General features: G+C 72.4%; 44 protein-coding genes. 23 read left to right on the top strand and 21 right to left on the bottom strand.

Annotated features, from left to right (window positions below; genetic code table 11):
* On the bottom strand, positions 1 to 336 hold a 336-nt coding region (locus ACFXMF_RS24820; protein ID WP_380020780.1), incomplete at its 3' end, for a helix-turn-helix domain-containing protein.
* Positions 337 to 784: 448 nt separating this feature from the next.
* Here ACFXMF_RS24820 and ACFXMF_RS24815 point away from each other — a divergent pair.
* Together ACFXMF_RS24815 and ACFXMF_RS24810 are read left to right on the top strand one after the other, a co-directional pair.
* Positions 785 to 1,690, top strand: coding sequence for an ABC transporter ATP-binding protein (locus ACFXMF_RS24815; protein ID WP_379989644.1), 906 nt, complete (start codon positions 785 to 787; stop codon positions 1,688 to 1,690).
* Positions 1,680 to 2,453 (top strand): ABC transporter permease, encoded by a 774-nt coding sequence (locus ACFXMF_RS24810; protein WP_360313759.1) that lies wholly within the window; start codon positions 1,680 to 1,682, stop codon positions 2,451 to 2,453. Before ACFXMF_RS24815 ends, ACFXMF_RS24810 begins: the two co-directional genes overlap by 11 nt.
* A gap of 487 nt (positions 2,454 to 2,940) precedes the next feature.
* On the opposite strand, the gene ACFXMF_RS24805 is transcribed toward ACFXMF_RS24810, so the two are convergent.
* From ACFXMF_RS24805 to ACFXMF_RS24740, 14 genes are all read right to left on the bottom strand, one after another.
* Entirely contained in the window at positions 2,941 to 5,337 is a 2,397-nt protein-coding gene (locus ACFXMF_RS24805) for a beta-ketoacyl synthase N-terminal-like domain-containing protein (RefSeq protein ID WP_379989645.1), read from the bottom strand.
* A gap of 11 nt (positions 5,338 to 5,348) precedes the next feature.
* Positions 5,349 to 6,386, bottom strand: a complete 1,038-nt coding sequence (locus ACFXMF_RS24800) for a glycine cleavage T C-terminal barrel domain-containing protein (RefSeq protein WP_379989646.1) — start codon at positions 6,384 to 6,386, stop codon at positions 5,349 to 5,351.
* A gap of 114 nt (positions 6,387 to 6,500) precedes the next feature.
* Positions 6,501 to 9,674 (bottom strand): hypothetical protein, encoded by a 3,174-nt coding sequence (locus tag ACFXMF_RS24795; protein ID WP_379989647.1) that lies wholly within the window; start codon positions 9,672 to 9,674, stop codon positions 6,501 to 6,503.
* Positions 9,674 to 9,970 carry an acyl carrier protein gene (locus ACFXMF_RS24790; protein WP_360313751.1) on the bottom strand — a complete coding sequence of 99 codons (297 nt, stop codon included), beginning with the start codon at positions 9,968 to 9,970 and terminating at the stop codon, positions 9,674 to 9,676. Before ACFXMF_RS24790 ends, ACFXMF_RS24795 begins: the two co-directional genes overlap by 1 nt.
* The gene (locus tag ACFXMF_RS24785) at positions 9,964 to 10,449 is read right to left on the bottom strand and encodes a 4'-phosphopantetheinyl transferase superfamily protein (protein WP_379989648.1); all 486 of its coding nucleotides are present in this window, start codon (positions 10,447 to 10,449) and stop codon (positions 9,964 to 9,966) included. Before ACFXMF_RS24785 ends, ACFXMF_RS24790 begins: the two co-directional genes overlap by 7 nt.
* Positions 10,449 to 11,273, bottom strand: coding sequence for an SDR family NAD(P)-dependent oxidoreductase (locus ACFXMF_RS24780; RefSeq protein ID WP_379989649.1), 825 nt, complete (start codon positions 11,271 to 11,273; stop codon positions 10,449 to 10,451). The genes ACFXMF_RS24785 and ACFXMF_RS24780 overlap by 1 nt, the downstream gene beginning before the upstream one ends.
* On the bottom strand, positions 11,270 to 12,529 hold the full coding sequence (locus tag ACFXMF_RS24775; RefSeq protein ID WP_360313745.1) for a hypothetical protein: 1,260 nt from the start codon (positions 12,527 to 12,529) through the stop codon (positions 11,270 to 11,272). Before ACFXMF_RS24775 ends, ACFXMF_RS24780 begins: the two co-directional genes overlap by 4 nt.
* A gap of 11 nt (positions 12,530 to 12,540) precedes the next feature.
* The gene (locus ACFXMF_RS24770; protein ID WP_360313743.1) at positions 12,541 to 13,542 is read right to left on the bottom strand and encodes a transketolase C-terminal domain-containing protein; all 1,002 of its coding nucleotides are present in this window, start codon (positions 13,540 to 13,542) and stop codon (positions 12,541 to 12,543) included.
* Entirely contained in the window at positions 13,535 to 14,347 is an 813-nt protein-coding gene (locus ACFXMF_RS24765; protein WP_360313741.1) for a transketolase, read from the bottom strand. The genes ACFXMF_RS24770 and ACFXMF_RS24765 overlap by 8 nt, the downstream gene beginning before the upstream one ends.
* Complete coding sequence (locus tag ACFXMF_RS24760; RefSeq protein WP_379989650.1) at positions 14,344 to 15,255, bottom strand: aminotransferase class IV; 912 nt, start codon at positions 15,253 to 15,255, stop codon at positions 14,344 to 14,346. The genes ACFXMF_RS24765 and ACFXMF_RS24760 overlap by 4 nt, the downstream gene beginning before the upstream one ends.
* Positions 15,256 to 15,520: 265 nt before the next feature.
* A complete protein-coding gene (locus tag ACFXMF_RS24755; protein ID WP_379989651.1) occupies positions 15,521 to 16,102 on the bottom strand; it encodes a TetR/AcrR family transcriptional regulator in 582 nt (193 codons plus the stop codon).
* 13 nt (positions 16,103 to 16,115) lie between these two features.
* Positions 16,116 to 17,276 carry a phosphonopyruvate decarboxylase gene (aepY, locus tag ACFXMF_RS24750; protein ID WP_379989652.1) on the bottom strand — a complete coding sequence of 387 codons (1,161 nt, stop codon included), beginning with the start codon at positions 17,274 to 17,276 and terminating at the stop codon, positions 16,116 to 16,118.
* A complete protein-coding gene (locus tag ACFXMF_RS24745; protein ID WP_379989653.1) occupies positions 17,255 to 18,118 on the bottom strand; it encodes an isocitrate lyase/phosphoenolpyruvate mutase family protein in 864 nt (287 codons plus the stop codon). Before ACFXMF_RS24745 ends, aepY begins: the two co-directional genes overlap by 22 nt.
* Before the next feature lie 48 nt (positions 18,119 to 18,166).
* Positions 18,167 to 19,000, bottom strand: coding sequence for a phytanoyl-CoA dioxygenase family protein (locus ACFXMF_RS24740; RefSeq protein ID WP_360313731.1), 834 nt, complete (start codon positions 18,998 to 19,000; stop codon positions 18,167 to 18,169).
* 358 nt (positions 19,001 to 19,358) lie between these two features.
* Here ACFXMF_RS24740 and ACFXMF_RS24735 point away from each other — a divergent pair, with 358 nt between their 5' ends.
* Positions 19,359 to 20,618, top strand: a complete 1,260-nt coding sequence (locus tag ACFXMF_RS24735) for a sensor histidine kinase (RefSeq protein WP_380017829.1) — start codon at positions 19,359 to 19,361, stop codon at positions 20,616 to 20,618.
* Between the two features lie 45 nt (positions 20,619 to 20,663).
* Here the strand turns inward: ACFXMF_RS24735 and ACFXMF_RS24730 are convergent, their stop codons facing one another.
* The 3 genes from ACFXMF_RS24730 to ACFXMF_RS24720 form a co-directional block, all read right to left on the bottom strand.
* Positions 20,664 to 21,269, bottom strand: coding sequence for a response regulator transcription factor (locus ACFXMF_RS24730; protein ID WP_360313727.1), 606 nt, complete (start codon positions 21,267 to 21,269; stop codon positions 20,664 to 20,666).
* 252 nt (positions 21,270 to 21,521) lie between these two features.
* Positions 21,522 to 22,751: a DUF349 domain-containing protein gene (locus ACFXMF_RS24725; RefSeq protein ID WP_379990844.1), complete on the bottom strand. Its 1,230-nt coding sequence runs from the start codon at positions 22,749 to 22,751 to the stop codon at positions 21,522 to 21,524.
* A gap of 105 nt (positions 22,752 to 22,856) precedes the next feature.
* A complete protein-coding gene (locus tag ACFXMF_RS24720) occupies positions 22,857 to 23,699 on the bottom strand; it encodes a peptidylprolyl isomerase (RefSeq protein ID WP_379990845.1) in 843 nt (280 codons plus the stop codon).
* Positions 23,700 to 24,001: 302 nt separating this feature from the next.
* Between ACFXMF_RS24720 and ACFXMF_RS24715 the strand changes: the two genes are divergently transcribed.
* From ACFXMF_RS24715 to ACFXMF_RS24680, 8 genes are all read left to right on the top strand, one after another.
* A complete protein-coding gene (locus ACFXMF_RS24715) occupies positions 24,002 to 24,697 on the top strand; it encodes an MBL fold metallo-hydrolase (RefSeq protein WP_360313723.1) in 696 nt (231 codons plus the stop codon).
* 14 nt (positions 24,698 to 24,711) lie between these two features.
* Entirely contained in the window at positions 24,712 to 25,971 is a 1,260-nt protein-coding gene (gene hisS / locus ACFXMF_RS24710; RefSeq protein ID WP_360313721.1) for a histidine--tRNA ligase, read from the top strand.
* Positions 25,968 to 27,803 (top strand): aspartate--tRNA ligase, encoded by a 1,836-nt coding sequence (gene aspS, locus ACFXMF_RS24705; protein WP_379990846.1) that lies wholly within the window; start codon positions 25,968 to 25,970, stop codon positions 27,801 to 27,803. Before hisS ends, aspS begins: the two co-directional genes overlap by 4 nt.
* A 200-nt stretch (positions 27,804 to 28,003) precedes the next feature.
* Entirely contained in the window at positions 28,004 to 28,465 is a 462-nt protein-coding gene (locus tag ACFXMF_RS24700; RefSeq protein WP_379990847.1) for a hypothetical protein, read from the top strand.
* Complete coding sequence (locus ACFXMF_RS24695) at positions 28,462 to 28,974, top strand: hypothetical protein (protein WP_379990848.1); 513 nt, start codon at positions 28,462 to 28,464, stop codon at positions 28,972 to 28,974. The genes ACFXMF_RS24700 and ACFXMF_RS24695 overlap by 4 nt, the downstream gene beginning before the upstream one ends.
* A gap of 106 nt (positions 28,975 to 29,080) precedes the next feature.
* Positions 29,081 to 29,893, top strand: coding sequence for a vWA domain-containing protein (locus ACFXMF_RS24690; RefSeq protein WP_379990849.1), 813 nt, complete (start codon positions 29,081 to 29,083; stop codon positions 29,891 to 29,893).
* A gap of 215 nt (positions 29,894 to 30,108) precedes the next feature.
* The gene (locus tag ACFXMF_RS24685) at positions 30,109 to 31,467 is read left to right on the top strand and encodes a replication-associated recombination protein A (RefSeq protein WP_379990850.1); all 1,359 of its coding nucleotides are present in this window, start codon (positions 30,109 to 30,111) and stop codon (positions 31,465 to 31,467) included.
* A gap of 871 nt (positions 31,468 to 32,338) precedes the next feature.
* Positions 32,339 to 34,891 (top strand): ABC transporter permease, encoded by a 2,553-nt coding sequence (locus tag ACFXMF_RS24680; RefSeq protein WP_379990851.1) that lies wholly within the window; start codon positions 32,339 to 32,341, stop codon positions 34,889 to 34,891.
* Between the two features lie 94 nt (positions 34,892 to 34,985).
* Here the strand turns inward: ACFXMF_RS24680 and ACFXMF_RS24675 are convergent, their stop codons facing one another.
* The 3 genes from ACFXMF_RS24675 to ACFXMF_RS24665 form a co-directional block, all read right to left on the bottom strand.
* On the bottom strand, positions 34,986 to 35,702 hold the full coding sequence (locus ACFXMF_RS24675) for an alpha/beta fold hydrolase (RefSeq protein WP_360313707.1): 717 nt from the start codon (positions 35,700 to 35,702) through the stop codon (positions 34,986 to 34,988).
* Between the two features lie 170 nt (positions 35,703 to 35,872).
* A complete protein-coding gene (locus ACFXMF_RS24670) occupies positions 35,873 to 37,372 on the bottom strand; it encodes a threonine/serine exporter family protein (protein ID WP_360313705.1) in 1,500 nt (499 codons plus the stop codon).
* Positions 37,373 to 37,695: 323 nt separating this feature from the next.
* Positions 37,696 to 38,469 (bottom strand): DUF2470 domain-containing protein, encoded by a 774-nt coding sequence (locus tag ACFXMF_RS24665; protein ID WP_360313703.1) that lies wholly within the window; start codon positions 38,467 to 38,469, stop codon positions 37,696 to 37,698.
* Between the two features lie 241 nt (positions 38,470 to 38,710).
* Between ACFXMF_RS24665 and rpsD the strand changes: the two genes are divergently transcribed.
* The 12 genes from rpsD (at position 38,711) to aroQ (ending at position 50,053) form a co-directional block, all read left to right on the top strand.
* Positions 38,711 to 39,319, top strand: coding sequence for a 30S ribosomal protein S4 (gene rpsD, locus ACFXMF_RS24660; protein ID WP_360313701.1), 609 nt, complete (start codon positions 38,711 to 38,713; stop codon positions 39,317 to 39,319).
* A gap of 172 nt (positions 39,320 to 39,491) precedes the next feature.
* Complete coding sequence (locus ACFXMF_RS24655) at positions 39,492 to 39,926, top strand: DUF948 domain-containing protein (RefSeq protein WP_360313699.1); 435 nt, start codon at positions 39,492 to 39,494, stop codon at positions 39,924 to 39,926.
* A gap of 3 nt (positions 39,927 to 39,929) precedes the next feature.
* Positions 39,930 to 40,289 carry a DUF6167 family protein gene (locus ACFXMF_RS24650; RefSeq protein WP_360313697.1) on the top strand — a complete coding sequence of 120 codons (360 nt, stop codon included), beginning with the start codon at positions 39,930 to 39,932 and terminating at the stop codon, positions 40,287 to 40,289.
* The gene (gene alaS, locus ACFXMF_RS24645; protein WP_360313695.1) at positions 40,289 to 42,958 is read left to right on the top strand and encodes an alanine--tRNA ligase; all 2,670 of its coding nucleotides are present in this window, start codon (positions 40,289 to 40,291) and stop codon (positions 42,956 to 42,958) included. The genes ACFXMF_RS24650 and alaS overlap by 1 nt, the downstream gene beginning before the upstream one ends.
* A gap of 135 nt (positions 42,959 to 43,093) precedes the next feature.
* Entirely contained in the window at positions 43,094 to 43,591 is a 498-nt protein-coding gene (gene ruvX, locus ACFXMF_RS24640; protein ID WP_360313693.1) for a Holliday junction resolvase RuvX, read from the top strand.
* The gene (mltG, locus tag ACFXMF_RS24635; protein WP_360313691.1) at positions 43,588 to 44,745 is read left to right on the top strand and encodes an endolytic transglycosylase MltG; all 1,158 of its coding nucleotides are present in this window, start codon (positions 43,588 to 43,590) and stop codon (positions 44,743 to 44,745) included. Before ruvX ends, mltG begins: the two co-directional genes overlap by 4 nt.
* Positions 44,742 to 45,587: a shikimate dehydrogenase gene (locus ACFXMF_RS24630; protein WP_379991874.1), complete on the top strand. Its 846-nt coding sequence runs from the start codon at positions 44,742 to 44,744 to the stop codon at positions 45,585 to 45,587. The genes mltG and ACFXMF_RS24630 overlap by 4 nt, the downstream gene beginning before the upstream one ends.
* Before the next feature lie 249 nt (positions 45,588 to 45,836).
* Positions 45,837 to 46,544 (top strand): A24 family peptidase, encoded by a 708-nt coding sequence (locus ACFXMF_RS24625; RefSeq protein ID WP_360313687.1) that lies wholly within the window; start codon positions 45,837 to 45,839, stop codon positions 46,542 to 46,544.
* A gap of 162 nt (positions 46,545 to 46,706) precedes the next feature.
* Complete coding sequence (gene aroC / locus ACFXMF_RS24620) at positions 46,707 to 47,891, top strand: chorismate synthase (RefSeq protein ID WP_360313685.1); 1,185 nt, start codon at positions 46,707 to 46,709, stop codon at positions 47,889 to 47,891.
* A gap of 4 nt (positions 47,892 to 47,895) precedes the next feature.
* Positions 47,896 to 48,522, top strand: a complete 627-nt coding sequence (locus tag ACFXMF_RS24615) for a shikimate kinase (protein WP_360313683.1) — start codon at positions 47,896 to 47,898, stop codon at positions 48,520 to 48,522.
* Positions 48,519 to 49,613 (top strand): 3-dehydroquinate synthase, encoded by a 1,095-nt coding sequence (gene aroB, locus ACFXMF_RS24610; RefSeq protein WP_360313681.1) that lies wholly within the window; start codon positions 48,519 to 48,521, stop codon positions 49,611 to 49,613. Before ACFXMF_RS24615 ends, aroB begins: the two co-directional genes overlap by 4 nt.
* Positions 49,610 to 50,053, top strand: coding sequence for a type II 3-dehydroquinate dehydratase (gene aroQ, locus ACFXMF_RS24605; protein WP_360313679.1), 444 nt, complete (start codon positions 49,610 to 49,612; stop codon positions 50,051 to 50,053). Before aroB ends, aroQ begins: the two co-directional genes overlap by 4 nt.
* The last annotated feature ends 27 nt before the right edge of the window (positions 50,054 to 50,080 follow it).

The raw sequence follows: 50,080 nt of genomic DNA, 5'->3' as shown, positions 1-50,080 counted from the left end.
GCCGATCGACGGGGCGGCGCTCGGCCGAGGCGGCGGCGGGGGAGTGGCGGGCGCGGCGGGGGCGACGGGGGCGGGCTCGGGAGCCGGGCCGGCCAGGTGGGCGGCGGCCACCTCGCGCCACTTGGCCTCCCAGCCGGCGGGGGTCGCGCCACAGGCCGCGACGATCGCCATGGTGACGCCGAGCGAGGGCAACATCGCCCCGGACAACGCCGCCGTCAGGACCGTCTCGTCGACGCCCGCGCGCCGGGCCAGTTCGGCCGCCGGCACCTCACCCGCCGTGTCCCGGATCGCTCTCAGTGCGGTGGCGAATTCGATCAGCGGATCTGGCTGAGACATGGGTGCTCCCCCGTACCTGTTTCCTGAACCCGTGGTGATTGCGGGTCACATGATGATGGATCACCTGGCTCGAAAGCACCTCGGCGACAAAACCGGAAGCAACCCGTAGCCATCGCCGGCCGGCCCCGACTGCCGGGGCACCGAACCCGGTTCGGCACCCGAGCAGGCTCGCGAACACCGACGCCGAAACCACGCCGCCCGGCGTCCGCCTCGGCGCCTCGGGCCGACACGTGCCGGAACTGTACGCCCCGGCGGGCTCGTTCCGAATGCCGACGAACCGGGAGCCCGCCGGCCGGGGCGGTGCAGCGACCCACGACGCCGGGCGGCCACACCGGTGCCTCCGTCTGCGTCGCCCGTCGGGCCGGCATCACAATCCGGCCCACCGGCACCCGCTCCCCGGCGAGCCGGAGTCGTTGACCGTAGTTTCCTTACGTCATATAGTTACTGCATGTTGAGTGTCGTGGGACTGCGCAAGCGATACGGCGAGGTCGTCGCGTTGGACGGGTTCGAACTCGACGTGGGAGTGGGCGAGATCGTCGGGCTGGTGGGGCACAACGGGGCCGGGAAGACGACGTTCGCGCGCGCCGTGGCGGCGCTTTTCCGGCCGGATGCGGGGGAGATCCGCATCGACGGTCGGCAGGTCACCCATCGACGGCGTCTGCCACACGAACTCGGTCTCGCCCCACAGGAGTTGGCGCTGTTCCCGACCACCGCGCGGGAGAATCTGCGCTATGCGGGCCGGCTGTACGGCCTCGGCCGGCGGCTGCTCGCCGAGCGGATCGAGGAGGTCGCCGAGGCGCTCGGGCTGACCGAGCTGCTGCCCCGGCCGGTCGAGGAACTCTCCGGCGGTCAGCAGCGGCGACTGCACGCCGCCGCCGCGATGTTGCACCGGCCCCGGGTGTTGCTCCTGGACGAACCGACCGTGGGTGCCGATCCGGTCACCCGCGAACTGCTCCTGCGCGCCGTGCGGGTGATGGCCGAACAGGGCACCGCGGTCGTCTACACCACCCACTACCTGCCCGAACTCGACGTTCTCGACGCGACGTTGGCGGTCGCCGACCACGGTCGGGTGATCGCCCGGGGTGCGCGGGCCGAGTTGCTGGCCGCGCTGCCCGGCCGGGTCACCCTGACCTTTGCCGACGGTGCCGGGCTGCGCTTCCCGGGCGACCTGCGCGAGCAGGACACCAGGGCCGACGGCGACGACGTGGTGATCACCGCGATCGACCCGGCCGCCGCCGCCGCGCGGCTGCTCGCGGCCAATCCGGAGCACGCGGCGCGGTTGCGCTCGATCGCGCTGGACGCGCCGTCCCTCGACGACCTCTATCGGGAGTTGTTGACCCGCAATGGCGCTTGAACTCGCCGGTGTCCGCCGGTTCGCGGCGGTCGCCCGCCACCAGTGCGTCCTGATGGCCGGCGACCCCGGCCCGCTGATCGCGTTCACCGTCATCCCGATGGTCCTGGTCAGCGTGATCCGGCCGATGATGGTTCTGCTGGCCGCGGTGCGGCCCGACGACGGGACCGACGGCACCGCCCAGGCCACCGCCGGGATGGCGGTGATGTTCTCGCTGTTCGTGCTCAAGTTGGTCGGCGCCGGCTTGCTCGACGAACGCACCACGTGGCACACCTGGGACCGGGTCCGGGCCAGTCCGGCCCGGCTGGGCGAGATCCTGCTCGGCAAGGCCGCACCGATGTTCGCCTTCCTGCTGGTCCAGCAACTGCTCCTGTTCGGCTTCTCGGCCGGCGTATTCGGGCTGCGCCCGGCCCGGGGGTGGTGGCCGGTCCTGTTGGTGAGCGTGGCGTGGCCGCTGTGTGTGCTGGCGCTGGGGACCGGCGCGTCCACCCTGGTCCGTACCTCCGCCCAGTTGAGCGCCGTCGGGGACATCTCCGCCGTGGTCACCACCATCATGGCCGGCGCGCTGGTGCCGTCGGCGATGTTGCCCGGGTGGATGCGGCACCTGGGTCCGTGCACCCCCGGCTACTGGGCGATGAGCGCCTATCGTTCGGCGCTCACCGGGCGGGCCCCGCACGGTCTCGTCGTCTCGCTCGCGGTGCTGGCCGGGTTCGCCCTGGCCGGACTGGCGGCCGGGGCCTGGGCCGGTCGGCGGGCGTCGCGCTGATCCCACACCACAAGCGCCGCGGCGGCGATGTCCTCGTGCGTGATGGTCACCGCGATCGCCGCCCCCTCGTCCCCGCCGGCCGCCGCCCGCGCCGCGCCGCCCAGCAGCACGGTGGGCCGATGTCGGCGCCGACACACCCCTTCCGGCGCGGGACAACCGGCCTCGTCCGGCAGGATCTCCACCTGCGACCACACCGGCTCGCGCACCCCCAGCACCGCGAACACCGCGAGCTTCGCGGCGTACTTCCCGGCCCAGGACAAACTCGCCGACCCCCGCGCCAGGTCCAAGCGCTCGCGGGCGGAGAAGACCTGCTCGGGGGCGGCCGGCAGCACGTCGTCCGGACACCGGCTCGGCAGCGGCAGCACCACCAGCACGGCGCTGCCCCGGTGGTCGCGAAAACGCGAGACGGCGAGCCCGGGGGGATACCCCGGACCCGCCGTCCGCGCCGCCGGGGGGTCCGCCTCGACCGCCCGCCCGTCGGCATCGCTCATCGGGGCACGACCCCCGCACCGCCGTCCGGCGCACCCAGCACGGTCGCGATCACCGCACCGCAACCGACCGTGCCGATCAGTACCCGGCCCACCGGCGTCGAGCCGACCCCCGCCGAGAAGCGGGCGCCGTCCGCGGGCAGCCGCAGGTCGCCGCGCATCGCCGCGATCGCGGCGACCGCGTCCACCAGGCCGCCCGCGGCCATCGTCTCGCCGACCCGCCGCCGGGTGTGCCCGATCGGCGTCGAGTCCGGCAACAGCCCGGCCAGCGCGTGCAGTTCGGCCTGTGCCTCGGCCCGATCCCGGTCCGCCCCGGCGGCCAGCACCCAGTCGATCTCGCGCGGACCGCGACCGGCGGCGGCCAGTGCCCGAGTCGCCGCCGCCGTGAACGCCGCCGGATCCGCGACCCGCCCGGCCCGAAAGTCCGCGCCGCCCGCCTGCCCGGTGCCCTCGACCACGGCCAGCGCCCGCCGGCCGCGGGCCCGGGCTCGCGCGGCGGACTCCACCACGACCGCGACCGCGCCGTCGGCCCACCGGCCGGAACCCCACCACCGGGTCTGGGCGTCCAGGACCGCGTCGGTGATCTCGTCGCAAGCCACCACCACCGCGTATGGCACGTCGCCGCGCGAGACCAGCGCGCACGCGTGGTCCAGCGCCTGGAGACCGGCCGTGCCGCCGGAGAGAAACGTGATGGTCGGCCCGCGCAGACCCAGGCAGATGCCCAACGTCCCGGGTGCGGAGGTCATCGTGGTGCGGGCAAACGACGATCGTCGTTCCGGTACCAGCAGTTCGGACAACGAGCGGCCGAACTCCTCGACGCTGCGCATCGGTCCGCCCGCCGTGGCGAACATCAGCGCCGCCTCCTCGGCCGGTCCGTCGTCGGTACGCGGATCGATGCCCGCCTCGCGCAACGCCTCCCACGCGGCCAACGCCGCACGGCGGGTGTAGTCGTCCATCCGGCGCCACAGCGCGGGCAACACCTGTTCCGGCCGGACCGGTTCCGGGTTCGCCGCCTCGGCCGCCTCGGCCGACGCAGTCGAGCGTCCCGGCGCCGGTGCGCCGCCGGCCAGCGCGGCCAGCAGCGCGGCGTGTCCGGTGCCGGTCGGGCCGACCGCCCCCACGCCGGTGAGCACCGCCCGCTCGCGGGCCGCCCGGAGCCGGGGTCGGGTACGCACCCCGGTGGGCGAGGCGAGCAGGATCGAGGCGTTGTTGCCGCCGAACGCGTAGCTGTTGGACAACACCACCTCCACCCGGGCCGACCGGGCCAGGTCGGGGACGATGTCGATGCGGTCGTCGAGCGCGCCGCCCGCGCCCGCCGTCGGCGGCAGCACCCCGTCGCGCAGCGCGAGCACCGACGCGACCGCCTCGATCGCCCCGGCGGCGCCGAGCGTGTGGCCCACCGCGGACTTGACGCTGCTGATCGGGACCGAGCCCACCCGGTCGCCGAACAGCAGGATCATCGCCTCCTTCTCCATCGCGTCGTTGTTGGCCGTACCCGTGCCGTGCCCGCTGACGTAGTCGACCCGCTCCGGGCCCAGACCGCCGGCCGCCAACGCGCGTCGTGCGGCGGCCAGGGCACCTCGCGCGGTGGGGTCCGGCGCGACCGGATGGTAGGCGTCCGCGGACATCCCGCTGCCCAGGAACTCCGCCAGGATCGTGGCGCCGCGCCGGACCGCGTGCTCCCACTCCTCCAGGATCAGCACCGCCGCGCCCTCGCCGATGCTCATCCCGTCCGAAACCGTGTACGGGGCACAGCGGTTGGGGCTGGTGGCGCGCAGGCCGTGGAAGCCGGCGAGGGCGAACAGGCACAGGGATTCCGCGCCGCCGGAGACCATCACCTCGGCCCGGCCGTCCCGGATCTGCGCGGCCGACCAGGCCAGCGCGGTGGTACTCGACGCGCATGCCGTCGAGATCACCGCCTGCGGCCCGCGCAGCCCGAAGCGGCGGGCCACCTCGTCGGCCGGCCGGGTGTACATGTCCACCACGTGCCGGTCCGCGCGCAGCGGCAACTCGGCGCCGTCGGCGTGGAACATGCCCTGGCAGGTACCGATCCCCAACCCGTGCCGGGCGCCGTCCGCGATCGGCGTGGCCAACCCGCTGTCGGCCAGCGCCTCGGCGACCGCCACACCGAGCATCGCCGTGGTGCGCTCGACCGGTTCGCCGGCGGTCGCGGCGGCGAGCGCGTCGTCGTCCACGCGCGTGACGAACAACTCGCCGACCGAACCGGGCACCGTGCCCAGCGGACGCAGCGCGCTGCGACCGGCCGACAACGATTCCCAGAACGGCTTGACCCCGATGCCGAATCCGGACACCAGACCCAGTCCGGTGACGGCCACCCTGCGGTCACCGCCGACCCCGTACGGGAGTTCGGCGGCCGATTGCGGGTCCGTGTCCATCGGGCCGCCCCTCACGCGATCGAGGTGGACCAGCTCAGCGGGACCAGGTACGGCGACGACACCGAGCGCGCCGGGATCGGGCCGTTCGCCCCCGCCACCTCCCAGTCGAAGCCGGAGGCCGCCCACTCGGGCGCGATCCGGGCCAGCGCCAGGGTGCACGCCAGGCCGGGGCTGTCCGCGTGGTGGATCAGCCGCCCGATGGTCAGGCCCGCGACGGACACCTCGGCATGCTCCGGCAGTTCGACCCCACGCGGCATGGTCAGGCCGACGGTGCGTACGGCGGGCCCGGTCTTGAACTCCGCCAACACCGCGTCACGGCCGATGAAATCGGGCTGGTCCAGGTCGACCAGCCAGTTGTAGCCGCAGCCCAGGACCGTGTCGCCGGGCCCGACCTCACGATGCGGCAGCGGCTGGCGCACCTCCAGCATGGCGGCCTCCAGGGTGCGATACCCGGCCGGCACCGCGGACTTCGCCACCGCCGCGTCGAACAGGTCGTCGGCCAGAGCCGGGGGCACGAACACCTTGTAGCCGTATTCGCCGGTGTAACCGCTGCGCGCGACCAGCACCGGAGCATCCCGCCAGGTGCGATGCACGATGCCGCCCAACGGCACCGAGGTCACCCCGTCGCCCAGCAACTCCCGCAACACCCGCCAGGCGAAGGGCCCTTCCAGGCCCAGGGTGCTGAACTCGGTTCGCACGTCCACCGGTTCGACTGCACCACCACCCCCGCCGTCGAGCGCGGCGCCGGCCGAGATCAGGTGGGCGAGGGTGTCCGGGCCGCGACCGAAGGCGGTCTCGATCAGCCAGCGGTCGCGCAGTCGGTACACCGTGACCGTGTCGAGCGGATGCCCCTCGGGATCCAGCAGCAACGACGTCGCCGACTGGCCGGGGAACACCGAGCCCAGGTCGCCGGGCACCACGGCGCGCAACAACGCCTGCGCGCCCGCGGTCGGCAGCGCGATCAGTCCGGTGGAGTTCAGGTCGAACAGCGCGGCCTCGTGCCGGAGCGCGTGGTACTCGCGTTCGTCGTCGGTGTAGGTCCAGGGCACTACCGCGTGCCCGATCGTGACGGTCCGAATCGGTGTAGCCGGCACAGTGATATCCCTTCGTCTCATGGGAGTTCGGCGCAGGACCCGCCGGGGCGCGGTACGCGTGCGGCGGGCTCACCCGGCCTTGGCGGCGGCGGCCCGGACCGCCTCGGCGAGCCGACCGAGCACGCCGGCGTCGATCGGGTGCGGCCCGTCGAGCACGGCGAGGCAGGTCGCGGTGACCGCGTCGCCCGCCGCCGGCGCGCCGGGCCGGGACAGCGCCCGGATCGACCAGTCGTCGCCGTCCCGGAAGCCGAGCACCTCGGCACCCGGCGGGGCGGCGAGGAGCAGGCCGGGCCCGGCCGGATCGGCGGGCTCGGCGGCGACCAGCGCGCCGATGCCGGGGGATCCGGCGATCGGCCGGTTGGAGCCGTGCGGTGCGGGGTGATACTCGAATTCCATGCCCTCGCGCAGGCCGCGGAAGGACCACGGCTCGCGCTGCGCGGCGTGCACCGCGACACACACGTCCGGCGGGTGGCCGAGCACGCCCGCGTCGTCGTGCAGATGGGTGAGCACCATCAGCAGCGGCGTGCCCGCCGCCATCAGGTAGTCGACGTCCAGGCCGACGGTCGACCCGGCCAGGTCGAGCTCACCGGTGAGCCGGACGCCGGACCAGTCCAGGCCCGCCGCGCTCAGGCCGGTCGGCGCGGTGCGCACCGGCGTCCAGGCGAACTCCTCGCGCGCGACGCTGATGCCGGGGTCGGCGCGATGGGCGACGGTGGACACGTTGATCCCGCCCCGGGCGCCGGGCACGATGCCCATCGGCCGGGTGCGCGGGTAGGTGGAGCGCAACAGTTCGCTGCCGCCGCGCCGGCGCAGGCCGACCACGCCGGCGCCGAAGTCGGGGGCGATCCGGGCGGTCAACTCGCCGTTGTCCAGGACCCACACGTCGCCCGCGTCCGCCGCCGACACCGGCCCGGCCGCGGCCGGCACCGGCAGCACGTCGCACGTCGCGCCCTGCCGGGCGAGCTCCTCGGTCCAGGCCATGTGCACGCGGACCGGCCCTTGTACGCCGGCCGGCACCTCGACCCGCCCGGCGAAGGAGTGGTCGGCCGCGCCGGCCGCGGTGCCCTCGAACAGGGTGTGCACCGGTCCGTCGCCGACCGCCGCGGTCAGTCGGCCGTGTCGGGGCCGGACGGACAACACGGTGAGCCGACCGCGCACCTGCACGGCACCCGGCTCGTGACCGACCGCCGCGTCGGTCGAGGCCGGCCCGGACGGCTCGGCAGGCTCGGCCCGCGCCGTCGGATCCAGCGCGATCCGTACCGGCACGGGCGCCGAGAGCGGCGGCCGAGCGATCACCGGCGCGGCCGTCCCGGGCTCGCTCACCGCCGACCACGCCGCACGCACCGTGCGTTCGTCGCCCGGACCGCAGAAGAAGGCGTAGCCGGGGAAGGCGAGCACGCCGTCCTCGCCCGCGTGCCCCGGCTCGGCGGCGAGCAACAGCGAGGGCATCCACTGCAACCCGAACCGCAGTTGCGCGGCCCGATCCCAGAGCAGCCCCACGCTGTGCCCGCCGTCGTCGGTGAACGCGGTCCAGCGCTCCGCCAAGCGTTGCGGGTCGCGCGGCAGGTCGGCCGAGCCTGCCATCTCCAACGAGTGCATGCCGAAGGGGAATCGTTCGTACACCAGCGGCGCGCGCAACAACCCCTCGGTCAGCGGGACGCTCATCGTCAACGCCCGACCGCGCGCCCACGGATGGATCCGCAGCAGCGCCTCGCCGGCCGCGACGGCCCGGGACAATTCGGGTTCGGCGCCGACGAGTTCGGTGCGTACTTCGAGCACCTGGTCACCGCCCAGCAACAGCGTTCGGCGCACCCGCGCACGGGCCAGCCCCAGGTCGGGACGGCCGGCGCCGTAGGCCGCGCCGTGGCGCTGCCACCAGACGTTCGCCGGTGCCTCCAGGGTGAGTTCGGCGCGGCCCTCGTGCACGGTCGCCCGTACGCAACGCAGGTCGCGGCGTGGCGGGGTCTTGAGCGCGGGCGGAAAGGGCGGGCCCAGGTCCGGCCACAGTTCGCGAATCGCGGGCCCGGGTCCGCACGCCGGTTCGATCTCGCAGGTCCCGGTGGCCCGATCGACGGCGAGCCGCAGCCAGCGGTTGCTCAACGACCAGTGCCCGTCCCGCTCGTGCAGTTGCGGCAGGTTCCGGCGCGACGGTCGGGGAACATCGGTCGGGGCGGGTCGTGCGGCGACCGCGTGCAGCCAACTGTGCAGGGTCAGTCGAGCCGGCCGCCGGCCGCCGGCGTGCGAGACGTCGGTCACGACGGTGAGTTCGGCCTCGTGCTCGCCGGCCCGCCGGGGGGTGAACGCGGCCACGCCCTCGATGGTCTCGCCGGGGATCAGGGTGAACTCGCGGACCCGCACCGGTTCGCCGGCACCGCCGTGGCGCACCTCCAGGGTGCCGGCGATCACCCGGGTGCCGAGGTTGGCGACCCGGTATCCGAACTCGGCGGGGGCGTCGACCGGGACCCGGCGTGCGGGGGACGTCGGGTGGAAGTCGAGGTGCAGGCCGTCCCAGTCGAGTGCGCAGACGCGGTCGTGCGCCAGGTCGACGACGAAGGCGCTCTCCGCGCCCGAACCGATCATCGAGTATCGGAAGGTGGGCGCGCCGTGGTAGTCGCCGACGTCGTTCGCCGCGTTCCGCGGGGCCCGGCCCGGCACCCACGGGCTGGAGCCGAAGTCGGTCCAGGCGCGCGCGAGTTCCGCCTGGCGCTCGCCCAGGCCCAGGGCCTCGATGATGAAGCGGTAGAGGTACGGCAGATGCGAACGGAATTCCAGCCGGTCGTCGCCGCACGGGTCGGTCGAGGCCTGCCGGAAGCCGCCCGGCCGCACGATCGCGACCATCGACGGGTTCGCCGGCGAGGCGTTGCAGTCGACCCGGTCGTAGCCGTGCGCCACGCAGTAGGCGAACGCCTCGACGAACAGCCGGATGGGCACCGCGCCGAGGCGGAACTTCGGGTCGATCGCGAAGGTGTCCATCCACACCACCGCCCCCTGGCCGGCCTTGAGCGCGGAGACCGGATACAGCGCCAGGGAGCCCACCACGCGGTCCTCGGCCAGCGCCACGAAGGTTTCCACGGCGCCGCGTTCGGCGGCGAAGCCGGTGTAGTCGTCGGCCGACAGCGGCGCGCCGCCCAGCGGCCCGGGGTTCCAGTGGAAGGCGTTGATCCAGGCGGCCATGGCCGCCGCGTCCACCGAGGCGACGGGGGCGACCACGACCTCGGCGACACGTTCGCCGGGGCCGGGCATCAGGCGTCCTCGCGCCGGGACTCGATGAAGTCGGCCAGCATGTTCACCGAGCCGAACCGGTCGAGCTCGTCGTCGGTGATGTTCACCTTGAACTGCCACTCGATGCCGACCACGACCTCGATCACGTGGATGCTGTCGAGTTCCAGGCCGCGGCCCAGAATCGCCTGGTCGTCGGTGAGCCAGTCCGGGTCGAGGTCGAGGTCGAGTCGTTCGACGATCACCTCCTTGATCTCGTGGCACCGGAGTTGCCGCTCCCGTACCCGCTCCAGGATCCGTGCCTGCGCCGCTGTCAACACGCCGCGCTCCCTTCGATGTCGATGTCCTCCGGTCGTGCCGGATCACGGCCGATCACCACCGCGACCACGAGTCCGTCGCCGCAGCCCCACGCCGCGGCCGCGCCGCGCCCGGCCGGGCAACACGCGGACACGCCCGGCGCGCGTACCGACGCGGGGCGGGCGCGGTCGACGTACAGGCCCCGGATCAGCGCCTCGGCCCGCTCGCCGCAGGGGCAACGGCCGGGCCGGACCGGGTCGATCCGGATGTCGTGCCAGGCGAAGCCGGGACGGCGTCCGCCCGCGCACTTGATCGCCGCCTCCTTGAGGGCGATGCCCGCCGCGAGCCGTACCGGCGAGGTCGGTCGGGCCAGTGCCCAGCGCAGTTCGCCCGGGCCCAGCACGGCCCGCGCCACCCGTTCGTCCGCGCGGCCGGTCCGGGCCAGGCGGGCCACCCGGACCGCGTCGATGCCGATCCGGGTGGCGGTGCGGGCGCCGGACATCAGCGCGCCCCGGCGAACAGCCGGGAGCCGAAGCGGGCCAGTGGGCGCGGGGCGATGGTGGACAGCGCCGCGAGCACCCGGTAGGGGGCGCCGGGCACGCACACCGGTCGACCGCGCCGGACCGCCCGCAGCCCGGCCTGTGCCACCCGCTCGGCGGGCAGCCAGGCACGCGGGGGCACCCGGCTGACGTCGATGCCCGCCCGCCGGTGGAACTCGGTCGCGGTGAAACTGGGGCACAGCGCGCTCACCCGCACGCCGGAGCCGCGTACCTCGTCGTACAGCGCCTCGCTCAGACTCAGGCTGAACGCCTTCGCCGCGCCGTAGGTCGCGGTCAGCGGATCGGGCTGGAATCCGGCCAGCGAGGAGACGTTGACGATCCAGCCCGAGCCGCGCTCGACCATCGGCGCCAGCGCCGCGCGGCACAGCCGCAGCACCGCGACCGCGCTGAGCGCGACCACGTCCAACTCGGCCTGCACCGGCAGCGTGTGGAAGGCGCCCCTGGTGCCCGTCCCGGCGTTGTTCACCAGCAGGTCGATCGGGGTGTCGGCGGCCCGCAGGCGGGCCTCGACCAGGGTCAGGCCGGCGTCGGTGCGCAGGTCCGCGGCGATCGTGTCGACCGCCACGGCGTGCTCCGCGCACAGCCGCTCGGCGACCTCGGCCAGCCGGTCGCCGTCGCGGGCGACCAGCACCAGGCGCACCCCGTCCCGGGCGAGCAGGTCGGCGAAGGCGAGACCGATGCCGGCGGTGGCGCCGGTGATCAGGGCGGTTCGCCACGGTGCGTGCGGCGGCCGGGTGGTGGCCGGCGCGGGGGCCGGGGCGTTCACCCGTGCGACCCGTCGGCGGGAGTGAACTCCTCGGCGATGCGCATCAGTTCGTTGAACTTGGCGATCCGGTCCATCCGCGCCGGGCCACCCGCCTTGAGCCAGGTCGCCCCGCCGGCGACCGCGAGGTGGGTGATGAACGCGCTCGCGGTCTCGCCGCTGCGCTGGGAGACGACGGTGGTGATGCCGTGCCGGGCCCCGGCGTCCAGTGCGTCCAGGGCCTGGGTGACGGTGCCGACCTGATTGGGCTTGATCAGCGCGCCGTCGGCGAGGCCGGCCCGCACACCGCGATCGATGCGCTCGGCGTCGGAGGCGAACAGGTCGTCGCCGACCACCGCGGCGCGACCGACCAGGCGGGCGCGCAGTGCGTGCCAGGCGGCCTCGTCGGCCGGTTCGAAGGCGTCCTCCAGGAAGGTCAACGGGTAGCGGTCCACCCAGTCGAGGTAGCGCCGGGTCAAGTCCGCCGCGGACAACGGCTCTTCCAGCCACGGGAAGGCGTAGCCCGCCGGAGTGGCGAACTCCGCGCCGGACAGGTCCAGGCCCAGGTGGAAGTCCTGCCCGCCGACCAGACCGCAGTCCTCCGCGGCGGCGACGATCAGCTCCATGGTCGCCTCGCAGCCGCCCAGGTCCACCGACCAGCCGCCCTGGGTGCTGTCCGAGCAGCGATGGCCCTTGCCGGTCAGCCGGGCGGCCAGGGCCGCGCGGACCCGCACGCCCTGGTCGAGCGCGACCGCGGGCTCGGCGGCGGTGGGCAGCAGCAGGAATTCGGTGTAGACCGTGTTCGAGCCGACCGCGCCGTCCGCGATGTTGAACATCGGCACCGGAAGTCGAACCGGCCCCGGCCCCGATCCCGACTCGGCGAGGTGCCGGTACAGCGCCTGTCCGGAGGCCAGCGCACCCGCCTGCGCTACCGCCATCGAGGTGGCCACCGCGACGTTGCCGCCGATCCGACGGAAGTACGCGCCGCCGTCCACCTCGCGCAGCGCGGTGTCCACCGCCCGCTGGTCGCACACGTCGCGGCCGATCAGCGCGGGCCGTACCAGGTCCAGGACCGAGGTCAGTGCCGGGGCCACCGCCGCGAGCGTGGGCAGCGCCGTCGCGTCCTCCAGGACGTACGCCTCGAACTCGCCGGTGGTCGAACCGCGGGGAGCCGACTCGGCGACCCGGATGCCGCCGTCGGCGACGATCTCCACCTCGATCGCGGGAATGCCGTTGGAGTCGAAGACCGCTCGGGCCCCGACCTCGCGTATCAGCCGCACAGTGCGCTCCTTCACCATGTGTTGGTCACCGTCAGCAGTTCGGTGTGCCCGCTCGGCGCCCCGCCCGCGTCCGGGTCGAGCCGGGCGGCCCGGGTCGCCGCGGCGATCGCCTCGGCCTCGATCCCGTATCTGTCCAGCAGTTGCCGATAGGGCCCGGTCTCGGTGAACGTGTCCGCGATGCCCAGGCGCAGCACCCGGGGGCCGCCGCGCGCCGCGATCAGTTCGGCCACCGCGCCGCCCAGGCCGCCGATCGTGGTGTGCTCCTCGACGGTCACCACGAGCGAGCACGAGCGGACCAGGTCGTAGACCTCGGCGTCGGGGAACGGCTTGATCCGCAACGCCCCGAGCACACGTGCGGAAACCCCGTGCCGGCCCAGCAGCTCGGCGGCGGCCACACATTCGGGTACGGCGACCCCGCAGGCCACGAACGCCACCTCGGGCGCCGGGCGATCCCATACCCGAAGGTCGCCCGGTCCGCGTGGGCCACCGGCCACCGGCGGCACCGGATTGCGGCACAGCCGGAGATAGTTCGGGCCGGGCAGCGGCGGCGCGCCGGACACGCCGGTGCCGGCCAACACCTCGCCGCCCAGCCGCTCGGCGTCCGCGTCGTCGGCGGGCACCCAGACGTTCATCCCGGGCACCGAGCGCATGAAGGCCAGGTCGGTGATCGCGTGGTGCGGGGCGCCCTCCAGCGAGCCGGACATGCCCGCGTAGTGGCCGGCGATGGTCACCGGCAGTCCCGGCCAGCCGATCGAGAGCAGGATCTGTTCGGCCGCGCGCCCGACCAGGATCGAGGCGAACCCGGAGACCACCGGGCGTAAACCGGCGAGGGCGAGGCCCGCGGCCATGCCCATCATGTTCTGCTCGGCGATGCCGGTGTTCAGGAACGAACCGGGCAGTCGGTCGGCGACCCGGCCACTGCGGGTCGAATGGGAGCAGTCCCCGTCCAGGACGAACAGCCGCTCGTCGGCTTCGCAGGCCCGCAACAGGGCGGCGCCGAACGCGTCACGCATGGCTCAGTTCCTCCACTGCCTCTGCCAATCGGCCCGGGTCGGCGACCGAGTGCCAGTTCGGGTCGTCCTCCATGAACGAGACCCCGCGTCCCTTGACGGTGTGCGCGATCACCGCGCGGGGGCGCGGGTGGGGGCCGGCGCTCGGGGCGAGTGCGGCGATCAGCTCGGCGCAGTCGTGGCCGTCCGCCTCGACCACCTCCCAGCCGAACGCGCGCCACTTGGCGGCGAGGGGGGCGGCGCCCATGATGTCCGCGGTGCGGCCGTCGTGTTGGATGCCGTTGGCGTCCACGATCACGGTCAGGTCGGCCAGACCCAGTTGGGCCGCGCACATCGCCGCCTCCCACACCTGGCCCTCCTGGCACTCGCCGTCGCCGAGCAGCGCGAACACCCGGGCGCCGAGCCCGCGTCGGCCCAGCCCCAGGGCCATGCCCACGGCGACCGAGAACGCCTGGCCCAGCGAGCCGGAGCCGACCTCGATGCCGCGGGTGCGCGGGTCGGGGTGGCCCTGGAGCGGCGAGCCGAGCGCGCGCAGCGAGCCGGCCAGCTCGCGGGGGAGTACGCCCAGGTCGATCAGCACCGCGTAGAGCGCGGGCGCCGCGTGTCCCTTGGAGAGCACGAACCGGTCCCGCTCGGCCCAGGTGGGATCGGCCGGACGGTGGCGCATGGTGTGGTAGTGGAGCACGGTCAGGATCTCGATCGCGGACAGCGAACTGCCGGGGTGACCGGCACCCGCCGCCGCGATCATCCGCATCGTGTCCAGGCGCAACCGGGCCGCCGTGGCGTCCAGTTCGGGGTGGCCGCTCATCGTGGTGCCGGATTCGTCAGGCGTACCGCGGTGACCACGTCGTCCAGGTGCGGGCTCTGTCCTCGGGCGGCCCGGTCGAAGGCGGTGACCAGTGCGGTCGCCGCCTCGTGTGGCAGCAGGTGCTCGTCGATCGCGCCGACCACGGCGGCGCCCAGCGAGGAACTGCACAACACCACGCCGTCCGCGCCGGTCACTTCGGCCGGCTCCAGCGGGCGGTGCTCGGGGGTCAGGCCCAGCGCGCCCTTGGCCACGATGCCGAGCAACTCCCGTGTGATGCCCGGGAGTACGCCCTCCTCGACGGGCGGCGAGATCAGCCGGTCGCCGGCCAGGACGAGCAGGCTGGCCCGCGAGGTCTCGGTGATCCGGCCCGCCTCGTTGCGAAAGAGCACGTCGTCCCGGCCGTCCCGGCGGGCCCGCAGCAGCCCGCGCCGGGCGCCGGCGTAGTGCGCCGTGGCCTTGACCCAGCGCGGCAGATCGGTGTGCGCCGGTCGGGGTTCGTCCACGGTGGCCAGGGTGAGCGGCCGGTCCGGCGCGTAGCCGTCGAGGGGGCGCAGGAAGACGCAGACCCCGGGCGGTCGTTCGTCGAGGAAGCCTTCCCCCTCGGCATAGGCGAACAGCCGGATGCCCACCGCGCCGCGCCCGGAGTGTCGGCGGGTCACCTCGACCACCGCGTCGGCCAATTCGTCCGCCGACCAGGACAGCGCGAATCCCAGACCCTCGCAGGAACGGCGAAAACGGGAGAGATGTGCGCCCAGATCGAGAATGCGCAATCGGGTTCCGGTGGCATCGGCCACCGCGGCGCATCCGTCGAATACCACCTGGGCATAACGCATGGCGGCGGAGTCGATCGACAACCGCACCTCGTCGAGTGCGGTCAGGCGGCCGTCGCGCCAACATTCCTGATGCACAATCCAGCACCCCCAATATCCTTATGCAAAGGATAGCTATATGACGTATAGAATAGCTGTGTGCATAGGTGTGTCAACGCTGTGTCCGCGCCGGTCGGAATATCCGTCAGATATCCGGTCGATATTCGAGCCGCGCGGAAATCTGCATGCGAGCAGGCGGAACGAGCGGAACGAGCGGAACAGGCGGAACGGGCCGAGCAAGCGGAACGGGCCGAACAGGCGCCGTGCAGAAAACGAAAGCTCGTCCGGTCCGGCCGGCTCGAAATCAGCCGGCGGTGTCCCCGGCCTCGGGTACCACGCCGGGCGCGGAGGTCGAGGTGATCAGCTTGCGGAGGGTCTCCTCCAGGTAGGCGTAGTCCGCCTCGATGTCCGCCGCCGACTGGCCGAACCGACCGCTGACCTCACTCGTGGCGAACCCGACCACCATCGTGCTGAGCAGCCGCTCGGCCCGATTGACCTCGGTGATCGACAGGCCGGCATCCAACAACGCGGCGAACACCGCCTGCCGGACCCGATGCGCGCCCGGGGTCGCCGCCGACCGGGTCAGCAGCAGCGGGAACACGTCGGGGTGGCGCCGAGCCGAATCCCGAGCCGCCCGCCCGATCCGGGCCAGCCGCTCGTCCCACGGCAACTCCGCGTCCGGCAGCGGAAACTCGGAGAGCAACTCCTCGACGATGCCGTCGAGCAGGGCCGCCTTGTTCGCGATGTGCCCGTAGAGCGACATCGCCGTCACGCCGAGCCGACGGGCCACCGCCTGAAGGGTCACGGCCTGCAGCCCCTGCTCGTCGGCCAGTTCGAGACTCACCCGAAGAATGGCGGAGCGGTCGATGATGCGCGGGCGACCCATGGGCCTCAAGGTATCACCGCCGATCGGCGTGATCCGCCCACGGCGGCCCGGCGCCCAACGCGGTGGTGAGCCGGTGGTGGATGTCCCGCGCGCCGATCGACGCGGTCGCCCGGCGGGGTGCCGGCCCCGTCATCGAAGCGATCGGCACCACCAGCAGATGTGGCCCCGGAGCGGCCCGCGCCGCGCCCATCGCGGCGTCGAGCCGGACCGCGTCGGAGCACACCACCGCCGACGCGTAGCCGGTCGCGCGCGCGATCGCCGCGAAGTCGGTGCTGCCCGACGTGGTGGCCTGGGCGCCCGTCGATTCGTACGCGCCGTTGTCGAGCACCACGTGGATCAACCCCGGCGGGGCGGTCGCGCCGATCGTGGACATCGTGCCCAGGTGCATCAGCGCCGCGCCGTCGCCGTCCAGGAGCACCACTTCGGTGCCCGGCGGACGCAGCGCCAGACCCAGTGCGAACGCCGACGCGTGACCCATCGAGCCCTGCATGTAGAAGTTGGTCGGCGCGTCGCCGCCGGCGAACAACTCGCGCGAGGTGTACCCGGTGGTGGCGACCACCGCGATCCCTTCGGCCCGCGCGGTGATCGTGCGCAGCGCCTCGGCCCGGGTGAGCGTCCCCCGACCGGCGGTGGGGTCGGCGGCCGGACCCTCGGGGACCTCCACCGCACCCTTCTCGACCAGGACGAACACACAGTGTCCGGCCGCCAGTTCCTTGCCGGTCTCGGCCAACAGGGCGCGCAGGCCCGCCGCGTCGGTGCCGCGTCGCAGGGTCCAGTGCGCGACCCCGATCGCGTCCAGCAGCTCGTGCGTGGCGGCACCCATTACCGCGTGTTGCGGTTCGTCGCCGCCCGGATCGGGCCAGCCGCGCAGGCTGGTGAACACCAGGGCCGGGACGTCATAGGTCATCAGCAGCGAGGTCAGCGGATTGATCAGGTTGCCCAGACCGGAGTTCTGCGCGACCACCGCGACCCGGGTGCCGGCCACCGCGGCTCCGGCGGCGATGGCCAGCGCCGCGCCCTCGTTGGCGGCCGGCACGTACCGGCCCTCGCGGGTGAACCGGGCGATCGGCGCGGAGAAGTACGAGCACGGCACGCCCGTGACCAGCTCCACCCCGAAGTCGGCCAGTGCGGCGCAGAAGTCGTCCGAGCCGATCACCAGTCCAACGCCTTCCACGCGTCCAGCCGTTGCAGCCGGAACACCTCCTGCACGCTCGCGATCCGGTCCTCGACCTCGACCGAACTGCCCTCGCGGAAGATCGCCCCGTAGGTGTCGCGCAGTGAGCTGACCGTGGCCCGCAGGCCCTGATTGGCGTAGATGACCACCGAGACGCCGGCCGCGGCTGCGGCCCGCGCGTCCCAGTCGGGGTAGGTGGTGGGCACCACCACGACCGGCACCGCACCGTCCCAGCCGTCCAGGAACCGGGTGATCTGCTCGCTGGTGCGGATCTTGGAGTGCACGAGCACCGCGTCCGCGCCCGCGTCGGCATAGGCCGAACAGCGCTTCAGCGCCTCGTCGACGCCCAGTCCGCTGATCAGCGCCTCGGTCCGGGCGATGAGGAAGAAGTCCGGGGTCTGCTGGGCGCTTTTGGCCACCTCGATCTTGCGGGCGAAGGTGTTGATGTCGAGCAGCGTGTGGTCCACGGCGGCGAAGCTGTTGATCTTCGGGAACAGCTTGTCCTCGATGCACACCGCGGTGATGCCGGCGGCCTCGTACTCGTGCACCATGTGCGCGGCGTTCAGGTTGTTGCCGTAGCCGGTGTCGCAATCGGCGATCACCGGGATGGACAGCGCCTTTTGCATGTTGGCGGCGGCTTCCAGGTATTCGCTCATGCCGAGCAGGCTCGCGTCGGGCAGGCATCGGGCCGCCGACACCTCCAGGCTCGACGACCACACGGCCTGGAAGCCGGCCTCCTGGGCCAACACCGCACCCAGGGCGTCGTGCGCGCCGGCGACGCGCACCAGGTCGTGTTCGGCGAGAACCGCCCGGAACGGCGCTGCGAGAGCAGTCCTGAGCACTGACGATCTCCTATCGGTTCCGGAGGATGGGCGGGAAGGGAGCACGGCTCATCGCATGACGAGTTTGTAGAAGTCGGTGGGGTGCGCCTCGTCGCCGAGTTCGCCGAACATCAGCCGCTGGCGCTCGCTCATCGCGGCCACCACGTCGGCGGGCATGCGGTGGAAGTCGAGCGGCCGGCACCACAGGTGCCCGTACCGGATGATCACCGAACGGCGGGTCAGCCCCCGGGTGTTCGGGGCCACCGCGTGCCACAGGTTGTACGGGAAGACCACCGCGTCGCCGGGCTCGGCCAGGATCTGCACCGCGTTCGGCGGCATCTCGCCGCGCCGCCAGTAGCTGTTCGGCTCGGGCAGATGACAGTCGTCGTCCAGCCGTTCGGGGCGCAGCCGGTGACTGCCGGGAATGACGGTGAAGTTGCCCGAGTCGGGGCGGCCGACGTCGGTGAGGAAGTACTGCACCTTCAGTTGCAGCGCCCGGCTCGCCGGATCCAGCACGATGCCCATCAGGGACGCGCCGCCGTCGGTGTGCCACTCCTCCAGGGGCGCCGCGCCGCCCTCGCGGACGAACGCCTCGCTGCCCAGCACGTGCAGGTCCGGGCCGAGCAGATCGACCAGGGTCGGCAGCACGCCCGGATGGTCGACCAGATCCAACAGCGCCGGGCTCGCCGCGGCGGCGTTGCGCACCCGGACCGAATGATCCTGGTCGTTGCGGTAGCTGATGTGCGCCGTGCGCACCAGCTCCTGTTGGCGGACCGCGAAGTCCACGCCCGCCAGGGCGCGTTCGACGTCGGCGGCGGAAAGCGCCTTTCTGATGTGAATGTAGCCGTTTTGATTCCACTGCTCGCGCCGACTCCCGAGTATTTGCTCGGGTGATTCCCCCACCGGTGGACCTCCGTTCGGTCGTGTTCGCGCTTTGGCCTCAGCTTCACAGCCGTTTAGGACCGCGGCCAGTGTCGGTCCACCACGGCGGGGGTGTGTTTCGGACGGCGGATCCATGCGAAACACATGATCGGCATCCTCTTTCCGCATCTTTTTGTATCCCGCCGCATGGGGCCGCCGGCGGATTCCCGCGTTGTAGCATCGGCGGATGGGCCCGGAATCGGGTCCCGGAACTTCTTCCAGCAGTCGCCACCACCATGCAGCAGTCGCGATCGAAGAGGGCCGTCTCTTGCCTCACGCCGCTCAGGTTCCGGTGAACTCCGTGGACTCCCGGGCTCTTCGCATTCCCACCGTGATCACGGTGGTGGTTCTGCTGAGTTGTCTCGCGGCTTCGGTGCTGTCGGTGCTCACATTTCCGGTCGCCACGTGGCGCATGGCCCTGGCGCTGGCGGCGGTCACCGCGGTCGCGGTGATCCAGTGCGCCCATTCGTTGCCGGGCCGGCTGCGCCGGTTGCCCCGGCCCGGTACCCGACTCCTGTGTTGCCAGGCGGTGTTGGCGCTGATTCCCGCGTTCGTCTGCCCGGGGACCTGGACCGCCGCACCGGGATTCCTGGCGGGTTCCCTGCTGCTGTATCTGCCGCAGAAGCGGGCGTGGTGGGCGTTCGGCGTGCTGATGTTCGCGACCGGCGTGGTCACCTTCGTGCTGGCGGACGACTTCGACGACGTGCCGTACGCGCTGGTGGCGAGCACCTCGACCGGGCTCGTGCTCTACGCGCTGATGCGGATCACCGAACTGCTCGCCGAGATGCACCAGTCCCGACTGGAACTGGCCCGGCAGGCGATCGTGCGCGAGCAACACCGGTTCGCCCGGGACCTGCACGACCTGCTCGGCTACAGCCTCGCCACCATCGGGGTGAAAAGTTCGCTGGCCGCGCGGCTGTTGCCGGACGACGTCGAACAGGCGCGCACCGAACTGGCGGAGATCCTGATCATCACCCGGCAGGCCGCCACCGACATGCGCGAGGTGGTGCATCGATACCGGGGGATGTCCCTGGTCGCCGAGGTCGCGGCGGCCGAGTCGTTGCTTGCCTCGATCGGGGTGCGGGCCGATACCCGGATCGAGGTCGACGGGCTGGACGCGACCATCGAGACGGTGCTGGCCACGGTGTTGCGCGAGGGGCTGGCCAACATGATGCGACACAGCTCCGCGACCGAGTGCGTGATCACCGCGGAACGCGACGGCGACTACGTCCGGTTCGGGGTGTGCAACGACCGGGCCGGCGCCGCCGGATCGCGCGGGGCGGGTCCCGGTCGCCTGGGCGGTACCGGGCTGGCCAGTCTCGCGGTGCGCGTCGAGGGCATCGGCGGACGGCTACAGGTGGGCATCGACGGCGGCGGTTGGTTCCGCCTGATCGCGCTGGTCCCCGACCCCGCCGCGGTCTCCGACCCGGCCACGCGCCCCGACCCCGCAGCGGTCCGCGACGCCACGGCGGTCCCCGACCCGGTGGCGGTCCCCGACCCGACCACGCCCCCCGACCCGACCACGCCCCCCGAGCCCGCCGCGGCCCCCGACCCCACCGGGGAACCCTGCGACGCCGCCCGCGAGCCGGTCGCGGGCTGAGCTCCGACGCGTCACCCGCCCGAACGCGTCACCCGCCCGAACGGGTCACAACCAGCCCTCGTCCCGGGCGATCCGAATCGCATCCACCCGGTTGCGGGCATTGAGCTTGGCCACCACCGAGTTCAGGTGATTGCGCACGGTGCCCGCACACACCCACATCTGATCCGCGATGTCCGCGACCCGATGCCCGTCGGCCGCCGCGCGCAACACCTGGAGTTCGCGCACGGTCAGCCGCGACGGGCCGCCGTCGATCGCGGCCAGGGCGACCGATGCGTCGATCACCCGGCCACCGGCCGCGATTTCCCGGATCGCGCCGCTGAATCGGTCCGGGTCGGAATTCTTGAGCAGGAATCCGGACACCTTCGCCGCCGCCGCGCGGTGCAGATGACCCGGCGCGTTCATTCCGGTCAGGATCAGCGTTCGACATTCCGGGAGCGCGGCTCGCAGCGCCATGGCCGCCTCGATCCCGTCGATACCCGGCAGGCCGATGTCCAGCACCGCCACGTCCGGACGCACCGCCCGGGCCCGCGGCACCACGTCGATCCCCGAGTCGACCTCGGCGACCACGACGATGTCCGGTTCCAAACTCAACAATGACACCAGCGCCCTGCGCAGTAACTTCATGTCCTCGGCAATCAGGACCTTGATCAAGGACTCCCCCTCATCCCGAATCCGGCATCGATCCCCCCGATGCCGGGTTCGTCGGCGATCCCCCGTAACAAGATGCCGATTATGCAGGACGAGTTCGGCGGCTCAATAGAGCAAATAGCACGCGGATCGAACGAACGCGAAAGCACCCGGCCCGCGATGCGCACCAAAAAGGGCGGACCCGGGCCGGCATGTCGCCGATCCGGGTCCGCCCGTACCTCGTGTCCGCCGCCGCAGGGCGCGCGTATCTACCGCTCAGCCGGAGAACTCGGCCAGTGCCTTGTTCGCCTCGGCCAGCCACTCCGCGCGCGCCGCGATCGACTCCTCGGCCTCCCGCAGCTTGCGCTCGTTCCCGGCCGCCCGGGCCTTCTCCGCCTGCTGGGTCAGCTTGTCGATCGACGCCTGAATCTGATCCACCGCGGCCTGCGCCCGGGCCCGAGCCTCCGGGTTGGTGCGCTTCCACAGCTCTTCCTCGGCCTCACGGATCGCCCGCTCGACGCTCTGCAGGCGGGCCTCCATCTTCGGCCGGGCATCGCGCGGGACGTGGCCGATGGCCTCCCAGCGATCGTTGATCGAACGCAGCGCCGCCCGCGCCGCCTTGACGTCGGTCACCGGGACGATCGTCTCGGCCTCGACGAGCAGCAGCTCCTTCGCGGCCTGGTTCTCCCGCTGCTCGGAGTCGCGCTCGGCGAACACCTCGCTGCGTGCCGCGAAGAAGACGTCCTGGGCGGCCCGGAAGCGCTGCCACAGCTCTTCCTCGACGTCGCGCTGCGCCCGACCGGCGGCCTTCCAGTCGTTCATCAGGTCGCGGTAGCGCGCCGCGGTGTCGGTCCACTCGGTGGACGTCGACAACGCCTCGGCCGCCTCGACCAGCTTCTCCTTGACGCGCTTGGCACTGTCCCGCTGGCCGTCCAGCTCCGCGAAATGCGCCTTGCGGCGCTTGGCGAAGTTGGACCTGGCCTGCGAGAACCGGTGCCACAGCTCGTCGTCGGCCTTGCGGTCCAGCCGCGGTACGGCCTTCCACGCGTCCACCAGCGCACGCAGCCGCTCGCCGGCCGGGCGCCAGTCCGTGCTCTGGCCCAGTTGCTCGGCCTCGGCGACGATGCGCTCCTTGGCGCCCTGCGCCTCCTCCTGGGCCTTGGCACGGGTGGCCTTGCGCTCCTCGCGCTTGGAATCCACCACGGTCACCAGCGCGTCCAAACGCTTGACGAGCGAGTCGAGATCGCCGACCGCGTTCGCGTCGACGATGCTCGCGCGCAGGCGCTCGATCGCGTGATGGGCGTCCTTGGGAGCCAGGTCGGTGGTCCGTACCCGCCGCGCGAGCAACTCCACCTCGACGGCGAGCCCCTCGTACTTGCGCCGGAAGTAGGCCAGGGCCTCGTCCGGGGAACCCGCCTGCCACGAACCGACGGAGCGCTCACCGTCCGCCGTCTTGACAAAGACGTTTCCCTGCTCGTCCACGCGGCCCCACGGGTCGCTGCTCACAGCGGCCTCCTTCGATGCTGAATGCGGCGCACTTTACACAGGACCCCGGGGCACGGGCCGGGCCGTGCCCCGGGAGTCGCCGTGGAACATGCGTGCGGTCGGTTGCTACTTGGCCACGGTCACGCTGTCGAGGACCACGTTCTCGCGCGGCGCACCGTCGCTGCCACCGTCCGCGGTGCCCGCGGCGGCGATCTTCGTCAGCACGTCCATCCCGCCGGTGACCTTGCCGAACGGGGTGTAGTTCGGCGGCAGCTTGCTGTCCGCGGTCACCAGGAAGAACTGGCTTCCGTTGGTGCCCGGTCCCGAGTTCGCCATCGCGACGGTGCCGGCCGGGTAGGACGCCGAACCGTCCGCGCCCGCCGTACCCAGATTCTCGTCGACGAACTTGTAGCCGGGACCGCCGGTGCCCGTTCCGGTCGGGTCGCCGCACTGGAGCACGGCGAGACCGCCCGTGGTCAACCGGTGGCACTTGGTGTGGTCGAAGAACTTCTTGTCCGCCAGGAACGCGAACGAGTTCACCGTGTGCGGCGCCTTCGCCGCGTCCAGTGCCACCTTCACCTCGCCACACGTGGTCTTGAGGGTCATCGTGTACGCCGCCTTGGTGTCGATCGACATCGCGGGCTCGGCGCCGAACTGCTCCTTCGTCGGATCACCCGGAGCCGGCGCCGCACACGTCTTGGGCTTGGCGTCCGGGGCCGGCGACTGCGGCGCCGAGGGCGGCGCGGTCGGCTGCTGCGACGCGCCCGCGTTCGTCGTCTTCTTGTCGTCGTCGTCACTCGCGGCCACCGCGAGCCACGCACCGGCACCGGCCACCACGACCACCGCCGCCACCGCGGCGATGACCTGGTTGCGCCGGCGCCGACGTGCCTGCGCGGACCCGCGTCGCTCCTGCTGGCGCTCGAACTTCTCGCGCGCGAGCTGCCGCTGGCGCTGCTGTTTGGTGACCACCGCGTGCTCTCCTGGATTCGAACGGACTCGATGTGGATGGACTCGACCTGGACGCCCGACGGCCGGACGAGGGCCGGGGAGGGCTCCCGGTGCCGTGACGGGATCCGTGCACCGGTCCCGACCTGCGGTGATCCCACAGGCCCGGAACCGGCCGCAGCTCGCGCACAGTCTAGGCACGCACCCCCTGAACCGGTTCGCGATCCGCCCCCGCGCGCCGGTAGTCTCGTACCTGATTCCCACGTCCGCCGCATACTTCCGTGCTTGCCCCGCCGCCGGAAGACCCCGAGACCGAGAGGACGAACGTGATCGTCGCCGGGTTCCCCGCAGGGTCCTTCCAGACCAACTGTTATGTGGTCGCCCCTGCCGCCGGTGAGGAATGCGTCATCGTCGACCCCGGGCAGGACGCGTTCGACGGCGTACAGGACATCATCCGCGAACACCGGCTGCGCCCGGTGGCCGTCGTGCTGACCCACGGACACATCGACCACATGTTCTCCGTGGTGCCGGTCTGCGCCGAGCACAAGGTGCCCGCGTGGATCCACCCCGACGACCGCGACATGCTCTCCGACCCGGCCAAGGGCCTGTCGCTGGGCGTGGGGCAACAACTCTTCGGCGGGATGACCTTCACCGAACCCGAGGACGTGCGGCTGCTCACCGACGGCGCCGTGCTCGACCTCGCCGGCCTCGAACTGACGGTCCATCATGCGCCCGGCCATACACAGGGGTCGGTGGCCTTCGGCACCCAGGGAAGCGCGGACATCCCGCCCATCCTGTATTCGGGTGACCTGCTGTTCGCCGGCTCCATCGGACGCACCGACCTGCCCGGCGGCGATCACGCGCAGATGTTGCGCTCGTTGTCCCGGGTGTGTCTGCCCCTGCCGGACGAGACCGTCGTCCTGTCCGGCCACGGCCCCCAGACGACGATCGGCCGCGAGCGCGCGAGCAACCCTTATCTGCAAGAGCTGACGCCGCCCGCGGGACCGCACCGAGGAATGTGACGGATTTTCATACCGTGAGTACCTTCAACGCCCCCAAGGGCACCTTCGACATGCTCCCGCCGTACTCGGAGACGTTCAACCGGATCCGGATCCAGTTCGGCCTGGAGCTGCGCGACGCGGGTTTCCAGTACATCGAGACCCCCACCTTCGAGGAGACCGGCCTCTTCCTGCGCGGCGTCGGCGAGTCCACCGACATCGTGACCAAGGAGATGTACACCTTCGAGGACCGCGGCGGCCGTTCGCTCACGCTGCGCCCCGAGGGCACCGCGGCCGTGATGCGCTCGGTGCTCCAGCACAACCTGTACGCCGGCCGACTGCCGGTCAAGCTGTGGTACTTCGGCTCGTACTACCGCTACGAGCGCCCGCAGGCCGGTCGCACCCGCCAGTTCACCCAGGTCGGTGCCGAGGCGATCGGCAGCGACGACCCGCTGGTCGACGTCGAGATGATCGCGCTCGCCGCCGAGGGCTTCATGAAGCTCGGTCTGCGCGACTTCCGGCTGCTGCTCAACTCGCTGGGCTGTCGCGAGTGCCGACCGGTCTACCGGGCCAAGCTCCAGGAATTCCTGCGCGCGCTCGACCTGGACGCGGAGACGCACGCCCGGATCGAGATCAACCCGCTGCGCGTGCTCGACGACAAGCGTCCCGAGGTGCAGGCGCTGATCGCGGACGCGCCGCTGATCACCGACCACCTGTGCGAGGCGTGCGCCGCACACCACACGTTCGTGCGCGGCATGCTCGACGAGCTGGAGATCTCCTACGAGGACACTCCCAGGCTGGTCCGGGGCCTGGACTACTACAACCGCACCACGTTCGAGTTCGTGCACGACGGCCTCGGCGCGCAGTCGGCGATCGGCGGCGGCGGGCGCTACGACGGGCTCTCCGAGGATCTCGGCGGCCCCGACCTGCCGTCGGTGGGCTGGGCGCTGGGCATCGGCCGCACGATGCTCGCGATGGAAGCCGAGGGCCAGGCCGTGGAGACCCCGGCGGACTGCGACGTCTACGGCGTCGCGATCGGCGACGCGGCCCGGCGGGCGGTCTTCGGCATGATCACCCAGCTCCGGATCGAGGACATCCCCGCCGACATGGCGTTCGGCGGGAAGAAGCTCAAGGGCGCCATGAAGGCCGCGTCGCAATCCGGCGCCCGCTACGCCATCGTCGTCGGCGATCGCGACCTCACCGAGGGCGTCGCCCAGATCAAGGACCTGTCGAACGGGGACCAGACCCCGGTCCCGCTCGACCAGGTCGTCACCGTCTTGAAGGAGAAGCTTCAGTGATCCGCACCCATGACGCCGGTACGCTCCGCGCCGAGCACGCCGGCCACACCGTGACGCTCGCCGGCTGGGTGGCCCGGCGGCGCGACCACGGCGGCGTGGCGTTCGTGGACCTGCGGGACGCGTCGGGCACCGTACAGGTGGTCTTCCGCGACCTGGAGACCGTGCACAACCTGCGCTCCGAGTTCTGCGTGAAGATCACCGGCGACGTGCGGGTGCGCCCGGACGGCAACGAGAACACCGAGATCCCCACCGGTGCGGTCGAGGTCGTCGTGGACGACTTCGAGATCCTCTCGGAGGCGGCCCCGCTGCCGTTCCCGATCGAGGAGTACACGCCGGGTACGGTCAACGAGGAGGTGCGGCTCAAGCACCGCTACCTCGACCTGCGCCGCGCGCCGATGGCGCGCAACCTGCGCCTGCGGTCCAAGGTGACCCGGGTGATCCGCGAGGTGATGGAGGACCACGACTTCCTCGACATCGAGACGCCGTACCTGACCCGGTCCACCCCCGAGGGCGCCCGCGACTTCCTGGTGCCGGTGCGGCTCCAGCCCGGCTCCTGGTACGCCCTGCCGCAGTCGCCGCAGCTGTTCAAGCAGCTGCTCATGGTGGCCGGCATGGAGCGCTACTACCAGATCGCGCGCTGCTTCCGGGACGAGGACTTCCGGGCCGACCGGCAGCCCGAGTTCACCCAGTTGGACGTCGAGATGTCCTTCTGTGACGCCGAGGACATCCTCGCGCTGACCGAGAAGCTGCTCGCCCGGGTGTGGCGCGAGGTGCACGGCGTGGAGATCGCGCTGCCGCTGCCCCGACTGCCCTACGCGGAGGCGATGGCGCGCTACGGCTCGGACAAGCCGGACACCCGGTTCGACTGCGAACTGGTGGACCTGACGACCTACTTCGAGGGCACCTCGTTCCGGGTGTTCCAGGCCGAGTTCACCGGCGCGGTGGTGATGCCCGGCGGTGCCGCGCAGACCCGCAAGGAGCTGGACGGCTGGCAGGACTGGGCCAAGGCGCGCGGCGCCCGCGGCCTGGCGTACGTGCTGGTCGACGCGGAGACCGGCGAACTGCGCGGCCCGGTGGCCAAGAACCTGTCCGCGGAGCACCTGGCCGGACTGGTCGAGGCGACCGGCGCGGCCAAGGGCGACTGCATCTTCTTCGCGGCGGGTCGGCGCACGGCCTCGCTCGAACTGCTCGGCGCGGCCCGGCTGGAGATCGCCCGCCGCGGTTCGCTGATCGACGAGTCGAAGTGGAACTTCCTCTGGGTCGTCGACTTCCCGATGTTCGAGCCGATCGAGGACGCGGCCGGCAACCACCAGGGCTGGCACGCGATCCACCACCCCTTCACCGCGCCGACGGCGGAGTGGGTCGACGGGTTCGACAAGAACCCGGGCGAGGCGTTGTCGAACGCGTACGACATCGTGCTCAACGGGACCGAGATCGGCGGCGGTTCGATCCGTATCCACCGTCGGGACGTGCAGGAGCGCGCGTTCGCGGCGATCGGGATGTCGGAGGAGGAGGCCCAGTCGCAGTTCGGCTTCCTGCTGGACGCGTTCGCGTACGGGCCACCGCCGCACGGCGGGATCGCGCTGGGGTTGGACCGGTTGGTGGCGCTGCTGGGCGGGGCCGAGTCGATCAGGGATGTCATCGCCTTCCCGAAGACCGCTTCCGGTGGCGACCCGTTGACCGGGGCGCCGTCGCCGATCACGGTGCAGCAGCGGCGTGAGGCGGGGATCGACGCGAAGCCCAAGTCGGGGGCCGGGTCGGGCTCCGGTTCGGGCTCGGCCGCGGCCTCGGGTCCGGCCGCAGGATCGGGCGAGGGCGCCGACAAGGCGTAGTGGGTGATCCCGCCGGATGTGCGGGGAGCGGGGCGGTCGGGCCGGATGGCTCGGCCGCCCTTCGGCGTTGTGCGCCTTTGTCGACTCGGGGGAGTAGCCGAAACGCTTCTGCACAGCGTGCGAGCAGCGCCGTCCGAGTCTGCCTACCTTGGAAGTCGAGCCGGTGCAGGGCCGGTTCGCACGACCTCGGGGAGGCCGACATGGCGGTGGAACTGACGAAGCGGCGGCTGCCGGCGGAATACGTGACGCGGTCCGTCGTGCTGGGTCGCGGCTGGACCCAGGGCGCCATCGCGAGATTCCTGGCCGCGCCGGACGGGACGATGGCCAATCAGCGCTATCGCGGGTCGCCACCGACCCGGTTGTACGCGCTGGCGCGGGTGCAGGCGGTCGAGGGCACGCGCGAGTGGCAGGAGTGGTTCTTCACGGTGCGGCGGCGCGGGGCGGCCGCACCGGTCGTCGACGGTGCGGGGGCGGGCGGAACGCGTAAGGGGCGCGCGGGGGTTGCGGTCGGTCCGCATGTCGGAGCCGCGCGAGATGCTGGGGTGGGTCGAGATCGGGCCTCGGAGGGTTTGCAGGACTCGATGAGCGCGATGAGTGCGAAGAGCGTGAAGGATTCGACGCTCTCGACAGACTCGAAAGGCTCGAAAGGGGAGGTCGCATGAGCCACACCGTGCATGTCAATCCACTGCGCTGGTTCACCGATGGCGAGGGTGGCCTGGAGTTCGTCGAGTCGTTCGGCACGCCGGTGCCGGCCGATCTGCTGGAGGAGGCGCGGGCCGCCGGCTATCCGGGAGTCGGCGACGTGCTGGCGGTGTTGCGTGGCGAAGGACTGTCCGCGCGTTGTTGGTTCACCCTGTGGGCGGATGACGCGGAGGTGCCGGATCCGTTGCCGGCGCGGCCGGGGGCGGCCGACGGCGACCACCTGGGCGGGTTCGCGATCGCGGTCGCGGGGGAGCGTAAGCGGATCGGCGCGGACGAGCCGGTGTCCGGGCTGACCTTCCGGGCCCCGGGGGCGGGCGCGGCGGAGCGGGCGGTGGCGGCGCTGGCCGAGGCGTTCGGCCCGCAGGTGATGTGGGCCGGGGATGTCGGCGACGTGGTGGTGGTGCCGCGCGGGCTGACCGCGGCCCGGGTGCGGGGGCTGCGGGTGGGGTGCGACATGGCCGATTCGTGAGGGATCTGCCCCTGTTCGTGGGGGTGGCCGATCTGGGACCGTAGGCCGGTGAAGCCCCCGTGAGGGGGCGGCCACCCGACTCGCTCGACTGCTGGGAGCCCTTGCCATGCCCTTCTCGCTGTTCGGTCGCAAGAAGTCGAAACCGGACTCGTCGGCGGCTGCCGCGCCGCCCGCCACCGCACCCGCTGCCACCGTGCGCAGCGGCACCGGCTCGGCGGTCTCCCTCGACAAGATCGAACGCTCCGCACCCGGGTTGGTCAGCCTGTACAAGGCGGCCGGGGTCAGCCTGGAGAAGAACCGGCTGGCGGGTGTGCGCGCCGCGGTCTACCTGGTGCTCGACCGCTCCGGCAGCATGGCGCCGTTCTACAAGAACGGCAGCGTACAGGCGCTCGCCGACCGGGTGTTGGCCGCAGCCGCGCACTTCGACGACGACGGCACGGTGCCGGTGATCTTCTTCGACACGAAGGCGTATCGGGCCGAGGAGATCTCGCTGGACAACTACGGTGGCCGGATCGCCGCGCTGCACAAGAAGCTCGGGCACATGGGCACCACGGACTACGTGTCCGCGATGGAAGCGGTGATCGCGCACTACCGCTCGTGTGGCGCGACCGACCCGGCCTTCGTGATCTTCCAGACGGACGGGGCGCCGAACAACGCCAAGGCCGCGGAGAAGGCCATCTGCAAGGCGGCCGAGTTGCCGATCTTCTGGCAGTTCATCGGCTTCGGCCGGGACGAGTTCCGGTTCCTGCACCGACTGGACGACCTGCCCGCGCCCAAGTACCGCGTGGTCGACAACGCGGGCTTCTTCGAGGCCGGTTCGGACCCGAGGCGGATGCCCGACGGCGAACTGTTCGACAGCCTGATGAACGAATTCCCCGAGTGGCTCCAGACCGCGCGGGCGGCGGGGGTGCTTCGCTGAGGTTGTGGCGCGGCGGTGGGGTGGGCCGCGGGGCGGTTGCGGGCGGGGGCGATGGCCGGGCGAGGGGTGCTTTCGGTGGCCGGGCGGCCGGTGTTCGGGCATGGGTGCGGTGTCCGGTGGGGCCGGTGCGGCAGCGGTGCGGGGACCGGCCGGGGTGGGCCGTCGGGCGGCGCCTCGTGCCCGGGCGCGTCGGGGGTGGGGGTTAGGGTCGGAGGGTGGATTCCGATCTTTTCACCGCCGCCGCCGAGGCCCGGCAGGCCAAGGACCCCTCGCTCGCGCCGCTCGCCGTGCGGATGCGCCCGCGCGACCTGGACGAGGTGGTCGGCCAGCGGCATCTGCTGGGTGAGGGATCGCCGCTGCGCCGGTTGGTGTCCTCGGACAGTCGGGTCACCGCGCCGTCCTCGGTGATCCTGTGGGGGCCGCCCGGCACCGGCAAGACCACGCTCGCCTACGTGGTCAGCCATGTCACGAAGCAACGTTTCGTTGAGTTGTCCGCGATCACGGCGGGCGTCAAGGAAGTGCGCGCGGTGATCGAGGAGGCGCGTCGGCAGGCGGGGGCGCAGGGCCGCGACACGGTGCTGTTCCTGGACGAGATCCACCGCTTCTCCAAGGCCCAGCAGGACTCGCTGCTGCCCGCGGTGGAGAATCGATGGGTGACGCTGATCGCGGCGACCACGGAGAATCCGTACTTCTCGATCATCAGCCCGCTGCTCTCCCGCTCGTTGCTGCTGACCCTGGAGTCGTTGACCGACGACGACCTGCGCGAGGTGGTCCACCGCGCACTCGCCGACGAACGCGGACTCAAGGGCACGCTCACCCTCGACCCGGACGCCGAGGAGCACCTGCTGCGCATCGCGGGCGGTGACGCGCGACGGATCCTGACCGCACTGGAGGCGGGCGCGGGCTCGGCGGCCGACAAGGGCGAGGACACGATCACGCTGACCACGCTGGAGAGCGCGGTGGACCGGGCGGCGGTGCGCTACGACCGGGACGGGGACCAGCACTACGACGTGGCGAGCGCGTTGATCAAGTCGATCCGGGGCTCGGACGTGGACGCGGCGCTGCACTACCTCGCGCGGATGGTCGACGCGGGGGAGGACCCGCGCTTCATCGCCCGGCGGCTGATGATCTCGGCGAGCGAGGACATCGGGATGGCCGATCCGACCGCGTTGCAGATCGCGGTGGCCGCCGCGCAGGCGGTCGCGCTGATCGGCTTCCCCGAGGCGCGGATCACGCTCTCCCAGGCGACCATCCACCTGGCCCTGGCACCGAAGTCGAACGCGGCCTATCTGGCCATCGACGCCGCGCTCGGCGACGTCCGCAAGGGCCTGGCCGGTCCGGTGCCGCCACACCTGCGCGACGGCCACTACAAGGGCGCCGCCAAACTCGGCCACGCCCAGGGCTACGTCTACCCCCACGACGTCCCCGGCGGCGTCGCGGCCCAGCAATACGCCCCCGACGCCATCCACGGCCGCACCTACTACGAACCCACCCGCCACGGCACCGAAGCCCGCTACGCCGACATCGCCACCTGGACCAGATCCCGCCTCACCAACGCCACCTCGGACGAGTAGGCCCGGCCCGGCAGACCCGAGTGTGGCCGTGCGGCCCGCCCTCGGCCGCCGCCGGCCAACCCACATCCGGCAACCCTCGGCGCATCCGCACCGGTAGCCGATCGTCCCGCGCCCCGACTGCCACCGGGCCGGCCCCTGCCCGGAAGCCTCCGCTGCCGCCCTGCCCCTGCCGCCCTGCCCCTGCCGCCCTGCCCCTGCCGCCCTGCGCCCATCGATCGTGCCCGCCTCGGTCACCGCCGGCCGACCCGTGTCCGGCAACTCTCGGCGCGGCCGCGCCGCCCGCCGATCGTCCCGCGCGTCGGCTGCTTCCGCCCGGGCCAACCCCCGTCCGGAAGCCCTTGCCCCGGCCGCGCCGTCTGTCGATCGGCTCCCGTCGCCGACCGGTGCCCGGCAACTCTCGGCGCGGCCGCGCCGCTCACCGACCGTCCCGCGCGTCGGCTGCCGCCGGGTCGGCTCCTGCCCGGACGCCTTCGCTGCCGCCTTGCCGCCCGTCGATCGTCCCGCGCTTTGGCTGCCGCCGGTCGTCCCTGTCCAGAAGCCTGCCCCACCGGGCCACCGCCCGGCCGCGCCGCGCTGCCGTTCCGCCGCCCCGGCCTGCGGCCCCGCCTCGCCGCGTTGCCGCCCCGCGCGGTCGGTCCGTTCGCTCGCCGCCTGCCGTCCGCTGCCCGCGCCGGGCGACGGGCTTGGGTGGTGGGTGGGGGCGGGGGTCCGTCTTGCGGGGGAGGCGGGGGCCGTTCGGTGGGGGCCGGCGGGGGATGGGGAGGCCGTGGGGTGGATGGGGACGCCGTACCGGTGGGGGACGCGCCGGGGGGTGGGGGCGGCCGAGGATGGCGGCATCCCATCGCTCGGTTCGGTCTCTCGGGGGCTGCCCATGTTTCGTTTTGCTCTGCGCAATGTCGTCGCGTACAAGGCCAGATTGGCGATGACCGCCGTCGCCGTGCTGCTCGGGGTCGCATTCGTGGTCGGCACCCTGGTCCTGACGGACACGTTGAGCCGGGCCTTCAAGAACAGCGCCTCCAAGAGCTTCGCCGACGTTTCCGTCGCGGTGATCGACGACAACGTCGACCGCACCGGTCCCCGCGAGCACGGCCGCCCGGACCCCACGCTCACCGAGGACACCCTCGCCCGACTGCGCGCGCTGCCGGGGGTCGCGCGGGCGCGGGGCGTGCTGGAGGGCTTCACCGGCGTGGTGGACCGCGACGGCGACCTGCTCGGATCCGGGTGGAGCACCATCGGGACCAACTTCGTGCCGACCGCCGGTGGAGTCGACCCGCGCTTCCCGATGCGTGCCGGGCACGGGCCCACGAACGAGCGCGAGATCGCGTTGGACGCGCGGACCGCGGCCGGGGCCGGCTTCCGGGTCGGCGACACCGTGCGGATCGCGCTGCGCGGTCCGATGGTGGAGACCCGGCTGACCGGCGTGTTCGGGACCGACGACCCGAGGGTGTCGGCGGGCGGCTCGCTGGTTCTGTTCGACACCGCGACCGCTCAGCGACTGCTGGTCGCGCCCGGCCGATACGGCGAGATCGACCTGACCGCGGCCCCCGGTACGAGCGAGACCGCGCTGCGCGACGCGGCCGCGCGGGTGGTGCCCCGCGTCGACAATCTGCGGGTGGATTCCGGACGGGCGCTCGCCCGCGAGCAGATCGACCAAATCGAGGCCGGTACGCGGCAGATGACCGTCGCACTGCTCGCCTTCGCCGGCATCGCGCTGTTCGTCGCCACCTTCATCATCGCCAACACCTTCACCATGCTCGTCGCCCAACGCACCCGCGAACTCGCCCTGTTGCGCGCGGTCGGCGCCCGACGCGGACAGGTCACCCGAATCGTGCTCGCCGAGGCGGCGGCGGTCGCCGCGGCGGCGTCGCTGCTCGGCCTGGGCGCCGGAATCGCGCTCGCGGGGGTGCTCCGGTCGCTGCTGGAGCGGTTCGGCGCGCCGCTGCCCGCCGGCCCGATGATCGTCGAGGGCCGCACGATCGTGGTGGCGCTGCTCGTGGGCTCCGGCGCCACCCTGCTCGCCGCCTGGCTGCCCGCCAGGCGCGCGTCCCGAATCCCGCCGGTCGCCGCACTGAACACCGTCGAACAACCCGCCGGCCCCGGCGGCCTGCGTGGGCGCAGCGCCACCGGCGCACTGATGACCGCCGTCGGCGCGGCGCTCACCGCGTACGGCCGCTCCACCGCCGCCGACAGCGGCCGCGTGCCGGTGGCCGTCGGGGTCTTCCTGGTCCTGGTCGGCATCCTCCTGCTCACCCCGCTGTTGTCCCGGCCGGTGATCGGGGCGGGCGCGCCGTTCCTGGACCGGCCGTTCGGCACGGCCGGTCGACTGGCCCGCCGCAACGCCGTGCGCAACCCCCGCCGCACCGCCGCCACCGCGTCGGCGCTGACCATCGGCCTCTCCCTGATCGCCGGTCTGACCATGCTCGGCGCGTCGATCCGGCAGGCCGTCGAGGAACGCGCCATCGCCGAGGTCGCGGCCGACTACCGGATCAAAACCGTCAACGGCGCGCCCGTCGACCCGAGCGTGCTCGACGCCGTCGTCCGTGTGCCGGGGGTCACCGCGACGTCCCCGCTGATCCGGGACACGGTGACGCTGGACGGTCGCAACGCCGCGGTGATCGCGGTGGATCCCGCGGCGATCGAACGATTGCTCGCCCTTGGCGGCACGCCGGACGCCGCGGCGGCGCTGCGCCGAGGCGAGATCCTGGTCACGGCGGACACCGCGAAGCAGCGCGGTTGGCGAATCGGCTCGGTGGTCCCGATCGACTATCCCGACGGCACCCGGGGCCGCGTCACCATCGGCGGATTCCAGGGCGATCTCGAACAGTTGACCAAGGTCACCGTGCCGGCCGCGCTGATGCGGGCACATTCCACCCACCGCGACATCCGGTCGATCCTGGTGCGGACCGCCGCCGGCGACGACGCGCGGACCACCCGCACGATCGAGCGGGCGATCGGCGACAACCCGTTGATCATGGTCGAGGACCGCACCGACATCCGGCAGTCCATCAGCCGCAGCGTCGACCTGTTGCTCCGGATCATGTACGGGTTGTTGGCCATGGCCGTGCTGATCGCGGTGCTCGGGGTGATCAACACGCTGGCCATGTCGGTCTTCGAACGCAGGCGTGAGATCGGGATGTTGCGCGCGATCGGCTTCGACCGCTCGCGGGTCCGCACCATGGTGCGACTCGAATCGCTGGTGATCTCCCTCTTCGGCGCGATCCTCGGGGTGACCGTGGGCACGTTCCTCGCCTGGGGCATCCTGGGCCCGCTGCGTGGCAAGGTGCCCGGTCTGGTGCTGGTCGTCCCCTGGGACTCGGTCGGCGTATTCCTCGCCCTCGGAGTGGCCGTGGGCGTCGTCGCGGCGGTCTGGCCCGCGCGTACCGCGGCCCGTGCCGCCGTGCTCGGCGCGATCGGTGCCGAGTGAGCCGGACCGGCCCACCCTGCGCGCCGAGCGAGCACCAGCGGCCCACCCTGCGCGCCGAGCGAGCACGAGCGGCCCACCCGCCGCCCGCCGCGGGTCAACCCACCATCGCGCGCAGCCCGTCCGGAGCCGGCATCGTCATCGCCCGGGCGATCTCCGGGTCCGCGGTGCCGGTGACGGCGCCCACCACGGTGCGGCGGATCAGGTCGGTCCAGGCCGGAGCCCGACGCACCATCGCGTGGCCGTCCGCGAGTTCGAAGCGGCAGACCCGCTCGGAGACCTCCCGGGCGGCCAGCGCGTAGCGGTGCGAGGCCTTCGGGCTGGTGGTGTGGTCGGCCGTACCGTGCACGATCACCACCTCCCGGCCGGCGAGGTGCTCGTACGGCTCGTCGTCCTCGATCCACGGCGCGAGGGCGCAGACCGTGCGCACACTCTCGTGCTCGGCCACCCGCAACGCGGTACGGCCGCCCATCGAGTGGCCGACCAGGGTGACCTCGGCCTGCGGATACCGGCTCCGGATGCCGTCGAGCGCCCACCACGCGTCCTGGACCGGATCGTGATCGGGCTCGTTCCACCCGCGCACCCGGTAGCGCAGCAGCCAGGTGGCGGCACCCTCCGCGCGGGTGGCCCGATGGATGCCCCGGGCGATCGGCACCATCCGGCGGTAGGCCAGATTGCGGGTCGACGCCGGTTGCCGACTGCGCGCGCGACCGCCGGGCAGGACCAGGACGACCGCGCGAACGTCCGTCCCGCTCGGCGGCGACCAGGTACGCAGCGCCGCGAGCGGCCCGGTGGATGCGTGCGCGTCCGGCATGCGGAGCCTCCATACTTCCTGCCCGGTCCGGCCGTCCGGACCCCGTCGTCGAGCCGAGGCGGCAATCCCCGCCCGCCGGCCCCAATCCCCGAACGCCCCCGCCGCCCACGTCGTTCCCGCCCCCACCCACGAACCCCCACGTCCGGCAGGCGCGGGGCCGGGTCCGGCGGTCAGAAGCCGCGGGTGCGCTTGGAGGCCGGGCGCATCTCGCGGCCGGTGCGCGGGGGCGGGGACGGGAGCACGAAGCGGGCGGCCTCGGAGCCGACGTTGACGCCCGCCGCCAGCGCCAGGGCCAGCGACGCCGCGTTGACCAGGCTGCGCCAGCCCGTGTCGGTATGGCCGAGGGCCAGGCCGAGCATGCCCTGATACATCGCGCTGCCCGGCAACATCGGGCCGATCGCCGGGATCACGTACGGCAGCGCCGACGTCCCGTGCCAGCGCGCGAGCAACTGCCCGAGCAGCCCGAGCAGTCCCGTGGCGACGGCGGTCGCGAGCACCGGCGCGGCGCCCGCCTCGCGCAGCACCTGGAACACCGCCCAGCCGATCGCGCCGCCCGCCGCGGCGAGCGGCAACAACACCCGCCGTACCTGGACCAGCACCGCGAAGGTCATCGACACCCCGCCCGCCGCCAGGAGTTGCACCAGGCGGGGGTTGGCGTTGAGGTTGAACGTGCCTTCGACGTTGAACTTCACGCCCACCTGGTCGCCGATGTAGATCACGATCGAGATGCCGACGATGATGCCGACGATCAGGTAGAAGACCTCCAGCAACCGGGCTGCGGCGGTGATGTAGAAGCCGGTCAACCCGTCCTGGACGGCGGCGACCAGGGCCCGCCCGGGCAACAGCGCGAACAGGCCGCCGGTGACCACGGCATACGGATTGATCCCGACGCCGACCTTGATCATCGTCACCGTGATCGCGGCGGCCGGCATCGAGGCGAGCACGAACTGGTAGAACTCCGGGACGCCGCGGTCGGAGAGCAACTGCGCCAGTCGCTCGCCGATCAGCGCCGCGACGCAGGCCGCGATGGCCACGATCACCCCGCCGCCGACCATGACGCTGGCGAAGGCCGCGATCAGCCCGGCGGACAGCAGCAACAGGTTGCGCGGATAGGGGTGTCGGTTGCGGCGGATGTCGGCGAGCCGGTGGTACGCCTCCTCCAGGGTCAATTCGGCGCCGGTGATGTCCGAGACCAACTGGTGCGCCTCGTCGAGCCGGGTGTAGTCCACCGCGCGCCGCCGGACCACCCGTTCGCCGGTGACCGGCGGTTCGACCAGGGACGGCTGGTAGGACAGGGTGATCGCGACGAAGGTCACATTGGGTTGGCAGCGTTCCAGGCCGTACGCGTCGGTGATGCCCAGCATCGCCGCCTCGACGTCCTCCCCGCCCTCGCCGCTGGCCAGCAACAATTCGCCGGTACGCAGCGCCAGGTCGAGCACGCGCGGCACCGAGGGGCCGGCCTCCGGCTTCTCCGGCGCGGGCACGATCGGGATGCTCGCGGTGTGCCCGCTGAACCGCAACTGGGTGCGCAGCCGGTCCTGCCACGGGCTGGCCCCGGAGCGAGGCGTCGGCCGGGGTTCCGGCTCCCAGGGGGCGCGGGGGCTCGGATGGTCGCGGCCGTCCCCGTCCGCAGGTTCCTCCGGCCTGTGCCGCGAATGTTGCTCCGACACCCCGTGTGGTCCCTTCCGCCGTTCGCGTCGCGGTCGTCCCGCGTCGGCGGTCTCGCGCCCGGTCCGCCGGGGCGAGCCGCCCGGGTGGATCGCCACCCGGTGCCGCGACCGGAAACGTTAGCCGGTCCCCGGCACCCGATACGGCGCACCACGACGCGGCCGGGTGCGCGGCACGACGCCGCCGCGCCCGGGCGCGCCGGATCGCGCACCACCGTGCCCGACCCCGTACGACCGATCCCGGACCGGGAGACTGCCCGCGCCCGGGCGCATCATGCGACCCGGAAACGCCGCCCCGTCCCGACCGGCACGGCAGCGGCCCGAAATCACGCCTGCCCGTGCACCCCCTGCAGCAACCGGCGCAGCGCCTCACCCAGTTGCATCGGACCCGAGACCGGCGTCTCGAACTCGAACCGCACATCGCACGTACGCTCGGGCCCGCCGGTGCGCAGCCGGATGCCGTGCCGGTCCAGCGACACCGGCGCGACCCGCTCGTCGCAGGCCGGCGCGCCCGCCAGGCTCGCCAGCCGGCACAGGTCGTTGCCGTGGGCGGCGGCGAGGTGCTGGAGCAGTTCGGCCTCGTGGACCGCCAGCGGGTCGGGCTCGGCGTCCGCGTACTCCTCCGGCTCGACGTGCCCGGTGCCCCACAGGTCGTCGACCAGCACTTCGCCGACCTCCAGACGCACGATGGTGCCCGCCCGCGGGGACGCGGTGGGGTCCTGGGCGGACTCGGCGAGCAGGGTGGCGGCCCGGTCGGCGTCGGCGCCGGTGGGGATGCTCAGCCAGCCCGCGATCCAGCAGTGCGCGCGGACCCGGTGCGGCACGGCGACCGGCGCGACGTCCACCAGGTGCAGCACGGCGGCCACGTCCTCGCGCGAGGTCAGCACGACCGCGGCGGTCTCGCCCGGGACGAGCAGCAGCAGCGACCCGTCCGGCTCGACGACTCGGGCGGCCGGGACCACCGGTTCCTCCCGGTCGCCGGGCAGCTCCAGGGTGGCCGACCCGGCGAACGCGGCCAGCGTGCGGGCCCGCTCGGCGGTCAGCGGTCGTCGGGAAGAGAGATCGGTACGCCCGGCGTTGGCCTCGGTGGGAACAGACATGGCGTCCTCCAGGTGCGGCGCTCGTTTGCGACCCCTGTGTGGGCTACCGAACGCATCGTCGTTAAGGTTAGGCTTACCTAAGTGCACCGATCTTGGCAAGGCGACCCGCGTCACGGCGGCCCGAGCGAAGGCGCCCCCCGAGGGACCGCCGACGCGACCGGGCCGACCGCGGCGGCGACCCACACCAGGCGGCCCACCAGGACGACCCACACCGAAACACCCCCGCACGGAGGACCCGACTGTGAATCAGACCCGACCGAAGATCCGGCGCAGCCGTGCGCTCGGTGTGGCGCTCACGCCCAAGGCCGCGAAGTACCTGGAGAACCGGCCCTACCCGCCGGGCGAGCACGGTCGCGGTCGCAAGCAGTCCTCGGACTACAAGACCCGGCTGATGGAGAAGCAGCGCCTGCGCTTCCAGTACGACATCTCCGAGGTCCAGATGCGGGCCGCGTTCGACCGGGCCAACAAGCACGCGGGCAAGACCGGCGACGAACTGGTGGTCGACCTGGAGCGCCGGCTCGACGCGTTCGTGCTGCGCGCGGGCTTCGCGCGCACCGTCTACCAGGCGCGCCAGATGGTCACCCACGGCCACATCGAGGTCAACGGCGGCAAGGTGGACAAGCCGTCCTACCGGCTCAAGCCCGAGGACATCGTCGGGGTGCGCGAGCGCAGCCGGACCAAGCCGCTGTTCCAGGTGGTCCAGGCCGGCGGGTTCGCCGCCGCCGAGACCCCGCGTTACATCGAGGCCCGGCTGGACAAGCTGATGGCCCGGCTGGACCGGCTCCCGCAGCGCCGTGAGGTCCCGGTGATCTGCGACGAGCAGTTGGTCGTCGAGTACTACTCGCGCTGATCCGCGAGCGCGCTCCGCGCGAAACGCGAGCCACATCAAGTCGACACACGCGCCACACCGACCGCGCGGGTTTCCTCGGACGAGGAGACCCGCGCGGTCGCGGTAGGGTCGGGTTTTCCGAGGCGGCCACGCATGTCTGCCGCCTCGACTGATCCCACTCATCAAGGAGCGCATGACGGTGTCGGGTGGCGAAGTCGCGCTGATGATCATCGCGGTTTTCTGGGCGATCCTGGTCGCCTTTCTCGCGGTGGCTCTGGTCAAGCTGGCGAAGGTGCTCAAGGAGGCCACGACCCTGGTCGCAGGGGTGGCGGACCGAGCCGTTCCGCTGCTCGACGAGGTGACCGAGACGGTCCGGGCGACGAATGCCCAGATGGGCCGGGTCGACCAGATCGCGGGCAACGTGCAGACCATGACCACGAACGCCACCGCGCTCTCCTCCACGGTCGCCGCCACCCTGGGCGGCCCGCTCGTGAAGACCGCCGCGTTCAGCTACGGCGTCCGCCGCGCGCTCTCCGCGCAGCAGCGAGCCGAACTCGGCCGCCGGGTGCGGATCGCGGCCAAGGCGCAGAAGGTCGCACGGCAGCGCAGCATGCGCGGGAGGGGCTGACCGATGGCGAGGCTGTTCTGGATCGCGGTCGGCGCCGGTGCCGGCGTCTGGGCCGCGCGCAAGGTCAAGGACAAGGCGTACAAGTACACGCCCGAGGGCGTCGCCGACAATGTCACCGGCATCGGCGAGGCGATCAAGTACTTCGCGGACGAGATCCGCGCGGGCATGGCCGAACGCGAGCAGGAGCTCTACCGCGCGATCGGCGCGGACGTGGCCGCCGCGTCGTTGCCGCCCGCTCCGGTGCGGCGCGTGTTGCCCGGCAGCCGCGAACCGCACGACGACTGGCACGACGGGCGTGATCTGTACGACCCGCGTGAGCTGTACGAAGGCAAAGCAAGGTACGACCGAAGGGACGGCAGCTGATGGAATCGGCAGAGATCCGCAAGCGCTGGCTGCGCTTTTTCGCAGAGCGCGGACACACCGTCGTCCCCTCGGCCTCGCTGGTCGCGGACGATCCCACGCTGCTTCTGGTGAACGCCGGCATGGTGCCGTTCAAGCCGTACTTCCTCGGGGAGGTCAAGCCGAGCTTCAAGCGCGCCACCAGCGTGCAGAAGTGCGTGCGCACCCTCGACATCGAGGAGGTCGGCAAGACCACCCGACACGGGTCGTTCTTCCAGATGTGCGGCAACTTCTCGTTCGGCGACTACTTCAAGGAAGGCGCGATCGGCTTCGCCTGGGAGTTGCTCACCAACTCGATCGAGGAGGGTGGCTACGGGCTGGACCCGGAGAAGTTGTGGATCACCGTCTACCTCGACGACGACGAGGCCGAGCGCATCTGGCGGGACGTGATCGGCGTGCCCGCCGAACGCATCCAGCGGCTGGGCAAGTCGGAGAACTTCTGGTCGATGGGCGTGCCCGGACCGTGCGGTCCGTGCTCGGAGATCAACTACGACCGCGGCCCCGCCTACGGCGAGGAGGGCGGCCCGGCGGTCAACGGTGAGCGCTACCTGGAGATCTGGAACCTGGTCTTCATGCAGTACGAGCGCGGTCCGGGCACCGGCAAGGACGACTACCCGATCCTGGGCGAGCTGCCCGCGAAGAACATCGACACCGGGCTCGGCCTGGAACGCCTCGCGTGCATCCTGCAGGGTGTCGACAACCTGTACGAGATCGACACGTCGCGGATGATCCTGGACCGCGCCGCCGACCTCGCGGGCAAGACCTACGGCCGAGACCACAAGGACGACGTCTCGCTGCGCGTGGTGGCCGACCACGTGCGCACCGCCGTGATGCTGATCGGCGACGGCGTGGTGCCCGGCAACGAGGGCCGCGGCTACGTGCTGCGCCGGATGATGCGCCGGGCGATCCGCAACATGCGCCTGCTCGGCGCCTCCGGCGAGACGCTGCACGACCTGGTCGAGACCACGATCAAGGCGATGGGTCCGCAGTACCCGAACCTGATCGAGGAGGCCGAGCGCATCGACGCGGTCTCGGTGGCCGAGGAGAAGCGCTTCCTGACCCGCCTTCAGGAGGGCACCGCACTGCTCGACGAGTCGATCGTCAAGGCGAAGAGCTCCGGCTCCGCGGTGCTCCCGGGCGAGGTGGCGTTCCTGCTGCACGACACCGAGGGCTTCCCGATCGACCTGACCCTGGAGATCGCCGCCGAACAGGGCCTGGCGGTCGACGAGGACGGCTTCCGCCGGCTGATGAACGAGCAGCGGCAGCGGGCCAAGAAGGACGCCCAGGCGCGCAAGCAGGGGCTCGCCGACCTCTCCGTCTACCGCGAGGTGGCGGACTCGGCCGGTGGCACCGAGTTCACCGGCTACCACGACACCTCGGGCGAGGCGACCGTGGTCGGCCTGCTCGTCGACGGTGTGCCCGCGCCCGCCGCGCACGAGGGCGACGAGGTCGAGGTGATCCTGGACCGCACCCCCTTCTACGCCGAGGGCGGCGGCCAGCTCGCCGACACCGGCCGGATCCGGCTGGACACCGGCGCCGTGGTCGAGATCCGCGACGTGCAGACCCCGGTGGCCGGCGTCACGGTGCACCGCGGCCGCGTGCAGGTCGGCGAAGTCCTGGTCGGCGCCCAGGCGTCGGCCCGGATCGACAACAACCGGCGGAACGCCATCGCGCGCGCCCACAGCGCGACGCACCTGACCCACCAGGCGCTGCGCGACGCGCTCGGCCCGACCGCGGCGCAGGCCGGCTCGGAGAACGCGCCGGGCCGCTTCCGGTTCGACTTCGGCGCACCGGGCGCGGTGCCCGGCAGCGTGCTCACCGACGTCGAGCAGAAGATCAACGAGGTGCTCGCGCGCGACCTGGACGTCACCGCCGAGGTGATGTCGATGGACGAGGCGAAGAAGCAGGGCGCCGTGATGATGTTCGGCGAGAAGTACGGCGACCGGGTCCGCGTGGTCACCATGGGGGACTACTCCAAGGAACTGTGCGGCGGCACGCACGTGCACAACACCGCCCAACTGGGCCTGGTCAAGCTGCTCGGCGAGTCCTCGATCGGCGCCGGCGTGCGTCGGGTCGAGGCGCTGGTGGGCGCCGACGCGTACAACTTCCTGGCGCGCGAGCACACCATCGTCAACCAGCTCACCGAAGTGGTGAAGGGCCGCCCGGAGGACCTGCCCGAGCGGGTCGCCTCGATCATGGCCAAGCTGCGCGACGCGGAGAAGGAGATCGCGGCGCTGCGCGGTGCCCAGGTGCTCCAGGCCGCCGCAGGTCTGGTGGACGGTGCCCAGGACGTGCACGGCGTCGCACTGGCGACCGCGCAACTGCCGGACGGCACCACGCCGGACGACCTGCGCAAGCTCGCGCTGGACGTGCGCGGCCGGCTGGCGGCGCGCCCGGCGGCGGTCGCGGTGGTGTCCGTGGTGAACGGCAAGCCGATGGTCGTGGTGGCCGCCAACGAGGCCGCGCGCGAGCGTGGCGTCAAGGCCGGCGAGCTGGTGCGGGTGGCCGCGCAGACCCTCGGCGGTGGTGGCGGCGGCAAGGACGACGTGGCCCAGGGCGGCGGTTCGGACCCGACCAAGGTGGCCGACGCGCTGGCCGCAGTCACCCGGACAGTCTCCGAACGCGCCTCCTGAGTCGTCCCCTACCCTCGTTCCCCCGGTGTGTGTGGAAGTCTGGAACCGGACTCCCGTACCACCGGGGGACTTGTATGACCGGGCGGCATGCCCGAATAGTTCAATGACGCAGAGTTCTGTGACGGAGAGCCGACCTTGAGACGCGGAGTACGAATTGCGGTCGACGTGGGAGACGTTCGGATCGGCGTCGCGGCCAGTGATCCGCACGGCTTGATCGCCACCCCGGTGGAGACCGTGCCCGCAGGCAAGCGCGACATCGCCCGGGTCCTGGAGATCGTCGCCGAGTACGAGGCGATCGAGGTGGTGGTCGGACTGCCGCGTTCGCTCTCCGGCAAGGAGGGCGCCGCAGCGGCCAAGGCCCGGCTGTTCGCCGGCCGCCTGGTCGCCGCGCTCGACCCGGCGATCGGAGTACGCCTGGTGGACGAGCGGTTGACCACCGTCACCGCCACCCGCGGTCTCCAGGCGTCCGGCGTCAAGGCGAAGAAGGCCCGCGGCGTCGTCGACCAGGCGGCCGCGATCGTGATCCTGCAAAACGCGCTCGACACCGAGCGCGGTTCCGGACGTCCTCCGGGCCTGGCCGTGTCACCTGCCCCGGCCGGGTCCGTCTCCGACTCTGAAAGGCCCACGGCATGAGCGATCTCGGACTGCGCATGGAGTCGGAGCCGCGCAGCCGGCGACGCGGTAAGGACGACAACTCACGGGGCGGCCGGCGCGGCCGGGGCCGGAAGAAGAAGAACCGCAGCGGTTGTGCGGTCTCCCTCGCGCTCGTGATCGTCCTGGCCGTCGTCGGCGGCGGTGGCTACTGGGCCTACGGCTTCCTGAAGGACCGTTTCGGCCCGCCGCCGGACTACAGCGGCAGCGGCTCGGGCACGCTCGTGGTCGAGATCAAGCAGGGTTGGGCCACCCCCCAGATGGCCAACGAGCTGAAGCGGGCCGGCGTCACCAAGAGTGTCGAGGCGTTCACCAAGGTCGCCCGCGAGGACAAGGACCAGCGCGCGTCCAAGATCCAGCCCGGCGCGTACACGATGGCCAAGCACATGTCCGCCAAGGCCGCCTTCGAGATCCTGGTCAACCCGAAGAACAAGCAGGACTTCATCCTCAAGCCCGGCGCGCGCTCGGCCCAGGTCTTCGAGTCGCTGGCCAAGACGCTCAAGGTGCCGAAGGAGAAGGTCGAGGCCGCCGCGAAGGACCCCTCGCTCGGACTGCCGGACTACGCCAAGGGCAACATCGAGGGCTTCCTGTTCCCGGCGTCCTACGTCGCGGCCCCCGGCATGGACCCGCTCGTGGTGCTCAAGGACATGGTCGCCAAGGCGGTCAAGGAGTACGACAAGGACGGCCTCCCGGCGAAGGCCCAACAACTGAACAAGTCGCCGTACGACCTGATCATCATCGCCAGCCTGGTCGAGGCCGAGGGCAAGACCACCGACGACAAGGGCAAGGTCGCCCAGGTCATCTACAACCGGCTCGGCAAGAACATGTCGCTGGGGCTGGACTCGACGGTCAACTACTACCTCGGCAAGAGCAACATCCAGCTCACCAACAAGGAACTCAACGACGCGAGCAACCCGTACAACACGCGCGTCAAGAAGGGCCTGCCGCCCGGTCCGATCGGCAGCCCGAGCAAGGCCGCGATCGACGCGGCGGTGTCGCCGCCGGCGGGCAAGTACCTGTACTTCGTCACCGTCGACCCGATCGCGGGCACCACGAAGTTCACCGACAACGACAGCGAATTCCAAGAGTTCAAGGGCGAGTTGAACAAGTGGATCAAGGAACACCCGAGCCCGTGACGACCCCGACACCGACCCCGATCCCGCGCCGGGCCGCCGTGCTCGGCTCGCCCATCCGACACTCGTTGTCGCCGGTCCTGCATCGGGCCGCGTACGCCGAACTGGGCCTGACCCACTGGTCCTACGACGCGTTCGAGGTCGACGAGCCGGCCCTGCCGGGCTTCGTCGCCGAACTCGACGCGTCCTGGGCCGGGTTGTCCTTGACCATGCCGCTCAAGCGGGCGATCCGTCCGCTGCTGGACGAGATCGAGCCGGTCGCGCGCGACGTGGACGCGGTGAACACCGTGGTGTGCGCCGCCGACGGCCGGCGACTCGGTGCGAACACCGACGTGCCGGGCCTGGTCGCGGCGCTGCGCGAACGCGGCGTGCACCGGGTCGAGTCGGCGGCCGTGCTCGGCGCGGGCGCCACCGCGACCTCGGCGCTGGCCGCGTTGCGCGAGATCACCGACGGGCCGGTGCGGGTGTACGTGCGCGGCGAGGAGCGGGCCCGCGAGATGCGGGTGGCGGGCGAGCGGCTGGGCGTCGCGGTGCGGGTGTGCCCGTGGACCGAGGCGGCCGAGGCGCTGCGCGCGCCGCTGGTGGTGGCCACCACGCCCAAGGGCGCGGTGGACCACCTCGCGATCGAGATGCCCACCGGGCCCGGCGTGCTCTTCGACGTCGTGTACGACCCGTGGCCCACCGCGCTCGCGGGTGCGTGGGGCCACGCGGGCGGCACCGTGGTGGGCGGGCTCGACCTGCTCGTGCACCAGGCGGTGCTCCAGGTCGAGCTGATGACCGGACGGCCGGGGCCGTTGGCCGCGATGCGCGCGGCGGGCGAGGCGGCGTTGGCGGGGCGGGGTTGAGCACACGGGGTTGATCGGTCGGGGTTGATCGGCGCGAGCCGATGGCCGCCGGGGTCCGCGTGACCCGGGCGGGTCGAGGCGGGCGGGTCGAGGCACGGCCGGTCGAGGCCGGGCGGATTTCGGCCCGACCGATCGGGGTGCCCTCGGTCGAATCCGTCGTCCCCAGGCAGCGGGATCCTTGCGATCATCGGATCGGCCCTGGGTACGACGGAACGTGACCGGCATTGGATTCTGCGTATCGTCACAGGCGTGTTCCTCGGCCTCACTCTCGTTTGCGCGCTGCTCGGCTTCGTCGCCGGGCTCGGTCTGCCCCGTCCCATCCATCTCCTGCTCGGTCAGGGCGCCGGCCCGGGGCCGCGCTCGCCGGTCGTCGCCGAACCGGTGACGGCGGCCACCGGGCGGTTCGGTCCGCTGCCGGTCGCCGCGCTGACCGCCCTGGTCTGTGCCCTGCTGGCCTGGCGGCTCGGGCCGGGCCTGGACCTGCTCGCGTTCCTGGTGCTCGCGGTCGCCGGCATCACGCTGGCCATCGTGGACGTGCGCACGTTGCGATTGCCCGACCCGGTGCTGCTGGTGACGCTGGCCACCGGGTTGACCCTGCTGGGCATGGAGTCGCTCGCCCTGGGCGACTTCACCGCCTACCGACGGGCCCTGCTCGGCGGCGTCACGCTGGCCGGATACCACGTGTGCCTGGCCGCGCTGTCCCGCGGCAGCCTGGGCATGGGCGACGTCAAACTCGCCGGCGTGCTCGGCCTGCATCTGACCTGGCTGGGCTGGGGCGTGCTGGTCACCGGCGCGTTCCTGGCGTTCCTGCTCGCCGGGCTCACCGCGACGGTGCTGATCTCGGCCGGGCGGGTGCGTCGGGACAGTCGGCTGCCGTTCGGGCCCTGGCTGCTGCTCGGGGCGCTGGGCGGGGTGTTGTGCGGCACCGAGTTGTCCCGATTGCATCTCGCCTGGTGAGACGACTCCGGCTCGCGCGGCGGCTGTCCGACACCTGGACGCGGCGATGAGGGCCCGCCGCCGGCATGAAAGGATTCGGGTGGACATCCGCCGGGCGCAACCGGGACGGCCCCCGTGGCATCCCCCGGACGCGGTATGCGGCAAGCGCAAAAAGGAGCATTCGTGGGCAACCTACGCTGGCTGACCGCCGGGGAGTCGCACGGCCCCGCACTCGTGGCCACCCTCGAAGGGCTGCCCGCCGGCGTGCCCATCACGACCGACCTGGTCGCGGACGCGCTCGCGCGCCGCCGGCTGGGCTACGGGCGCGGCGCGCGGATGAAGTTCGAGCGCGACGAGGTCACCTTCCTCGGGGGCGTCCGGCACGGCCGCACCCAGGGCGGCCCGGTGGCGATCATGGTCGGCAACACCGAGTGGCCCAAGTGGGAGACGGTCATGTCGGCCGACCCGGTGGACCCCGAGGTGCTCGCCGCGCAGGCCCGCAACGCCGCGCTGACCCGGCCCCGCCCCGGCCACGCCGACCTGGCCGGCATGCAGAAGTACGGCTTCGAGGACGCCCGGCCGATCCTGGAGCGGGCCAGCGCCCGGGAGACCGCCGCCCGGGTCGCGCTCGGCGCGGTCGCCAAGGCGTTCCTGGAGCAGGTGGCCGGCATCCGGATCGTCAGCCACGTGGTCGAGTTCGGTGCGGCCAAGGCACCCGCGGGCGTGCTGCCCGGCCCCGACGACACCGAGCGCCTGGACGCCGACCCGGTGCGCTGCTACGACCCGGACGCCTCGGCCGCGATGGTCGCCGAGGTGGACGACGCGCAGAAGGCCGGGGACACCCTCGGCGGCGTGGTCGAGGTGCTCGCCTACGGGCTGCCGCCGGGCCTGGGCAGCCACGTGCACTGGGACCGTCGGCTCGACTCGCGGCTCGCGGGTGCGCTGATGGGCATCCAGGCGATCAAGGGCGTCGAACTCGGCGACGGCTTCGAACTGGCCCGGGTGCGCGGCTCGAAGGCGCACGACGAGATCGTCAACACCCCCGAGGGCGCCAAGCGCACCTCGCACCGCTCCGGCGGCGTCGAGGGCGGCATGTCCACCGGCGAGGTGTTGCGGGTGCGTGCGGCGATGAAGCCGATCGCCACCGTGCCCCGCGCACTGGCCACCTTCGACGTGCGCACCGGCGAGCCCGCGCAGGCACACCACCAGCGCTCCGACGTCGCGGCCGTCCCGGCCTCCGGCATCGTGGCCGAGGCGATGGTCGCGCTCGTGCTGGCCGACCTGGTCACCGAGAAGTTCGGCGGCGACTCGGTCGCCGAAACGACCCGCAACGTGCGCGGCTACCTGGACGCGCTGGAGATTCGGTAGCGCGATGGCGGACACCGGGGACGCAGGGGACATCGAGACGGTGCACAGCGAAGACGAGGGCGCCCGCCCGCTGGTGGTCCTGGTCGGGCCGCCCGGCGCGGGCAAGACGACAGTGGGCCTGCTGCTCGCCGAGGCGCACGGGGTCGGCTTCCGCGACACCGACGCCGACGTCGAGGCGCGGGCCGGCAAGTCCATCCCGGACATCTTCGTCGACGAGGGCGAACCGCACTTCCGGACGCTCGAACACGAGGCGGTCGCCGCGGCCCTGGTCGAACACACCGGTGTGCTCGCGCTCGGCGGCGGCGCGATCCTGGACGACGCCACCCGGGTGCTGCTGAAGGGGCATCGGGTGGTCTTCCTGGAGGTCGACATCGCGGACGCGGTCAAGCGGGTGGGGCTGGACGCGCCGCGCCCGCTCCTGGTGGGCAACCCCAGGGCCCGCTGGCGCGAGTTGATGGAGCAGCGCCGACCGCTGTACACCGAGGTCGCCGCCGTCACGGTGAACACCGCCGGGCGCACCCCGCAGGACGTGGCAGCCGAGATCCGGGTCGGCCTCGGCCTCGCCGGACGGACCGCCACCGACCCGACCCCATCCGGGCGGACCGTGCCCGAGAAAGACGTGAATCGATGAGCGGCAACCCCTCCGAGCCCGTCCGGATCCGCGTCGGCGGCAGCGCGGAGCCCTACGACGTGCTCGTCGGCGCCGGCCTGCTCGGCGAACTCGCGGGCCTGATCGGCACCGCCGCCCGCCGGGTGGCGATCCTGCACCCCGAGGCGCTGACCGCAACCGGCGAGGCGGTCCGCGAGGACCTCGCGGCGCAGGGCTACGAGGCGATCGCGATCCAGGTGCCCAACGCCGAGGAGGCCAAGGACGTCGCGGTCGCGGCGTACTGCTGGTCGGTGCTGGGGCAGACCGGCTTCACCCGCTCCGACGTGATCGTCGGCATCGGCGGCGGCGCCACCACCGACCTCGCCGGCTTCGTCGCGGCCACCTGGCTGCGCGGTGTGCGCTGGATCGCGATGCCCACCACACTGCTGGGCATGGTCGACGCGGCCGTCGGCGGCAAGACCGGCATCAACACCGCCGAGGGCAAGAACCTGGTCGGCGCGTTCCACCCGCCAGCCGGCGTGCTCGCCGATCTGGCCACGCTGGAATCGTTGCCGCGCAACGACTACGTCAGCGGACTCGCCGAGGTGATCAAGGCCGGCTTCATCGCCGACCCGGTGATCCTGGACCTGATCGAGGCCGACCCCGAGGCGGCCCGCGCCCCGCAGGGCAAGGACACCGCCGAGCTGATCACCCGCGCCATCCGGGTCAAGGCCGACGTGGTCTCCGGCGACCTCAAGGAAGCCGGCCGACGGGAGATCCTCAACTACGGCCACACCCTCGCGCACGCGATCGAGAAGGCCGAGCGCTACAAGTGGCGGCACGGCGCGGCGGTCAGCGTCGGCATGGTCTACGCGGCCGAACTGGGCCGAATCGCGGGCCGCCTGGACGACGCGACCGCCGACCGGCACCGCACCGTGCTCGCCTCGGTCGGCCTGCCGCTGACCTACCGCGGCGACGCGTGGCCCAAGCTGCTGGAGACCATGCGCGTGGACAAGAAGTCGCGCGGCGACATGTTGCGCTTCATCGTCCTGGACGGCCTGGCCAAGCCGGTCGTCCTGGAGGCTCCCGACCCGACCTTCCTGGTCGCCGCCTACGCCGAGGTGTCGGCGTGAGCGCGCGCCGGGTGCTCGTGCTCAACGGCCCCAACCTGGGCCGACTGGGCAGCCGCGAGCCCGACGTCTACGGCGCCACGTCGTACCAGGCCCTGGTCGCCGAGTGTGCGCGGCTCGGCGCCGAACTCGGCTTCGCCGTCGAGGTCCGCGAGACCAACGACGAGGGCGAGATCATCCGCTGGATGCACGAGGCCGCCGACGGCCGCGTCCCGGTGGTGATGAACCCCGGCGCCTTCACGCACTACTCGTACGGTCTGCGCGACGCGGTGGCCCAGCGCACCGCGCCGTTCATCGAGGTACACATCTCCAACCCGTACGCGCGCGAGAGCTTTCGCCACACCAGCGTGGTGGCCGCGGTCGCCAGCGGCACCATCGCCGGTTTCGGCATCGGCTCCTACCGGCTCGCGCTGCGCGCACTGGCCGAGGAACTCGACGGCTGACCGGGACGGGCGCCCGGGTCACCCACG

The sequence above is a fragment of the Embleya sp. NPDC059213 genome (genome assembly GCF_042754445.1).
GTDB lineage: Bacteria > Actinomycetota > Actinomycetes > Streptomycetales > Streptomycetaceae > Embleya.
This window is presented reverse-complemented; position numbering and strand designations above follow the sequence as displayed.

Bases quoted from the DNA above. Each gene is read 5' to 3' on its own strand.
- ACFXMF_RS24665 (WP_360313703.1), bottom strand. From the start codon at position 38,469: ATGTCTGTTCCCACCGAGGCCAACGCCGGGCGTACCGATCTCTCTTCC.
- ACFXMF_RS24695 (WP_379990848.1), top strand. From the start codon at position 28,462: ATGAGCCACACCGTGCATGTCAATCCACTGCGCTGGTTCACCGATGGC.
- ACFXMF_RS24805 (WP_379989645.1), bottom strand. From the start codon at position 5,337: ATGGACACGGACCCGCAATCGGCCGCCGAACTCCCGTACGGGGTCGGC.
- alaS (WP_360313695.1), top strand. From the start codon at position 40,289: ATGGAATCGGCAGAGATCCGCAAGCGCTGGCTGCGCTTTTTCGCAGAG.
- ACFXMF_RS24650 (WP_360313697.1), top strand. From the start codon at position 39,930: ATGGCGAGGCTGTTCTGGATCGCGGTCGGCGCCGGTGCCGGCGTCTGG.
- ACFXMF_RS24770 (WP_360313743.1), bottom strand. From the start codon at position 13,542: ATGCGTGACGCGTTCGGCGCCGCCCTGTTGCGGGCCTGCGAAGCCGAC.
- ACFXMF_RS24655 (WP_360313699.1), top strand. From the start codon at position 39,492: ATGACGGTGTCGGGTGGCGAAGTCGCGCTGATGATCATCGCGGTTTTC.
- ACFXMF_RS24680 (WP_379990851.1), top strand. From the start codon at position 32,339: ATGTTTCGTTTTGCTCTGCGCAATGTCGTCGCGTACAAGGCCAGATTG.
- ACFXMF_RS24815 (WP_379989644.1), top strand. From the start codon at position 785: ATGTTGAGTGTCGTGGGACTGCGCAAGCGATACGGCGAGGTCGTCGCG.
- ACFXMF_RS24765 (WP_360313741.1), bottom strand. From the start codon at position 14,347: ATGAGCGGCCACCCCGAACTGGACGCCACGGCGGCCCGGTTGCGCCTG.
- ACFXMF_RS24795 (WP_379989647.1), bottom strand. From the start codon at position 9,674: ATGCCCGGCCCCGGCGAACGTGTCGCCGAGGTCGTGGTCGCCCCCGTC.
- ACFXMF_RS24700 (WP_379990847.1), top strand. From the start codon at position 28,004: ATGGCGGTGGAACTGACGAAGCGGCGGCTGCCGGCGGAATACGTGACG.
- ACFXMF_RS24615 (WP_360313683.1), top strand. From the start codon at position 47,896: ATGGCGGACACCGGGGACGCAGGGGACATCGAGACGGTGCACAGCGAA.
- ACFXMF_RS24785 (WP_379989648.1), bottom strand. From the start codon at position 10,449: ATGTCCGGCGCCCGCACCGCCACCCGGATCGGCATCGACGCGGTCCGG.
- aroB (WP_360313681.1), top strand. From the start codon at position 48,519: ATGAGCGGCAACCCCTCCGAGCCCGTCCGGATCCGCGTCGGCGGCAGC.
- ACFXMF_RS24755 (WP_379989651.1), bottom strand. From the start codon at position 16,102: ATGGGTCGCCCGCGCATCATCGACCGCTCCGCCATTCTTCGGGTGAGT.
- ACFXMF_RS24810 (WP_360313759.1), top strand. From the start codon at position 1,680: ATGGCGCTTGAACTCGCCGGTGTCCGCCGGTTCGCGGCGGTCGCCCGC.
- ACFXMF_RS24690 (WP_379990849.1), top strand. From the start codon at position 29,081: ATGCCCTTCTCGCTGTTCGGTCGCAAGAAGTCGAAACCGGACTCGTCG.
- mltG (WP_360313691.1), top strand. From the start codon at position 43,588: ATGAGCGATCTCGGACTGCGCATGGAGTCGGAGCCGCGCAGCCGGCGA.
- ACFXMF_RS24675 (WP_360313707.1), bottom strand. From the start codon at position 35,702: ATGCCGGACGCGCACGCATCCACCGGGCCGCTCGCGGCGCTGCGTACC.